Below are 54,856 nucleotides of genomic sequence, written 5' to 3' on the forward strand. Positions count from 1 at the left end.
TCCGGCATAGTAGTACATGGTCGTCCCTCGATGATGCTTGGAGCGGGCTTGCCCGACTCCGGTTTTTGACACCATCAGTTTGAGGGACGACCGCCTCCCGGCAAAGCCGCACGCGAGCGCGCTTTCAAATCGCGCCGTAGCGAGCGTGCGGCTCGATCGGCCGGCCCGTTACCCCATCTACGCTTGCTAACGTGCCGGCTCCTTGGTCCGTTCTTCGGTTGCGATCGATTGTGCAGGCTTGGTCGAGCGAACCATCAGAAAAGTTCCAGACCACCCAGTGCCTGGCAGCCTCCAGCGCCCATCGATTTCCGTCGCGTCAGCATTGACCACGCCTTCATAAGTGACCTTGTCATAGCCGTAGCCGGGCGGCTCGTAACGCTTGACGAACGAAACCGCGCTGCCGGATCGATGACCCGCAATCGAAGCGTTGTGGATGCTCAACGGGCAACCGGGCGTGATGCAGGGTTCGGTCACGTTTCCTCCGAGCGCGCCACCAGTCTCGATAAGCGTCGCCAGAAACGTGACCATTCCAACGCGCGGCTGAACATAGGTGCCGTCCCAGACACCGGTCAGATTGTCGGTCATTGCGGTCTAGGTGAGTGCGCAGCCTCACAACACCCGATTGCTCTCCTTCACTTTCTCCGCATCCAGGTAGAGATCGCTTCCCATCTCCTTGAACTTGGCGCTCATCGCCGCCATACCATCCTCGATGGTGCCGCTCACCGACATCCCAACCCCCGCCGGATCGTTCAGCGTCGCCGCATAATCCCGCACGTCCTGCGTGATCTTCATCGAGCAGAATTTTGGGCCGCACATCGAGCAGAAATGCGCGACCTTGTGGGCTTCCTTCGGCAAGGTTTCGTCGTGGAAGCTCTTTGCGGTGTCCGGATCGAGGCCGAGGTTGAACTGGTCGGTCCAGCGGAAGTCGAAGCGGGCGCGGGAGAGCGCGTCGTCGCGGAGCTGGGCGGCCGGGTGGCCCTTGGCCAAGTCAGAGGCGTGGGCGGCGATCTTGTAGGTGATGACGCCGGTCTTCACGTCGTTGCGGTCGGGCAGGCCGAGATGCTCCTTCGGCGTGACGTAGCAGAGCATGGCGCAGCCGAACCAGCCGATCATGGCCGCGCCAATGCCTGAGGTGATGTGGTCGTAGCCCGGCGCAATGTCCGTGGTCAGCGGCCCAAGGGTGTAGAACGGGGCCTCGCCGCACTCCTTGAGCTGCTTGTCCATGTTGATCTTGATCTTGTGCATCGGCACATGGCCGGGGCCTTCGATCATCACCTGGCAGCCTTTTTCCCACGCGATCTTTGTCAGCTCGCCGAGTGTCTCCAGCTCCGCAAACTGTGCGCGGTCGTTGGCATCGGCGATCGAGCCGGGGCGCAGGCCGTCGCCGAGCGAGAACGAGACGTCATATTTGCGCATGAGATCGCAGATCTCGTCGAAATGCGTGTAGAGGAAGCTCTCCTTGTGATGCGCCAGGCACCACTTCGCCATGATCGAGCCGCCGCGCGACACGATGCCGGTGACGCGATTGGCGGTGAGGTGGATGTAGGGCAAGCGCACGCCCGCGTGGATCGTGAAATAGTCCACGCCCTGTTCGCACTGCTCGATCAGCGTGTCCTTGTAGAGCTCCCAGGTCAGCTTGACGGGATCGCCTTCGCACTTCTCCAGCGCCTGGTAGATCGGCACGGTGCCGATCGGCACCGGCGCGTTGCGCAAGATCCATTCCCGCGTGGTGTGGATGTTGCGGCCCGTCGAGAGGTCCATCACGGTGTCGGCGCCCCAGCGGATCGCCCACACCATCTTGTCGACTTCCTCTTCGACCGATGAGGTGACGGCGGAGTTGCCGATATTGGCGTTGATCTTGGTCAGGAAATTTCGGCCGATGATCATCGGCTCGAGTTCGGCGTGGTTGATGTTGCAGGGGATGATGGCGCGTCCGCGCGCGATCTCGGAGCGGACGAATTCCGGGGTGATGAAGGCAGGGACCTCAGCGCCAAAGCTTTCGCCATCGGCCAATGCCGCTTCCGCGCGCTCGAGCTGTGCTTTCCGGCCGAGGTTTTCGCGCTCGGCGACGTAGATCATCTCTTTCGTGATGATGCCGGCGCGGGCGAATTCGAGCTGCGTGATCTTGTGGCCGTCGAGGCCGCGGATCGGCTTGTGATGCGCCGTGAAGGCCTTTGCGGCATGCGAGGCGCCGACATTGCCGTTGTCCTCCGGCTTGATCTCGCGGCCCTCATATTCCTCGACGCCGCCGCGCTCCTTGACCCAGGCAAGGCGGTTGCGGGGGAGACCGGCGTTGACGTCGATCACGACGGAGGGATCGGTGTAGGGGCCGGAGGTGTCGTAGACGGGGAGGTTCGGCTCGCCCGCGGCTTCGGAGAGGATGATTTCGCGCAAGGGCACGCGCAGGTCGGGCGCGGCGTCCGGCGTGCCGAAGATTTTTCGCGACGAGGGAAGGGGGCCGGTGGTGACGGCGGGCAGGGTGGTGTCGGGGTTGGAGCGAATGTTCATACCGTATCCTCCTTTATAATGTTGTCATTCCGCTCGGCGCGCGGCGCGGGCCAATCCGGACGTAGAACTTTTGGCGAGAGCCCCCACCCGTCGCGCGCTGACGCACGCGCCACCCTCCCCCGCAAGCGGGAGAGGGTAACAAGAGCTCGCGGCGCTCTCGCGTAGGGCGGGAGAGTGGCCAAGCGCTCGCTGCGCCCCCTCTCCCGCTTGCGGGGGAGGGGTGGGGTGGGGGTGTCTCCGCGAGTGCGCATGTATCCTTCGTGAACGAGAGTCTCTTCCGTCATTGCGAGCGAAGCGAAGCAATCCATGGCGCCACGAGTGTAGAGATGGATTGCTTCGTCGCTGCGCTGCTCGCAATGACGGCTGTGGTTGCTTCGCAAATCCATCACGCCGTCTCCGCGCCCTGGCCCAGCCATTGCCGCACCCGCGCGTCGGGATCGGCGTTCTGGGTGACGTCGCTGACGACGGCGATGGAGTCGGCGCCGGCGGCGTAGATTTCGGCAGCCTGTTCGAACTTGATGCCGCCGATCGCGACCAGCGGGATGTTGCCGATGCGCTTTTTCCACTCGGTGATTTTTGGAATGCCCTGCGGGGCGAAGCGCATCGATTTCAGCGTGGTCGGGAAGATTGGACCGAGCGCGATGTAATCCGGCTTGGCGGCGAGCGCAGTCGCCAGTTCCTCGTCGTCATGGGTGGAGATGCCGAGCGTCAATCCGGCTTTGCGGATTTCGTTGAGGTCGGCGCCGACGAGGTCTTCCTGGCCGAGATGCAGGTGTTTTGCACCGGCGACGATCGCCGCGCGCCAGTAATCGTTGACGACGAGCTTGGCATCGGTGCCCTTGATGACTTCAAGGGCGTCGGTCACGATCTGCAGCGCCTCGGCGTCGTCGAGATCCTTGGCGCGCAGCTGGATGGTGCCGGCGCCGAGCAGCGCCAGCCGCGCCACCCAGGCGACGCTGTCGACCACGGGGTAGAAGCGATCAGGATACGCGTGGCGATCAGGATACGGCATGCCAGAACGGGGTCCCAATCACAGGGGTGGAGGGGGAGGCGAAGTCGCGGGCTTCCATCAAGCCGGCTTCATAGGCGGTGCGGCCGGCTTCGACGCCGAGGCGGAAGGCGTTGGCCATCGCGACGGGATCGGCGGCTTTTGCCACCGCGGTGTTGAGCAGCACGGCGTCGTAGCCGAGCTCGAGGGCGTGGGCAGCATGCGAGGGGGCGCCGAGGCCGGCGTCGACCACCAGCGTGATATCGGGCAGGCGCTCGCGCATCAGCTTTAGCGCATCGCGGTTGGTGATGCCTTTTGCACTTCCGATCGGCGCGGCCCAGGGCATCACCACCTTGCACCCCGTTTCGACCAGCCGCATCGCAACCGAAAGATCTTCGGTGCAATAGGGGAACACTTCAAAGCCGTCCTTGATCAGGATGGCGGCGGCTTCAACCAGGCCGACCACGTCGGGCTGCAGCGTGTCGTTGTCGGCGATCACTTCGAGCTTGATCCAGGGCGTTCCGAACAATTCGCGCGCCAGCTTTGCGGTGGTCACCGCCTCGCGCACGCTGCGGCAGCCGGCGGTGTTCGGCAGCACGGTGACATCGAGCTCGCGGATCAGCGACCAGAACGCATCGCCGGTCTTGCCGCCGGCGGCCTCGCGCCGCAGCGACACGGTCACGATGTTGGCGCCAGAGGCGCGGATCGCGTCCTGCATGATCGCCGGCGAGGGATAGAGCGCCGTGCCGATCAGGAGGCGGGAGGAGAAGGTTTTGCCGTAGAAGTTCAGCATGGTGTTAGTGTCCGTTCCACAACTCGTCATCGCGCCCACCACTCGTCATCCCCGCGAAGGCGGGGATCCAGTACGCCGGGAAGCCTGCAATCAAACCGAGAAGCCGCGGCGTACTGGATCGCCCGGTCAAGCCGGGCGATGACAGCCCAATGTGGGGCAGACGCAGACCCATACTCATCCTCACCCTCCCTGCCGCGGGGTGATGATCTCGATTTCGTCGCCGGGCTTCAGTGCGGTCTCGGCCCAGCGGCTTTTCGGCAGCACGTCGTAATTCACCGCGATCGCAAAATGCGTGCCTTCGTATTCGAGCTCGGAGAGCAGCGCGTCGACGCGCTTCGAGGCGATCTCACGCTGTTCGCCGTTGATGGTCACACGCATCGCATCACCTCATTGTCGATCGCGCCGCGCTGCACGTAGGCGAGCGTAAGCTCGGCCAGCGCCGGCGCCAGAAGAAAACCGTGCCGGTAAAGGCCGTTGACCGCGATCTTGCTCTTGCTGATCGTGATCCGCGGCAGGTTGTCGGGGAAGGCGGGACGCAAGCCAGAGCCGAACTCGACGATGCGCGCTTCGGCAAAGGCCGGATGCACGGCATAGGCAGCACCTAACAGCTCCAGCGCCGAGCGCACGCTGACGCCGGTGTCCTCGGCCTCGATCGAGGTCGCGCCCAGCATGAATTTGCTGTCGCCGCGCGGGATGACATAGAGCGGCCAGCGCGGATGGATCAGCCGCACCGGGCGCGACAGCTCGACCTCTGACGTCTCGACGATGATCATCTCGCCCTTGACGCCGCGCAACTCCGGCTGCTCGTCGCGCGCGGAGAGCCCGCGGCAGTCGATCACGATGCCGTCGAGATCTTCCGCACTGACGTCGCTATCGAACTTGATCGTGCCGCCGGCGGCTTCGATGCGCGCATGCAGCTCGGGCAGCACGCGCCGCGGCTCGACATGGCCTTCGCCTGCATAGAACAGGCCGTCGCGAAAGCGGCCGTCCAGCGAGGGTTCGAGCCGGCCGACGCCGCTTGCGTCGAGCCTGACATGGCCGGTGGTGAGTTTGGCAAACCGCTCGAAATCGGCGCGGTCGCGCGAATGCGCCACCACCAGCGATCCGTTGAACGGGGTGTTGGGAAAGAGCTCACGCCACAAATTGAGCGAGCGGGTGCCGAGCCGGCCGATCACGGGCTCGGAGGTCTCAGCCTCGCACCAGGGCGCCAGCATGCCGCCGGCCCAGTGGCTGGTGGAGAGCGTCATATCGGCGTCACTGCGCTCGTACAAGGTGACGGCGTGGCCGGCCTGTGCGAACAATAGCGCCTGCCATGCGCCGGCAATGCCCGCGCCGATGATGGAAACGGGAGAATCCCCCCGCAGATCTGACTTCTGGTACATCCCTGTCCCTTCGCCGGCATGACCCGGATCAGGTTCAAAGGGTCACCGCGGTCCCAGGCCTCTACTTTGAAGTAGCTCTGCCCAAGCTTGCGGTATCTCAGCTCCTCGTCGGAGCACCCCTCGGAACAGGACTAATGTAGGCGGTTGGGCGGAGGTGTCAACGCGGCTTTGCGGGAACTTGCAATGCTGCCTGCCCCGGACGCAGCGCAGCGCGTTAGCGGTGCGCTGCTGAGCCGGGGCCCAGACGGCCAGCATGGGTCCCGGTTCTGCGGAGCAGCGCTGAGATCGGACGATGCTTCGCATCGCCTAGGCTGCACCGCGCCCGGGACACGAGGTTTCGCTGTTTGGACTTAGCTATTTGGCAGCCTGCAGCGCGTTCGCGTCGGCCGGCGTTCTTGCCGGCGCGGCGAGGATTTTCGGGGTCGCACCGCTTGCCAGCACGGGCGCGATCTGCAGCGGCCTCTCCGGCCGCTGGCGCTTTGCGGCGTAATAATAGCCGCTTGCATAATAACGCATGGCGCGGCCGTGATCGCCATTGGCAGCGCGATAGGCGCCGGCGAGATATTTGATGCCCCAGGCGAGATTGGTGTCGGGATCGCGCAGGCCCGCGGCGTTGCCGGTATAACCGAGGCCGCGTGCGGTCGGGAGCTTGATCTGCATCAATCCGATGGTGCCGCCGCGTCCGACCAGGTTCGGATGATACTTGCTCTCGCGCACGATGACCCGGTGCACCAGCGCTTCCGGCACGTTGTTGGCGGCGGCATGGGAGGCGACCATGCTTTCATAGTGCGCGCGGCTCTGCGCCATTGCTGAGGGCGAGCCCATGAGCGTGGCTACGGCGGCAAGCCAGATGAACTTTGATAGATTTTTCATAAAACAATCTCGGCGGGCACATTAACGATTTTCGCGTTCTCGATTATTGTGGCCGCCCGGCCAAGATGTGGCGGAAAACGGACGACATCGCGGCGAGATGTTTGCGGCTCATGCACGTGTTGGCTCATGCACGTGTTAACGAATGCTTCCAGCGTGACGCTAACGTTGTGCGTGCAATGCATCGCGTCGAGCGACGCGAATCTGCGTCACGCGGACGCGCACGAATGTCGTGCAAATGATGCAGTCAAGGTGTAAAGAGAATTCCGCGACAAAAACCACTTCATTTCATTCCGACAGCAAACCTGTCTCATTCAACGACATAAGCAATTTGACATAAGCAAGCAGCGAGACGTCGCACGACGTCCGAAGTCTAAGGGAGATGCGCCATGGCTCGACTCGATTCCGGCTACTTGCCCCGCGGAAATCCCTGCGCCCAATGCGGCAAGCCGATTCCGAGACCCGACTGGGTCGAAAGCAGCCCGGGTCGCACCTCCTTCCTCTGGTTCTGCCGCGCCTGCGACTATCGCTTCGAGGCGATCGCGATTTACGAGGAGACGGATCCCGACGCGCTCGCGGCCTGACAGCACACGCTCCATTCGGCGGTACGATATCGGCATCGTCAGACAGGCGCTGCCCAAGCCTCGTGCGTTTCGCCATTTCCGAATAGGGCAGGCCGGTTGCCGTAGAGCGGAACCAGCCGGACGCAGCCACGTTGATTCCTCACCCATACGTGGAGGGTCCGATGGCAAGTGAGGTGATGGCCAAGCCACATCCGCTGATCGCGAGCGACCGCGTCGAGGGGACCGCGGTGCGCCGGCCGAACGGGGACATGATCGGCCATATCGAACGGCTGATGATCGACAAGATCACTGGTAAAGTATCGTATGCAATCCTGAGTTTCGGCGGGTTTCTGGGCATCGGAGCCAACCTGATTCCGCTGCCCTGGGGACGGCTTAGCTACAACACGAAATTCGAAGCCTACGAACTCGACATCGACGATGAAGAGTTGAGGCGCGCGCCGTCATTCCGTGCGGACAAGGATTTCGACTGGGGCGATCGCGCAAAAGAAGCCGAGCTGCACCGCTATTACGGCATGCCGCCTTACTGGGGCGGCTTCTGATGCAGCGTCGAATCGGCGTGTTTCATACGAAAACGGGTGGAACTCTTGTTGAAGTGCCGGGTTTTCTCAGAGCGTTTCTGAACTGAGGAGAACCGATATGTTAACGAAAACTGCCGTTGCCGGCCTCGCGGCGTCCGCGTTGCTGGCGAGTGTCGCGTTTGCGCAAAATCCTCCGGCAACGACTGACACCGCAAAGACCGCCGCGCCAGCGGCTGCATCCGATACCTCGTCGTTCAAGGGTACCTGGCGGGCTTCGAAGCTGGTCGGCCTGAACGTGTACAACGATAGCAACGAAAGCCTCGGATCGATCAACGATCTCCTGACCGACAAGAGCGGCGATGTCAAAGGCGTGGTGATTGGCGTCGGTGGCTTCCTCGGCGTCGGCGAGCATCTGGTTGCGGTGCCCATCGACAAGGTGAAGTTCGTCGATGAACCGATTGCCTATACGGGCACCGCTGGTGCGCCCGCGACAGGCGGCGCACGGCCTACGACAGGCACAGGCGGCACGGGAACGACGACGGGTGCTGCGACAGCGCCTGCCGCGCCGAAGAAGAATCCGTGGTACCCGGATCACGCCGTGTTCAGCGCGACGAAGGATCAGCTCAAGGCGATGCCGGAGTTCAAGTACTCGACCGAATAAGGCCGCGGTCCCAACACCAGGCTTCCTCAAAATGGCCGGACGGCGTGATGCCGCCCGGCCATTTGTGTTTATGGAGCGCGCAGATGGGTAAACGCCGATCATGGTGCAGCGCATCCTATCAGCGCGCGCTTCCCGATGTTAGCTTGTGTGTCCCGGCAGGAGCACCTGCCTCCTGCCTTGCACAGACTCTTGCATCAACGGGAGGACGACATGGCTGATAGCGTCTACAAGGTCATCGAGCTGATCGGCACCAGCACGGAATCATGGGAGAAGGCCGCTGCAAGCGCGGTCAGCCGCGCTGGAGAGTCGCTGCGCGATCTGCGCGTCGCTGAGGTCGTGAAGCTGGATCTGCAACTTGACGCCAGTGGCAAGGTCGAAGCCTACCGCGCCAAGCTGAATCTCTCGTTCAAGTTCGAAGGGTCGTAGCAGCCGGCATGATGCGTAGGGGCAAACGGAAGCGTGCCCGCCATCCATCAACGGATCGAAGCTTGAATGGGGGCACGCTGTCGCTGCGCCAACCCTACGGACCTGCACTTCTGTCAGACCTCATCCTGAGGAGCCGCGCAAGCGGCGTCTCGAAGGATGAATGGCACTAGCCGGGCCTCGTGGTTCGAGACGGCGCTGCGCGCCTCCTCACCATGAGGGTTAACAGTTGCTGCAATCTGCTCGTTGCGTCACAACGCCGGCAGCGCGCTCACATGGACACTGATTGCGCCTTCCGCTTCTGCGATCACGCGCAGCGTTTTGGAATCGAAGGCGATGCCGGCGAGCCGCAGCTTGCTGATCTCGGCCGAGACCCGCACGCCGTTCTCGTTCTTCTGAAGATCGGCGATCGCTGCTGCAATCTTCTTCTGCGCGTTGCCGGCGAACGGCTTGAGGTCGACGACAGCCTTGTCCGCCAGCGTCTTCTGCAGATGCGGGATGGCCGCGCGCGCAGCAGTGCCCAACAGCCCGAAGGCAGCCTCCGACTCGACGGCGAGCTCGATGTCGGTCAGCCGCAGCGTCTGCTCGGCCTGATCGAGCACCGGCTTGCCCCAGATATGCACATTGGCCTCGCCGCCGAGGCCCAGGAAGCTCTTCTTTTCCCTGGCGCTGACCAGAAGCGAAATCAGCAGGCGGTTGCCGGAAGCGGCCACGCTGGCGCGCTTGACGGTGACGTCGACCGCGCCCGAACCATCTTCAGGAAACGTCTTCCCGGCGAACTGCGCCTCCACGATCTTGTTGATCTCGGTAAACGGCATGTCGATCGGCACACCGATCGCGATCCGTCCCGGCATCGGCGGCACCATGGCGATCGTGGCGGGGAACGGGCAGGACGGCTTGGTTTCGCTCGGTGTGATTCTGGTTTCCGCCTCGATGCCGAGCGTCAGCGTCAGGTTCGAAGCATCGACACGCGGCTGCGCGGCAATCGCCCGGGTGGGACGCAATTCCAGCCACAGCGCCGGCATCGTCGAACCGGCTGTCGTGCCCTGCAGCGGAATCGAACGGCAGGCCTTGGCCCACTGCATCCGCGCATTCCGTTCGAAGGTCGGATCGTTGCGCATGCGCGCCTGCACCAGCGCGATCTGCTCGGCGACGTTCTGGTCAATCAATGGCTTCACCTGCGCGGGTACGTTGACGCGCGCGCCGGCCACGCTGAGGCTGGTGTCGCCGAGATTGACCTGCGCTGCGAGATTAGGCTCGATGCGCCAGTTCGCGGCGATCTGTGGTCGCGCCGATATGACAACGTTGCCCTTGATCTCGGCGCTGGCGTTGAGGTTCTTGATGTTCACGCTGCCGATCTGCTTGGCGACGTTGCCGCCGAGCAGGCCTCCGAGCGCTTCGCCGACCGCACCCGTCGCCTTGGCCGACAGCGAGCCGGTTACGTTCAATGTGCCCGTCAACGGCGTCGCCAGCGACAGCACATCCTGCGCGCCGGTAGCTACGATCGGCCCGCGCGAGGCAGTCCAGCCGATGTCGGCATTCTGCAGGATCTGCGAAATCGGATTATCGGCTTTGCCAGCAAAATTGCGCGGCGCGCCGCGATCGGCGGCATCGCGGATCGCCGAGAGCGCAACCGCAATCGGCGCCATCACCGTGGATGCGCGCGCCGCCGGCGGCAGCGGTGGCAATTCGGCGAGCGCGGGCGCGCTGTTCGTGGCGCGAGGCGCGACGAAGTCCATCACCTTCATGCTGACGGCAAACGAGATGACGAGAACCGCAAGCGCGATTGCAATCGTCTTGACCCGCATCGGCAGACGCATCGTCCCCCGGACCCCAATGAATCGCCCCACAACGTTTTACAGGGGTGGCGAGGGGGACGCCACTGCACATTGCCGCGACCTTAGGTCAACGCAAAACGGCCCTGGCAAGCGCCGGGGCCGCTTCTCGCATTAAGAAATGCTTAATATCTCAACGGATGGTCCGGCCGAGATCGGCGCGGCGATCCGTCATCGGCAGCACGATCACCTTGGTCCCGACGCTGACCCGCGAATACAGGTCAATGACGTCTTCGTTGGTGAGGCGGAGGCAGCCTGAGGAAACACGGGTGCCGATCGTCTCCGGCGCGTTGGTACCGTGGATGCGATAGATGGTGCCGCCGAGATACATCGCGCGGGCGCCGAGCGGATTTCCCGGGCCGCCGGTCATGTGGCGCGGCAAATAGGGCTGGCGGGCGATCATTTGCGGGGGCGGGGTCCACGCCGGCCATTCGGCCTTGCGGGTGATCGTCTGGGTGCCCGACCAGGTGAAGCCGTCGCGGCCGATGCCGATGCCGTAGCGCATCGCCTGGCCGTTACCGAGCACGAGGTAGAGATAGGTATTGGGGGTATCGATAATGATCGTGCCCGGCGCCTCCCGGGTGTAGTAGTTCACGACCTGGCGGCGCAGGCGGGCCGGCAACTCGAAGCGCTCTTCTTCCTGGGGCGCAGCCGCAGCCGGCGGCGGGGCCGCCTCGATCTGTGGCAGGAAAAACGGAAACAGCGGCAGCGGGGCCGCTGCGGCGGGTGCGGAAAATGCGGTGGCGCCGATCGCCAGCGCGCCGAAAGCGGCGGCCGCGAAGCGGCTCAGTATCGATAAACTGGACATGGTCGTCCCCCTGTTTGTCGCACCAGTTCGGCGCGTCGTTGGGGAAACCTCTACAGATGAACCGTTTCAGGACATTTGCACGAAATCGCCAAAATGGTTTCGTCGCGTTAGGGAATTGTTTCGTTAAGGTTTCGTTGACGGACGGTGGGCGTGCCGGGCGCAATCCGGTCCCGTAGGCCGAGCTTCAATGGGTTCAGATAGGAACCCTTTGGGTCTGGCGCCGTTGGAGTTACGGTCTAGAGATAAGCGAGACCGCCATGACGAGACCAACGCTTTTAGTTGGCGCCGTTGCTTTGTTACTCCTGACCGTTCCTGCCAATCCGGCGTCGGCGCAGCACGTAATTACTAATCCGGGCTGGTGCGCCCAGTTTTATCCGAACGCAAACTGCCAGAACTATGGGCCGGGTAATCCCTACACGAGCTATGGCTGGCGACGAGCGGGACATCGTCACTATTGGGGCCATCGTCATCATCGCCGCCATTGGCGCTGACGCCAACCAGCGGGAAGAAGGCCCGGCGCGGGTAAATCCAATCGAAGGAAGGAAAGGCTGGAATCAGCTCTAACCGGCGCGCATCCGCGGTACGTCGGCCGCGGCGGCGCCAGCGAGCACCGCGCGGCGGTCGGCGACCGCATGGTGGAATTGTTCGAGCGCGAGAGCAATCACCGACAGGTCGCCTTCTTCGACGGTGCCGTCGTCATAGCAATCGAGCGCCTCGCGCAACATGCCGTCGGCCGCAGCTTGCATCTCGGCTAGCTCTTCCGGCGTTTCGGCCTTCCTCGCCCTGGAAATCAACTCAAGCAGATGATCGCGATGGGCGATGTATTGCTCGTGCTCGTCCCTGTTCCAGTAATGCTTGAACCAGGCACCAGCCGAGCCCAGGCCCGACAGAATCAGCACCGCGAACCAGATGTAGTCGGTGTATTTTTCGAGGAACGTTCGCTCGTTGCCGTCGATATAGGCCGCCGCTCCGGCATGCGCCGGCAATGCGGCGTCCTTTTCTGTATCGGGCTTTTCGATCTGCGAGGCGGTCGGCAATTCACGCGCCAGTTGCTGGCGGTTGGTGAAGAGCTGGCGGGCGAAGGTGGCGACCGCCGTGTCAGACAACGACTTCGGGGCGATGATCAAGTGGTTGACGGCCACCGTGTCGACCTTGTCTTCTGGCCGCTGCGGTGAAGAGCCGAAGATGCTGGCGGGAATTTCCTCGGATTCATAGATCGGGTTTTTCTTCGCAATGGCGTCGGCGACATCGATCGGCAGGAACTTCGGCTCGCCGCGCGCGGCCGCCGTTGCAGCGATCGCGTCCACGGTGATCTTGCTCTTGAGCGGGCCGACCGCCATGAAGGCGTCGACCGACTGATCCTTCGCCATTTCGCCGATCTGATTCGTGGCGAACTGGCTGATCGTGACCTTGTCGGGATTGATGCCGGACTCCTTCAGGATCCCGCGCAGGAGCGTGACATTGGCCTGCGTCCGCCCGATCACGCCGACGCGGTGGCCGGCCAGATCATCAAGGCTCTTGATCTTCGTAGGCTGCTTCTTCGAGCCCCTGGCGGGAGGGCCGGAAGGCGCCCACAGTACCACGACATTCTTGCGCAGGATGGCAACCGACTCGGCATTCGCCGGCAGGTTCAGGTCGCCGCGCGCCACCGCGAGATCGGCCTTACCGTCCGTGAACAACGCAATGCTCTCTGCCGTTCCTTCCGTGGTGATCGGCGCCAGCCGTACCGAGCTGCCTTCGCGCGTAAAGGTCTGCGCCATCAACTGGACCAGTTTCTGGTCGTCGCTGCCGGCAGGGCCGACCGCAATCCGCAGCGTCGTCGGCCGCAGCACGTAATACAGCGTGCCCGCGGCGACGCCGAACGCGAGCAGGCCGGCGGCAAGGATCAGAAGCGCATAGCTCTTCCGCTTCCGCCGGCGGCGGGATCGCGCAGGATTGTCGTTATGGTCTGTCATCTCGCTGTCACGTTACACGAAAATGCGTGGAGGGGACTTAAAAACATCCTTACATATCGATGACGTCATACGCTTGAAATATCCATGGCTGAACGTCGGATTTGAGAATCATTAACCTCGGGTCCGGACATGAAGATATTGATTGCGACCGATGCGTGGCATCCGCAGGTGAACGGTGTCGTCCGCACGCTAACGTCGCTGGCGCGCAGCGCCTCGGCGCTTGATGCCGATATCAGCTTCCTGACCCCAGACGGATTTCCTTCCCTCGGCGTGCCGACCTATCCTGGCTTGCGCGTCGCGCTGCCAAACCGGCGCGAGATCGCGCGACGGATCGAGGAGGCGGCGCCCGACGCCATCCACATTGCAACCGAGGGGCCGATCGGCTGGATGGTGCGCGCCTATTGCCGCCGCCGCAAGTTTTCGTTCACCACGTCCTATACGACGCGCTTTCCCGAATATATCGCCGTCCGCACCGGACTGCCGGCCGCCGTCGGCTATGCGGTGCTGCGGCACTTTCATGCCGCGTCTTCCACGGTCATGGTCGCAACCGATTCTCTTCGTCAGGAACTTTCCGCGCGGGGTTTCCGCAAACTCGGCTTCTGGACGCGCGGCGTCGACACCGAATTATTTAACCCGCATACGCCTGCGACGCTTGATCTGCCGCGGCCGATCTTCATGACGATGGGCCGCGTCGCGGTGGAAAAGAACCTCGATGCGTTTTTGTCGCTCGACCTGCCAGGATCGAAAGTGGTGGTCGGCGACGGGCCGCAGAAGGCGCAGCTCGCGCAAAGATATCCTGACGCAATTTTCCTCGGCGAGAAGAAAGGCGCGGAGTTGACCGCGCATCTCGCCGCCGCCGATGTCTTCGTGTTTCCGAGCCGTACCGATACGTTCGGCGTGGTGCAGCTCGAGGCCTTGGCCTGCGGCACGCCGGTCGCGGCATTCCCGGTCACCGGCCCGAAGGATGTCATTGCCGATCATCCGATCGGCGCGCTCGACACCGATCTGCGCAGCGCGTGCTTGCGTGCGCTGACGATGTCGCGCGAGGCCTGCCGGAATTTTGCGCTGGCGCGCTCCTGGGACAACAGCGCGCGGCAGTTCATCGGAAATCTGACCGCGCTGCAGCCGAGTCGCGTGTTGCGGCCGGTACGCCGGGCACCCACCGCGAGCGCCGTGCAGGGCTGAACCGAAAAGTTCGACCATCAACACGAATCATATGCGTGAGACGAAAAGGCAAACCAACATGGCAGACATTATCAAGCTTGACGGCACGAGGCCGCTCGATTTCGACCGCGAAATGGTCGAGCAAGCCTACGATCGCTGGGCGCCGGTCTATGACCTCGTGTTCGGCGGCGTGTTCAGCAAGGGCCGCAGGGCGGCGATTGCCGCCACCAACAAGATCGGCGGCCGCGTGCTCGAGGTCGGCGTCGGCACCGGCATTTCGCTGCCGCTATACGCGCCGCATCTGCGCATCTTCGGTACCGATATTTCGGAAGCGATGCTGCAGAAGGCGAAGAAGCGCGTCGACGAGCTCGGCCTGAAGAATGTCGAGGGCCTTGCCGTCATGGACGCCGAGAATCTCGAATTCCCGGACAATTCCTTTGACGTGGTGATGGCGCAGTATGTCGTCACCGCCGTGCCGAATCCCGAAAAGGCGCTCGACGAATTCGCCCGCGTGCTGCGGCCGGGCGGCGAACTAATCATCCTCACCCGCGTCAGCGCCGATGCCGGGATGCGCCGCTTCATCGAGCAGCGGCTGCAGCCGGTGGTTCGTCCGCTCGGCTTCCGCACCGCCGAGTTCGCCTGGTCGCGCTATGCGCAATGGCTGGCGGGTGCGCGCGGCATGGAGCTGGCGGAGCGCCGCCTGGTGCCGCCGCTCGGCCATTTCTCGCTGGTGCGCTTTCGGAAAACCGACGTCGCCGCGGCTGCCTGACGCGTCCTGATCGCGGTTGCGTCATCGCGCCACTGCGAACAGTCACATGTCATTATCATGATGTCACATGCCGGACATCGAATCTCAGTAGACCCGATCCCATCGCAATTTGGGGGAGAACATGATCAAGAACTTTCTGCAGGAACTACGAACCCAGCGCTGGGACGACCATCGCTACTATCACCACAGCCGCATCAACCAGTCGCTGCACTTCGTCAGCGCCGCGAGCTTTCTGTTCGCTTACGCGATGCTGTTCTTCGATCCGGTGGTGTCGGCGCTGGTCGGCTGGCTGGTGTCGATGACGACGCGGCAGGCCGGTCACTTCTTCTTCGAGCCGAAGGGCTATGACCACGTCAACCAGGCGACCCACGAGCACAAGGAAGAGATCAAGGTCGGCTACAATCTGCAGCGCAAGGTCGTGCTGATGACGATCTGGGCGCTGTCGCCGCTGGTCTTGTATCTCGACCCGACCTTGTTCGGCCTGTTCACGCCCTGGACGTCGTCTGCGGACTTCATGCGGCAGGTCGCCAAGATCTGGCTGGCGGTTGGCATCGGCGGGCTGTTGTTCCGCACCGTGCACCTGTTCTTCATCCGCGACATCGAGACCGGCTTGGTCTGGATGACCAAGATCCTCACCGACCCCTTCAGCGACCTGAAGCTGTACTACAAGGCGCCGCTGGCTCTCATGAAGGGCGAGCTGATCGATCCGGGTCTGGAGAAGCACGTCAAGCACGCGTGAGTTTGGGTTTGATCTAACAACGCAGTCATGGCCGGGCCTGTCCCGGCCATCCACGTTCTTAAGCACCAGTTGTGAGACCGTCATTGCGAGCGAAGCGAAGCAATCCACCTCTCCGCTTGGGGATAAATGGATTGCTTCGTCGCGGAGCCTGTCATCGGGCGCGCATTCGCGCGACCCGGTGGCTCCTCGCAATGACGAAGGAGGCCAACCAGGTGATGACGGCAGACGGAAATGCGTCCTTAGCGACCGAGCCTCTTGGCGAGCATCTCCCGCAAAATCCGCCGCTTGATATTCTTGTTGGTCAGCGAAACGTCATGCCACCACCAGCCATCGCGCTTCATCTTCTCGGCCGCCGCGACAAGGCGGTCGGCGACTTCGTTGAAGTCGGCATCCGTGTAGTTGAGGCTGAAGATCAGCCGGCCGGTGCCGACCCAACTCAGCGCCAGCCCTTCGGCGCGCAGGTAATATTGCAGCATCCAGTTGTAGCGGGAGGGGTCGGTGTATTGCACCATCCAGATGGAGGAGAGATTGCTGACGCGGACCGACAGATCCTGCGCGGCCAGCCGCTCGTTCAACGCTTTGGCGCGTCCGTTCCAGGTCTCGTCGAGCCCCTGGTAGACGGCGTTGAAATTTGGGCTGGCGAGGCGGCTGAGGAACTCATCCATCGCCGTCATCACGTAGGGATGCGAATTGAAGGTGCCGCGGGCGAAGCAGACATCGGCGGGGCGATCATCGCGGAAGCGCCGCATCAGATCCTTGCGGCCGCAGACCACGCCGACCGGCAAGCCGCCGGCGAGGCTCTTGCCGTAGGTCACCATGTCGGCGCGGACCCCGAAATATTCCTGCGCGCCGCCGGCGGCGAGGCGGAAGCCGACGAAGACTTCATCGAAGATCAGGACGATTCCGCGCGCAGTGCATACCCCGCGCAATCTCTTCAGCCAGTCGGTATAGGCCGCACGATCGAACGCCCCTTTTCGCGAACTGTCGACGAGGGCGGAATCGCCGGGCGCGTTGGCGTTCGGATGCAGCGCCTGCAGCGGATTGATCAGCACGCAGGCGATATCTTTGCGCGTTCGCAGCACATGCAGGGTGCGCTCCGACATGTCGGCCAGCGTATAGGTCTCGTGCGGCGATACCGGATTGCCCACGCCGGGCTGTACGTCGCCCCACCAGCCGTGATAGGCGCCGGCGAAACGAACGAGGTGCGTGCGCCTGGTGTGATAGCGCGCCAGCCGCACTGCCTGCATGACGGCTTCGGTGCCGGACATGTGGAACGAAACTTCGTCGAGGCCGGAAATCTCGCACAGCCGGCGTACATTGCCGGTGATGACGGGATGATAGGGGCCGAGCACAGGGCCCAGCGCGCGGGCGCGCTTTTCGGCTTCCGTGATGCACTCCTTGTAAAAATCGTTGCCGAAAATGTTGACGCCGTAGGAGCCGGTCAGGTCGTAGAAGATGTTGCCGTCGACATCGGTGACGGTGACGCCGGCGGAAGACTGCATGAAAGCGCCGGTGCCGAGATTTTCCCGCACCAGCCGGCTGTACTGGAACGGCACGCGGTAGGTTTCGGTGAACTGCAGGTCGGAGATGTGCGTCGCGGCCTCGGCCGTCATCTGCCGACCCTTGGCGTAGCGCTCCTCATAGAGGCAGGCGAGTCGGAAGAAGGCGTCCTGCCGCTGCATGGCGACATCGCTGGGCGCGCCGTCGGAAGCGAAGAAATCGTCGATGTCGAATTCGTAATGCGGCACCAGCCGCGCGACCATTTTGGACATTTTGGAATGTCCAGTCAGCGAACGATGCTTGGCGCGCGACAGCGCCAGCCGCGCCTGCAATTTGGGGAACACTGCCGCAGCGCCAGCGACCGCAGCGGCGGACAGGGAAAGAATCGGAAGGGACGAATCCATGCCTGAAGCGCTAGCCAATCCTGCTGACAGATTGATGACAATCCGGCGCCTGATCGCCCGGTTCACCCAGCAGGAAGACCTCAATTTCCTTTTAACCAACCGCATCCCGCGGGCGGCGCTCACGCGCTTCATGGGCTGGTTCAGCAAGATCGAGAACCCGCTGGTGCGCGATTTTTCGATTGGCTGCTGGCGGCTGTTTTCCGATCTCGATTTGTCGGAAGCGAAGAAAGCCGACTTCAAGAGCCTGCACGATTGTTTTACGCGCGAGCTGCGTCCGGGGCTGCGGCCGGCGGATCCCGATCCTTCTGTGGTGGCCAGTCCTTCCGATGGCATCATCGGCGCGTTCGGCAAGATCGCCGATACCGAGCTATTCCAGATCAAAGGCGCGCCTTACTCGCTGCTGGATTTGCTCGGCGATCCCGCGCTGGTGGAGAGCCACCGTAACGGCCGCTTCCTGACGCTCAGGCTGACGTCCAGCATGTATCACCGCTTTCACGCGCCGGATGATTGCCGGATTGAGAAGGTGACCTTCATCCATGGCGACGTCTGGAATGTCAATCCGATTGCGCTGAAGCGGGTCGAGCGTTTGTTCTGCAAGAACGAGCGGGCGGTCCTGCAGGCACGGCTGCCGTCCGGCGAGGCACTGACGCTGGTGCCGGTAGCGGCCATTCTGGTCGCCAGCATCCGGCTGCATTTCCTCGATCGCACGTTCAATGCGCAGAGCAGGGGATCGACGGTGTTTCCTTGTGATGCGAAGGTGCGCAAGGGCGACGAACTCGGCTGGTTCGAGCACGGCTCGACCATCATCGTGCTGGCGCCGGAGAATTTCGCATTCTGCGACAACGTCGCGGAGGGAGGGCGCGTCCGCGCCGGCGAACGGCTGTTGCGAAAGCCGCAGGTTTAATCTCGATTCTCCGGGCTATTGCCTCTATATGCTCGCGGTCGCAGTCGCAAAAACGCGGGAAGAGATAAATGGCGAGAGCGCCTGTCATGGCGGCAGGAGGAATTGTGTTGCGGCAGGCGAAGCCGCCGCTGGTCGCCGTGGTGCGCCTGCGCAAGCGCAATGAATGGGTCTTGCCGAAGGGCAAGCTCGACGACGGCGAGACGCCGCGCGCCGCCGCCGAACGCGAGGTGATGGAAGAAACCGGGCACGACGTTGCCGTGCATGAATTTCTGGGCACGTTAGCCTATGAATCCCGCGGCGGCGCCAAGGTGGTGCACTACTGGCGCATGGAGGCGGGTGATCTGCCCACGCGCGATCCGATGCGCGACGTGAAGGCGGTGGACTGGCTGCCGCTCGCCGAAGCCGTCGAACGGCTGTCGCGCGGTTATGAGCGCGCGTTTCTGGAAAATGTCGGGCCGGTCGCGCTGGCGGCGGCGAATGGTGTGGAAGGCGTGGCGTTGCCGATAGCGGTGCAGCCTGTCGAAGTGCCCAAGGCTCAACGTGCAGGCTTTCTTCAAAACCTGCTTCGACTATTCCGCTAGCTCATGTCCCGGGCGCGATGCTGCGCGCTAGCGCTGCTTCGCAGAACCGGACCCACATACCCCCGGTTTCGTCACGGGCGAGAATTGTTTCGTCGCTTGCACCTTGCACAGTCATCCCGGGACGCACGAAGTGCGAACTATGGTGCGCAATTGCGCACCTGAGAATCTCGAGATTCCCCGATGCGCAATTGCGCATCTGAGGTCTGGTCCTTCGGACCATCCCGGAATGACAAGGCTGGTTAACAACAGTTGTATCAGCTCACGCGCTTCCAGGTCTGGCCGCCGCAGAACATGCCGCCGAAGGCGCAGCCCTGGACACGCAGTGAACTGGTGCCCTTCAGCGCGATCGTCGAGTCGTAGTTGCGGCCGCTGTCGGGATCATGAATCCGGCCGGTCCACTTGCTGCCCTGCGGCTTCATGTTGATCAGGATCCTTTCCCCGGTGTTGACGGAAAAGCCGCACAGATTGGCGCCGCATTGCTCGATGCGCACATTGCCCTTGTTCTCTTCCGTCGCCCAGACGCCGATCGGCGAGTTCGGATCGGCAGCGGGCGCTGCGGCCGTAGCCGGCTGCGGTGCAGGCGCGGCGGCGACCGGGGCGGGCGGCGGAGGCGGAGCGGGCGGTGCGACTTCGGTTTGTGCAGGTGGCGTGGCCGCGAGGGTGGTTTGAGCGGGCGCAGGCGTTGCCGTTGCCGCGGGAGCCGCAGGCTGCGGCGCGGCGGCCTGGACCGGGGCGGAAGCGGGAGCAGAAGGTTTCGCCGGTGCGGTGTCGGCGACGTCGTCGTCCTTGCTCTTGGAGCCCAGCCCTTTGAGGTCGATATTGCCGAGCGTGCCGTTATAGCCGGGCGCGGTGATCTTGATGCAGGAAATGGCGTTGCAGTTGCGCGGCGATTCGACACGAATGCGCTCGCCGTTGACCTGGAGGGTAATGCCGCCCGCATGCGCCGAGGTGGTGGCCATCAACAATGCGGCGAGGATGTACAGCTTCTTCATGAGAGCCTCCTGAGCGGCTTGTGGGCGGTGGCGGTGAATGTGGGCAGACCCTACGTGGGCGCGGGGATGCGCTCTGTGATGCAGGTCACGAAGCGCCAGGCAGCGCCGAAGTGGCTCGGTGATTCAAATCACATCCAGCCGAAGTTCCCCGCGACTAGTTTTCCGCGGTCACCCGCGGGAGGTTTCGATGAAACAGCTTTGTTTTCTCGCCGTGCTGATGCTGCTTGGTTCTTCGGCCCATGCCGGCTCGATTTCATTCAAGATCGGCGGCCATCGAGTGCACATCGAATCCTCCAGGCATTGCCGTTCGACGTCCTGTGCCTCGACGTCGGTCTCCAGAAGTCTCAACTGGCGCCACAAACGCGACCGTCATGACGATGATCGCGATGGGGCCGTGCCGGCGAAGCCTGCACCACAGTCGGTTTCGCCCCCTGCGCCAGCGGCGCCGCCCAAGACCATCGTCGCCGCGCCTCCGCCAGCCGTCTACACTCCGGCGGCATCGACGACCCAAATCGTCGAGGCGCCACCGCCACCTTCGCCGCCTGCGCCCCCGGCTCAGCAGGTTTCGATTCCATTGCCGCCGCCGCCACCGCCCGCGAAGCCGGTCGAAACTGTGCAACCTGCGCGACAGGTTGAACACGCCTCGCATCAGGCTAAGGAAGAACCATCGGATTCGCCGATCGGCGACTGGCAAACCGAAGGCAAGGGAAGGGTGCGGATCGCAAAATGCGGCAACGCGCTGTGCGGCTATATGCTCAATTCATCGTCGAACGAGAAGGGTGAGGCGATCCTGATCAACATGAAGCCGAAGACGGAAAGGCAATGGACCGGCGGCGTCTACAGTCAGGACAGCGGCGCGACGTATTACGGCACGATATCGATGAAAGGGGTCGATACGCTTCGCGTCGAAGCCTGCGCGCTTCTCCGCTTTTACTGCTCCGGCAACAATTGGAGCCGTATCACGCGCCGCGCCGACAGCCTGGTGATGCTGTCCGCCGAGCCGCGCTCATGAATAGCTCGCGAAAACGCCCGGTGACGTGGCCACCGGGCGTTTAGATCCATTGTCTGGACGCGGAAATCTAGAACATGCCAAGCACAATCGCGCCGACGAAGGCTAATGCAACATACGCGGTTACAACGCCGAGTCTGCTCACGAGAGGACTTACGAAATCCATTGGGAAGGCTCCCTGGGTTCACGTCGTGCCCGCACCTAACACTTAAGGCTAGCAAAGCGTTCCCGGCCCCAAAAGTCAGCGTTACTGTCCATACACGCGCCCTCCACAGGCTGCAGCCCCGGCAACATGGTAAAAAATTCGTAAAATCAACACGTTGAAGAGTCTTTAAATAAATTAGTTGAACGTGCGGGCGATGACGCGCGGAGTTCGTTTGTATCTCGTCGGCTCCTTCGTCCTCGTCTCGCTAACGGGTTGTGGCCGCGGATTTTTTCAGTCCGCCGAGCGCGAACCGTGGCGTACCGAGGCCGAAGTCGCTTGCCTGAAGTCCGGTGCGGTCAAGGAGAGCCCGGAATTGGTCCGGATCGATCCGATCTCCGGTCCCGGCGTGTGCGGCGCGGAATATCCGCTGAAAGTGGCGGCGCTCGGCGAAAACATCGCCTCTTTCGGCTTTGCCGACGAAAGCCTGCGGCCGCCCGGCAATATCGGCAATCAGCCGCGCTGGCCGATCGCGCGCGCCCCGGCGGCGGCTCCGCCCCAAGGGAATTATTCTGGGAACTATTCTGGGAACTCTTCTGGAAACTATCCTGGGAGCCATTCAGGAAACTATCCGAATCCGGCGCCGCGCCAGCCGAACTATGCCGCGCCGTCGAACGGCCCGATCTCGCTCTCCGCGCCGGGTGTCGCCTCGCAGCACGATGACATCGATCTGCCGTCCGAAGGCGCGCCGACATCGCACGGCGGCGGTTATGCGGCGCCACCATCCTATCCGCCGCGCGATCGTTATACCGCGCCGTCTTCTGCGCCCTATTCGCCGCCATCCTATTCGCCATCGCCGGCCGCGTCGCGGCTCGGTCCCGCACAAGGCAATTCCGTCAGCGCCTTCGGGCAGGTCTCGATGAAACCTGCCGCGACGCTGGCGTGTCCGATCGTCTCCGCGCTCGACCGCTGGCTCGCCGATTCCGTGCAGCCGGCGGCGATACGCTGGTTCGGCGTGCGCGTCGTCGAGATCAAGCAGATCTCCGCCTATTCATGCCGCGGCATGAATGGCAATCCGCACGCGCATATTTCCGAGCACGCCTTCGGCAACGCGCTCGACATCGCAGCCTTCACGCTCGCCGACGGCAGGCGCATCACGGTCAGGGGCGGTTGGCGCGGCGTGCCGGAAGAGCAGGGCTTTCTGCGCGACGTGCACGCAGCCGCCTGCCAGCAGTTCAACACCGTGCTGGCGCCGGGCTCCAACTCCCATCATGAGGATCACATCCACGTCGACCTGATGCGCCGCCCGTCCCGCCGCACCATCTGTCAGCCCGCCGCGGTACCGGGCGAGCAGGTCGCCGCGCATGCCGGGCAGCGCAACAACCCGTATGCCTCACGCGATCCTTATTCGACGGGATCGCTCGGAGCCAAGAAATCGATCTCGCGCTGGTTCAGGGGCAGCAGCAAGGTCAACGAGGAAGACGAGTTCGAGGATCATTAAACTCCGCGCGTGCAGACGGAAGCGGCTAGACGATACGAATATCAGTCAGTCGAAAATCGTTTCCCTTGCAAAGCAAGGGAACGTTCATTTCCTTTGCCTGACGATACGAATATCAGTCAGTCGAAAATCGTTTCCCTTGCAAAGCAAGGGAACGTTCATTTCCTTTGCCAAGGCGTATGAGAAGCAGTCTCCGTAGTTCAATGCTGCAGCATGGCCGGTGCCTTTTCCGAATCGTACGTGGGCTGATCGGGCCACACGCGCTAGTTCCTGCGTTACCGACTCGATCCGGATTCCCGCCGCTTCAATGAAGTCATCCAGCCATCGCTCCGCTTTGTCCGGAGCGACCTTCTTCAACCCGCGCAGGACGATCGAAGTCTCGACGACGTTGGCGGTCGACATGATTGGATCATCGTCGGTGGCGATGAGCTGGGCATAGTGCGCAGCATCATCTTCCTGGCGGAAAATCGCAACGATTGCCGAACTATCGATTACGATCACGTTGGCAGGCCGTTTTCGTCGTATCCAAGAATCTCTTCAGGACTTCGTCCGCTGTCGGGTAAGGCTGCATATCGGCTGCCTATCTTCATCAGCCTTGCAGCGACATTGTCGGTGTTGCGTCGTCGGCGCTCGCGAGCCAGACGTTCGCGCAGCGCCACGGTTACCGCCGATGTCAGGTTCTCGCCAGTGAGCTGGACCAATTCGGTTGCCAACTTATGTGCTTCATCATTCTTGATATTCAGGTGCATAGCCGTCTCACATTTATGGTAGAAATATACGGAATATCTACCATCAACGCAAGAGCGTGAAATCTACCGCGCCAGCCGCTCCAGCAAGTCCTGCACGACGCCCGTTAAGAGATCGAGCTTGTAGCCCGTCATTGGCAGCGGCTTTGCACCGGAACTCGCCTGCTGCGCAGCCTCGGCAATGGCGGATGCGAATGCTGCCTTGCCCTGCAACGCCGCTTCCGCAGCCGCCAGCCGCAGCGGCACCGGGGCGATGCCGCCAGCGGCGAGGCGGATGAACTGGAATGCGCCGTCCTTTACCACGACGCGGGCGCAGACTTCGACCAGCGGCCATTCGGCATGGGTGCGGCTGATCGCGCGCTTGTAGAGCGCACGCTCGTCTTGCAGCGGTGAAGGAAGTGTGACGCTCTTGATCATCTCGCCCGGCTGCAGCGCGTTGTCGGCTGCACCGTTGGAGCCGTCGCCGAGGAGATCGCCTATCGTCAGCGAACTCCTGCGGTCGGTCGTCACTTTCGCGTCGTAGGCCAGCAGCGCTGCCGCCATCGTCGAGGGATGCGGTGCCACGCAGGGGCCGAGGTCGAACGCGACGTGGTAGAGATGATTGCCGGGCCGCGCGGGGCAATCTGGTCCGCCCTTCTTCAGACAGGCGATGTGCGGATTTCGATAATACCAGCAGCGCGAACGTTGCGCGAGATTGCCGCCGAGGGTCGCGAGATGACGAACCTGCGGCGTCGCCAACGCTTGCGCCGATGCGGCGATGCCCGGATACGCCGCGGCGAGGCGCGCATCGGCGGCGATGGCGGCAATGGTGGTGAAGGCACCGAGGCGCAAACTCCCGTCGGGGGGCCAATGCATCCCGATCATGTCGGGTGCGGCGACAATATCGATCAGCGGCCCGGTCGAGACGCCGCTGCGGCGCCGCTCGGAGAGGTCGGTGCCGGCGGCGCGGAATTCGCCGGCTGTGGCGGTCATGGCTGTCGGTGTCATGCGGCGGCCCTCCTTTTGAGCGCGGCGACGAGACGGTCGGGGCGGATCGGCAGCTCGGTCGGCCGAACGCCGGTCGCATGGTGAATGGCGTTGGCGACCGCGGGCGAGGTCGGCACGGTTGCGACTTCGCCGATGCCGACGCTGCCGCCGAGCACGTGATCGAATCCGCGCTGGTCAAAATGCACGTCGATCAAAGGCGTGTCCGCGATACCAGGAATGCGATAGTCCTCCATGCCGCCGCTGAGCACGTCGCCGGTGCGGAAATCAACCTCGCGCGCTTCATAGAGCGCGTAGCCGATGCCCTGAATGACCGCGCCGGTGGCCTGGCTTCGCGCCAGCGCCGGCGCCACGATCTTGCCGACCGCAATGCCGGTGTGAACGTTGACGACGCTGACATGGCCGAGCCAGGTATCGATCTCGACTTCGACAACTTGCACCGAGCTCGGCACGCCGGCACCGATCGCAAGATTGGAAAAGCGCCGCATCATCCAGCCGAGGATCCAGCCCATGAAGCCGGCCTGCTTCAGCGGCGACTGGATGCCCGGCGCCGTCTGCCTGGAGTCTCCGGCCGCACGCCTGATACGGAGAGGTCGGGCGATGACGCGAGCATTTCGCGCCATGGCGCGTTGGAGCCGGGGACCGGCTGCCGTTTTGCGTTCTGCTGGATCGCGGCTTTCAACTGCCTGATGGCGAGCAGCATCGGCGGGATTACCGACGCCGTGACCCGGCTGCCGCCCGAGCCCGGTCCTTCCGGCAGTTTTGAATCGCCGATCCGGACCTCGACCTCGTGCGGCTCAAGTCCGAATTCGCGCGCGAGCGTATTGGCGATCACGGTGCGGGTGCCGGTGCCGATATCCTGCGTCGCCGTGCTCGCGATCAGCCGTCCGCCCTTCACGGCCACCTCGACCTTGGAGCCGGGCTGCCAAATATAGAGCCAGTATCCGGTGGCGACGCCGACGCCGCGGCGATAGCGGCCGCTTTGCGCGGCGACCGGTTTCCGGTTGCGCCAGACGTCGAGGCTCAAAGCCCAATCGTAGAGCCGCTGGCGGTTGGGATCGGGATCCCAGCGTTTGCGCAGTGCAATCGGATCGACGTTCATGCGCACCGCCGCTTCGTCGATCGCCTGCTCCAGCGCAAACGCCATCGGCGGCCCACCGGGGCCGCGGAAGGGCGCGCCCGCCGGCAGATTGCTGATGACGTCGAAATCGGCGAGTTCCTTGCCCTCTGCGGGATAGACCAGGCGGGCAAGTGCCGCGATGGTCGAGTTGGTCGCAGCTCCTGTATCGGCATAGGCGGTCAGCGAAAGCGCTTTCAATTCGCCCTGGTCGGACGGCAGCAGTGCGATCTTCATCTCCGCCGCCGGTCGATAGCCGGTCACCGAAAGCTCCTCGTGCCGATCGTAGGTGACGCGCACCGGCGCCTTGGCTTCGCGCGCCAGTTCGATTGCGGTGATCGTTTCCACGCCAAGGGCTGCCTTCGAACCAAAACCGCCGCCGACATGGTCGACAATCACGCGCACCTTGTCGTGGTCGAGCTTATAGCGCTTGGCGATCAGCTCCATCAGATGGAACACGGCTTGCGTCGACACATGCACGGTGAGCCGATCGCCGTCGAAACGGGCGACCGCCGCATGCGGCTCGAGACAGGCATGCTGTTGCGTGCCGGTGCGGAAGGTGCCCTCCACCAGCAGCGGATTGTTCGCAGCGCGCGCGCCGTCGATCCAGCTTCGCACCTTCTTCGGCTTCTTGGAGAACGCCGCCGAGGGTCCGCGGATATTGCCTTTCCAGGAAGCCGGCGAACCGCCGCCTTCAGAGACGTCACCTGCCTTCTTGCGCGCGGGTTTTTCGAACACCACGGGCGCATCGGTCCTGCGCGCTTCATCGAGCCCGATCACCGACGGCAGGCGTTCGCTCACGAGCTTGATGGTGGCGATGGCGGCGAGCGCCGTCTTGCGATCCCTGGCCGCAACCGCCGCGATCGGTTCGCCGACATAGCGGACGATGCGGTCGTCGCCGAGTAGCGAGATGGCTGCGCTCACACCTGGTATCGCGCGCGCCGGCGCCAGATCGAGCTCACCGATGCGCGCATGCGCGAACGGCGAGCGCAGGATCACGCCTTCGAGCTGGCCTTCATGATTGATATCGACGGTATACTTCGCCGACCCCGTCACCTTGTCGCGCGCTTCCATGCGCGGCGGAGCGAACTCCTCGCCGTCGAAGCGGCCGGCGCAGGCATCCGCCACGGCACGGAAGATTCCGTCATAGGCGCCGCAGCGGCAGAGATGCCCCGACAGCGCCGCCCCGATTTCTTCGCGTGACGGCACCGCCGTTCCCTTGGCTGCGCGCCAGGAATCGTGAAACGCCGCGGTCTCGACGATGAAACCCGGCGTGCAGAAGCCGCATTGCAGCGCGTCGTGCGCCATAAATGCTTTCTGCACCGGGTGAAGTTGCGCGGCGCCGATGCCTTCGACTGTGGTCACGTTTCTGTCCGCGGCAGCACGCGCCGGCATCAGGCAGCTCACGGCAGGCTCGCCGTCGACCAGCACGGTGCAGGCGCCGCAGACGCCGGCCCCGCAGACAAGCTTGGTGCCGGTGAGGTCGAGCGCGTCGCGCACGACGTCGACCAGCAGCGCATCGGGATCGTCGGGGAGGGGAGCGAGCTTGCCGTTGATCGTCATGGTGCTCATCTGCGATCTCCAGGTTTGCGGGCGGATTTCTTGTCGGGATTCTTGGTCGGCTTCGGCTTGGCCGCGCGCGGCTGCTTCGCCGGGTCGATGGCGCCGGCGATCAGCGTGCGCAGCATGATTTCCAGATCCTTCAGGAAGGCATCGGCCGGCTGCATCGCGGGATAGGCGGATTTGGTGCCGTTGACCGCCATTTCGACGCATCGCGCAAGCTCGCGCGGCGTCATGCCGGAGTTGAGAACGAGTCCCTGCTTGCGGCAAACGCGCGTGATCGTCGCGGCAACCTGATCCGCATAGGCGGCGGCATATTTCTGGTAAAGGTCGCGCGCCTGCAGGAGATGTTCGGAGAACAGTTCCTCGACATGCGGCGAGCCGTCGAGCGAAGCGGCCAACTGTCCGAGCTTGGCGGAGACGGACGCAACGAGAATATCGGCGAGGCTGCCGCCTTGCTTCTCGGCAGCGCCGGCCGCGGCGATTTCGGCGGCGAGCGCCTCCTCATGCAGCCGTTCGATGACGGCGCGAAACAGCGCTTCCTTGGATTTGAAATGATGATAGAGCGCCTGCCGCGTCAGCCCGGCGGCCTCCGCCGCCTGCTCGATCGACGAGCGTCGAAAACCGTGCCGGCGAAACACCAGCATCGCGGCATCGAGAATGCGCGTGCGCGGGCTCATTTGACGATTTTGACAAAACGGCAATAAATGTCAAGTCGAGGCCGGCCGCAGAGCCGGGGCCTACTGCCTGCCGCGCGACGATGGGTCCCGGTTCTGCGACGCATCGCTGGCGCGCTGCATCGCGCCCGGGACAGGCGCGACAGGTTCCGAAAGCAGTCGACCCGATCGAATCCGTCCGAGAAGCAATTGGTATTGCTTCATGGACGTGTCATCGAGCGCCTCCTGCCTGTTGCTTGGCTGGTCATCATACCCGATTGGACTGTCGAACTGGCTCATCGTGAAATCGACACGCCGCCCATCGATCTCGTTGTAGAAATGCCAGGCGCCGTTGACGTCCGTCTTCAGTATCGCGCCTCCGAGTTCGTCCTGGACCACCAGCGCTGTCACCGAGCATTGACCCGCCGCGGGATTGTCGGGCCGCCACTGGCCGCTCGTCTCCGCCGACCAGGCGCCACGCAGTTTGTGATAGAGACCGATCAGGGATGGGCAACCCGTCATCATCAATACCCCCTACCTGCGGTGATGGTGCTCCTGCCGTTCTAGCAGGTCGCGCGCTGCCGCTCTATGTTGCGAGAGATGACCGGTCGCAGCTTACACGAACTTGATCCCGATCACGTCGCCCTTCTTCCAGGCGACTTTGCAGGCCCTGCCGGGCGATGTCCGGTCGAATTTCAATTGAAACTGCGGCTTGACGAAGTGCGGGTCCTCGACCCTCAGCCGCGCGCCCCCTTCCGAGATGTCGATGACGGTGCACTGACGCGCCGCGAAGCGCCGTCGATCGTCATCCATGCGGGTTGGTTGGTTCGCCGGCGCGAGGGACGGGGTTTTCTACCGAATGTCGACATGGCGAGTACCTCCGCGAGGCCAACGCATCGACAGGACAGTCGTTGCAGATAGGAAGAATTTGAAACGAACTGACGAGGCTAGTGCGATCTCGGCCACGCATAGGTGCGCGAACGAAGCCGTTGCGTCATTGGGGTTTGCGCATTCGGCCCTGGCGCATATGCTTGCGTCCAAGCGGGCTGCATCGGAAGTCCCGCGCGGGAGAGCCGCATCATGAAAATCAGGAGCGTTCGGGCCCACGTCCTTGAGGCGAAACTCTCGCAGCCTTTTGCCTACTCCCGCGCCTGGTACGACACGCGCACCGCCATGGTGGTCGAGGTCGAGACCGAGGACGGCCTGACCGGCTGGGGCGAGTGCTATGGTCCGGCGCGGATTACCGCCGCCGCAGTCGAAGGCGTGGCGCCGCTGCTGGTCGGCGAGGATCCGCTGCGGACGGATTTCCTGTGGCAGAAAGTCTATTCCGCGATGCGCGATCACGGCCAGAAAGGCGTCATCATCGAGGCGCTGAGCGGCATCGACATCGCGCTCTGGGACATCAAAGGAAAACATTTCGGCGTTCCCGTCCATCACTTGCTCGGCGGTGCCAGCCGCAGCCAGGTGGAGGCCTATGCGACCGGACTCTATCGGCGCAAATCCGGCGATCCGTTACGCTATCTGCCGGATGAGGCAGCGGCCTACGTCGCCGACGGGTTTAAGGCAATCAAGCTGAAAGTCGGCTTCGGCGTGGAGGAAGACGCCGCCGTGACGCGCGCGGTGCGCGAGGCGATCGGCCCCGGCATAGCGCTGATGGTCGATGCCAATCACGCCTACGATGCGACGGCGGCGATCCGTCTCGGCAGGATGATCGAGCGTTACGACATCGGATGGTTCGAGGAGCCGGTGCCGCCGGAGGACATCGCAGGATACCGCGAAGTGAAATCGGCGATTTCGATTCCGGTGGCGGGCGGCGAATGCGAATTCACGCGGTTCGGCTTTCGCGATGTGCTGGTTTCACGCGCAATGGACATCATCCAGCCCGATACCTGCGCGGCGGGCGGCCTTTCCGAGTGCAAGAAAATCGCCGACATGGCCGAGGCGTTCGGCGTCAGGTACAACCCGCATGTCTGGGGTACCGGGATTGCGATCGCCGCATCGCTGCAACTCCTTGCCGTGTTGCCGTCGCACACCCCGCGCTCGTTGGCGCCGCTCGAGCCGATCCTGGAGTTCGACCGGACCGAGCATCCAATTCGCCAGGCGATCCTCACCCAGCCGATCGAACACACCGGCGGTCTCGTGGCCGTGCCCGACGGGCCTGGGCTCGGCATCGAGATCGACCGGGATGCATTGACGCGGTTTGCAGTGAGATGAGTGCAGTTCGCTCCTTCAATGGGCACACGGCACACCGCGCGGGAAGCTCCGGCGCCTGACGCGTTCGCGAACGAATGCGTCAGCCGGGGTGCAGGAAAAGTGCGAGCAGGAGAATAATCGGCAGCGGAATTCCGACCAGCCAAAGAAGCGCGCTCTTTACAGACATCATCCCTGCCTCCCAAGCGGAGATAACCGTCCAGCGGAACTTTGGTTCCTACGCCACGGCCTTCTTGTTGACGCCCTTGCGAAGCGCGACTGTGTTGAGCTTGGTGTTGGCGGCCTTCTCTTCGTTGAGATTGGTCGTGAGGAAGCGAACGACGTCGTCATGGCCGAGTTCCTCGGCCCATGCGATCAGCGTGCCGTACCGTGCGATCTCGTAATGCTCGACCGCCTGCGCGCCTGCCACGATGGCGGCGTCAAGCACAGCGTTGTCGTCGATTTCCGCCGTGATCGTGTCGGCCTCCTTAATCAGGCCATCGATCGCCGGACAATCTGCCGCCTTGGGTTCCTTACCGAGCTTCTGAAACACCTTCTCAAGGCGCTCGATCTGAGTGTTGGTTTCTTCGAGGTGCGATTTGAGGCCGGCCGAAAGGTCACGGTTGGTGACCTTCTCGATCATCTTCGGCAACGCCTTGGTGATCTGGCGTTCGGCATAATAGATGTCCTGCAGGCCATGCACGAACATATCTTCCATGGTTTTGATGTCTTTCGTGAAAAGTCCCATTTGAACCTCCTTGGGTTGATGGGATTCCTGACGCGGGACGACATCATTTTGTTCCTGATCCCTTGGCCGGTTCCCTGCCAACTGCTGCTGCGCCACAGCATGATGGGGCGGCTCACTCGTTGTTTCATGCGATGGCGGCAACAACGACGCATCTGCGTACTCGCGCAAAAGTCGCGTATCGCCAATTCACTACAACTGTCGCGTTGTTCGCCTGGACCAATACTAATTCTAAATTTGATTCGATCGTGCGATCCCGGCTGCTTGGAGAAATACTAATTCTAAACGCGTGATTGACGCGCCGTTGTATCCTTCGCGCACTTCATCACTGTGGTCACGCTTGTTACTGGTCCCGCGCGAAGCGACGAGGACTAGAAATGACTGCAAGTTTGAAGACCGCGGGATGGCTCGGCGCCGCGCTGCCGATGCTCGCGGCGATGATCGACGTAACGCCGGCGGAAGCTCAATCGTCCGCGCGAGAATTGCCGGCTGTCGTCGTCGACCAGCCTTCACGCGCGCCGGCCGCGCGATCGCGTCCCGCACCGAGACGGCAAGCGAACTCGGCAGCGAGCCGTCGCACCGCCACGCGCGCTGCTATGACGCCCGATGCCGCGGCTGCAGCCGGCGCACGCGCGGAAACGGGCACCGGACCGGTGCGCGGCTATCTCGCGGGCCAGAGCGGCACCGGCACCAAAACCGACACGCCGCTGCGGGAAACGCCGCAATCGATCACGGTGGTCACCGCCGATCGCATCGCCGACCAGGGCGCGCTCACCGTGCAGGAAACGCTGCGCTACGTGCCCGGCGTGTTCGCCGACGCCTTTGGCCCGGATTCGCGCGGCGACTATCCGCGCTTTCGCGGCCAGGATCCAAATATCTATCTCGACGGCACCCGCGTGGTGAACACCTTCCAGTTCAACGAATGGCGGCCCGATCCCTACACACTGGAGCGCATCGAGGTGCTGCGCGGGCCGTCATCGGTGCTGTATGGCGACACCTCGACGGCAGGCCTCTTGAACCTGATCTCGAAGCGCCCGCAGGCGGAAAGCTTCAACGAAATCGGCGTGCAATACGGCAGCTTCAACCGCAAGCAGGTGCAGCTCGACTCGACCGGCAAGCTGACCAAGGATGGCGAGTGGCTGTATCGCTTCATCGGCGTGTTCCGCGACAGCAATACGCAAACTGATTTCGTGAAAGACGACCGCATCGTGCTGGCGCCGTCGCTGACCTGGCGGCCGACCAACAACACCAGTTGGACCGTGCTCGGCACCTATCAAAAGGATATGAGCGGTTCCTCTACCGCCTTCCTGCCGCACGAGGGCACGCTGTATCCCGGTCCCAACGGGCTTATTCCAGTACGACGATTTGCAAGCGAGCCGGGCTTCGACAAATACCAGACCGAGACTGGCGCGGTCTCCAGCCTGTTCGAGCACAGTTTTGGCGACGGCCTGAAGGTCCGGCAGAACATGCGTTACGCTCATGTTGAGGGCATCTACCGGACGATGTACCCGGACTGGAGCACTAACCCGGCCGATCCGTTTCTCGATCCCGCCACGCGCCGCACCGTGGCGCGCTGGGTCTCGAGCCGGCAAACGACCAAGGACAGCTTCACCTCTGATACCAACGCCGAGTTGAAGTTTGCCACCGGCGCGATCACGCACAAGGCGCTGTTCGGCGTCGACTATCGCGCTCTCGGCGAACGCGCGTCGTCCTCCGGCGCGATCCACGATCCCAGGCCATTTGATCTCTATGCCCCCGTCTACAATGGCGTCGTCCCGCCGCCGTTGTCGCCGGAGCCGGATCTGCGGCAAAGCCAGCTCGGGCTGTACGCGCAGGACCAGATGCGGCTCGGGCCGTGGTTGGCGGTCGTCGGCCTGCGCCAGGATTTTATCACCAACGATGTGCAGGGCGCCCCGGCGGAAGATACCAGGGCGACCACCGGCCGCGCCGGACTGATGTACGAATTGCCGTTCGGGCTAACGCCATATGTCACCTACGCGCAGTCGTTCAACCCGATCTTCGGCTCCGGCGTCTGCGCCACGATCTGCAAAGCGCAGCAGGGCGAGATGGTGGAGCTGGGATTCAAGTACAATCCGATGCCGGGCACCGCGATCAACGGCGCGATCTACGACACCATCGAGAAGAACCGGCTGGCAGCCGACCCCACCAATCCGCTGATCTCGACCCAGACCGGCAAGGTGCGGATTCGCGGTGCCGAGCTAGAGGTGATCACCCGTGTCACACCAGACCTCGATCTGATCGGCGCCTATGCCTACGTCAATGCCACGGTGGAAAGCGGCGACAATGCGGGCAAGCGGGTCGAAACCGTGCCCGAACATCAGGCCTCGCTGTGGGCGAAGTACCGTCTCACAGCGCTCGGCCTGCAAGGTGTCACCGTCGGCGGCGGCGTGCGCTACATCGGCGAATCCTGGGACGGCACCGATACCATCCGCACGCCTGATTACACGCTGTTCGACGCCATGATCCGCTACGAGACCGGCCCCTGGCGGTTTCAGGTCAATGCCAGCAACATCGCCGACAAGCGTCATGTCACCACCTGCTGGTCGCGTGGCGACTGTTTCTTCGGCATCGGTCGCACCGTGCTCGGAAGCGCGACGTACAGATTCTAGCGAGGGCATTATCCATTCTCGAAAAAGCGCCGGCCGCTCTACGCCGGCTTCGTCCGATAGGTCGCCAGAAACATCCGCGTTGCGCTGTCAACCACCCGCGCGATGCGCTCTGCCGATGGCGCGGGCTCTGCCTGAAACACGAACGGCAGAAACAGCGTCGCCTGGCACATCTGCAGGAATTGCGCGGCGGCGAGGCCGCAATCGTCGATCGCAAGATCATTCGACCGGACATGCGCCTGCAGATACTCGGCCAGGCGGTTGATCGTCTTTGCCAGCACGTTCTCGTAGAACTGGCGTCCGACCTCCGGCATCCGTTCGGCGATTGCCATTACCGTGCGGATCGACGAACCGCCACCCGGCCGGCAGATCGAACCGATATAGGTTCGGCCGAATTCGCGTAGCGTGGCTTCGACATCCCGCTTGGGATCGAGATTGTATGCGATCTTGCTTTTTTCGAACGCTTCGTCCTCGACAATGGCCTCGAACAGCCGGCTCTTGTCGGCGAAGTAAACGTAAAGCGTGCCTTTGGAGACGCCGGCCGACCGCGCGATCTCGCTCATGCTGGCGCCATCAAAGCCCAGATCCATGAACACCTTTCGCGCACCGTCCAAAATCTGGCGGCGCTTCGAACTGTCCTCCTCGCCTAAGGGATGAATCGTGTTTGCTCTGGGTGCAACCATTGGTTTATCTTCTCGCGCAAGAATTCAACCCGCGATACAGAGGGAAGTCATTTCTCGCTTTATGGCCGGTATAATAGCAATCTACATTGACCGAACCGTTCGGTCAATGTATTTTGAGTTAAAGGCACCAGTGCGGCCGGTTTCCGTGGCCTCATGCATCGCGACATTGGGAATGGGGAGGCCGGGTAATGGCCGGAGCGAGAGACCAGGCCGCACGCGTCGTTCGCGCCGGGCCGGAAACGGCCGGCGACGAAGCTGCGCAGGAGGCGGCGGATCAACTGCGCACCCAGGTCGCGGAGGAGACCCGGCGTCGCCCCTCCGAAACCCCCGGCGCTGTGGAGATCGAAAGGCCCGATGGGCCTGTCGCCAACGCTGCCGATACCGCCGCGGCGAAACCGAGCAAGCGCAAATTCGTGATGATGGGCGTGCTCGGCTTGCTGGCGCTCGCCGCCATCGGCTACGGCATCTATTTCGTTTTCGTCGGACGGTTCTATGTCTCGACCGACAACGCCTATGTGCGCGCCAACAATACTACGCTTGGCGCCCGGGTCTCGGGTCATGTCGCGGCAATCCTGCCCGCCGACAATTCGATCGTTCGCACCGGCGACGTGATCTTCAGGATCGATGACGGTGATTACCGGATTGCTGTCGAAGCCGCGCGCAGCAAGATCGCGACCCAGCAGGCGACGATCGATCGCATCGGCCGTCAGGTCACGGCGCTGGAAAGCGCTGTCGAGCAGACCAGGGCGCAGCTCGCTTCCTCGGAGGCGGCGATGAAGCGCGCCGGCCTCGACTTCGATCGCCAGCAGTCGCTGAGCACCAAGGGTTTTGCCTCGCGCGCCGCCTTCGAGGTCTCCGAAGCCGCGCGCGACCAGAGCCTTGCCGCGGTGAAGTCGGCGCAAGCGGCCTATGAGGCCGCGCGCGACAATGTCGAGGTGACCAAAGCGCAGCAGGCCGAGGCCCGCGCGCAGCTTGCGGAATTGCAAACCCAGCTAGCCAAGGCGGAACGCGACCTTGGATTCACTTCGGTGCGTGCGCCGGTCGATGGCACGTTTTCCAACCGTCTCGTCAATACCGGCGACTTCATCCAGGCCGGGCAGCGGCTCGCCAATCTGGTGCCGCTTAATGAGGTCTTCATCGACGCCAATTTCAAGGAAACCCAGCTCAAGCGCATCCGTCCCGGCCAGCCCGTGAAGATCTCGGTCGACGCCTACGGCCATCGTAAATTCGCCGGCGTTGTCGACAGCATTTCGCCCGCGGCGGGCTCGGTGTTCACCTTGCTGCCGCCGGACAACGCCACCGGCAATTTCACCAAGATCGTGCAGCGGCTGCCGGTTCGCATTCGCGTGCCGAAGGACGTGGCGAAGCAGCACTTGCTGCGCGCCGGCATGTCGGTCTACGCGACCGTTGACACCCGCGAGGGCGCGGCCGACGCCGACAGCGAGGCCGACCTCGATGCGCCTGCCATGGTTCAACCGCAGTGACTTCTTTAGTGCCCGGGGCGAAAGCCCCGCGCCGGTTCCGATCTGATCATGGCTGACGCCACCACCGCATCGCCCTCGATGATGAAGGCCGCGACCGACGCGTCCGAGCGCATTCCGCCGCGACGGATGTTTGCGTTTCTGATCATGGTGTTCGGGATGTTCATGTCGATCCTGGATATCCAGGTCGTCTCGGCGTCGCTGGCGGAGATCCAGGCCGGACTTTCGGCAAGCTCAAGCGAAGTGTCGTGGGTGCAGACCTCGTACCTGATCGCCGAGGTGATCGCGATTCCGCTGTCCGGATTCCTGTCGCGCGCGCTCGGCACCCGCCTGCTGTTTGCGATCTCCGCCGCCGGCTTCACCATCGCGAGCTTCTTCTGCGGCTTTGCCTCGACCATCGAGCAGATGATCATCTGGCGCGCGATCCAGGGGTTTCTCGGCGCCGGCATGATCCCCACCGTGTTCGCATCCGCCTACACGGTCTTTCCGCGTTCGAAATTCCACATCGTCGGCCCGATCATCGGGCTGGTCGCGACGCTGGCGCCGACCATCGGGCCGACAGTCGGCGGCTACATTACCGGCATGATGTCCTGGCACTGGCTGTTCTTCATCAACATCGTTCCCGGCATCGGTATCACCGTCGGAGTGCTCGCGCTGGTCGATTTCGACAAGCCGGACCTCGCGCTGCTGGAACATTTCGACTGGTGGGGACTGTTGTTCATGGCGAGCTTTCTCGGCACGCTCGAATACGTGCTCGAAGAGGGCCCGCAATCGCAATGGCTGGAAGACACCTCGGTGGCGATCTGTGCAGCGATCTGTACAGTTTCGGCGATTGCCTTCTTCTGGCGCGTGCTCAGCGTCAAGGAGCCGATCGTCGACATCAGGACCTTCAGCGACCGCAATTTCGCGATAGGCTGCCTGATCTCGTTCTGCGTCGGCATCGGTCTTTACGGCTTGACCTATCTGTATCCGCGCTATCTGGCCGAAGTGCGCGGCTACAGCGCGCTGATGATCGGCGAGACCATGTTCATCTCGGGCCTTGCCATGTTCCTCACCGCGCCGATCGTCGGGCGGCTGATGGTTAAGTACGACGTGCGCTACCTGATCGCGATCGGCCTCGTCCTGTTCGCGCTCGGCTCCTACCAGATGACCTGGATCACCAAGGATTATGATTTCTACGAACTGCTGATTCCGCAGATCCTGCGCGGGGTCGGCATGATGCTGGTGATAGTGCCGACCAACACCACCGCGCTCGGAACGCTGGCGCCCGAGCGCGTGAAGAACGCCTCCGGTCTGTTCAATCTGACGCGCAACCTCGGCGGCGCGGTGGGGCTCGCCGTCATCAACCAGGTGCTGAACGAGCGTACCGACCTGCACATCTCACGCCTGCATGACAGCGTTACCTGGGGCAACGCCACCGCGGTCGAGACACTCAACATGCTCACCCAGCGCACGCAGGGCATGGGCGATGCCGCGCTGATGGCGATGAAACAATTGTCGCAGATCGTGCACCGCCAGGCGGTGGTGATGGGTTATGGCGACGTCTTCTTCATGCTGGCCGTGTTCTATCTCGCCCTGAGCCTGCTGGTGATGGTTCTGAAAAAGCCGTCCGCGGCGGTGCTTGGCGGCGACGCGCACTGAAAGCGATGTGACAACGCTGTTCACGTCCTTGTCATGTTGCAAATCACCCGCGATGCATTTATAAGGTGCGCATTGCCGCTCGAACCGGGGAGATTTGCATGATTTCGATGTATTCGCAGATCGCGCCCTCGTGTCCGATGCTCGTGCTGGTTTTTCGGTCGCGTCGCTGAGCGCGATCTCCGCCGGCCCTGATCGGGCCTGACGCCCGATCTTTCCAAACTTCCCAACGACTTAACGACAGTTTTCAACGACGCATGCGTTCGGCCCGAGGCGGCCCACGCGTCAAACCCAGATGGAGCCGGCATGCGCCTTTCGCGCAGCCGGATGATGCCATGACCGTTCCAAGAGACAAACGTCCCGCGGCGATACGCGTGGTGATCCCGTTCGTGTTCCGCCACTGGCTGCAGCAGCCCGGCCGCGCCGCTGTCGTAACCGGCGGCCTGCTGGGAGCAACCGCGGCCGACCTGTTCATGCCGATCTTCTCCGGCCGGCTGGTCGATGCGCTGACGCTGGGCACCTCAGACCCGGGCGCGCGACAGGCCGCGTTTACAGCCTTCGGCGGGATCGTCGCGCTCGGACTCATATCGATGGTCCTGCGCCTGGCCGGGCTGCAGGCCATCGTGCCGTTCACGCTGAAGACCATGTCCGACGTGTCGCGCGACGCTTTCGCGCGCGTACAGCGCTTTTCGACCGACTGGCACGCCAACTCGTTTGCCGGCTCCACCGTACGCAAGATCACGCGCGGCATGTGGGCGCTCGATCTGCTCAACGATACCATCTTGATGGCGCTGCTGCCGTCGCTACTGGTGCTGGTCGGCTCGATGATCCTGCTCGGGCTGCACTGGCCGGTGTTAGGTGCGGTCATTGCGGTCGGCACCGTGATCTATGTCTCGATGACGATGGCGTTCTCGGTGAACTACATCGCACCCGCCGCGCGCGTCTCCAACGCCTGGGACACCAAAGTCGGCGGCACGCTGGCGGACGCCTTGACCTGCAACGCCGTGGTAAAGTCCTTCGGCGCGGAAGCGCGCGAGGATGCGCGGCTGGCCGGCGTCGTCGGACGCTGGCGCACGCGCGTGCGGCGGACGTGGTATCGTTACAATTACACATCGACGGCGCAACTTGCGGTGCTGCTGTGCTTTCGCGGCTCCGTGATCGGCGGGGCGATCCTGTTGTGGATCGCCGGCCGCGCCACGCCGGGCGACGTCACCTACGTGTTGACCAGCTACTACATCATTCATGCTTATCTGCGTGACGTCGGCATGCACATCAACAACCTGCAGCGTTCGGTCAACGACATGGAGGAGCTGGTCGCGATTCACGACGAGCCGATCGGTATCGCCGATGCGCCCGATGCAAAGCCGATCGACATCCAGGGCGGCCACATTGTGTTCGACGACGTGACCTTCCATTACGGCGGCCACCGCGCGCCGCTGTATGACGGATCGTCCGTCGAAATCCGCGCCGGCGAACGGGTCGGCCTGGTCGGCCGCTCCGGCTCGGGAAAGACGACTTTCGTCAAGCTGGTGCAGCGGCTCTACGATATCAGCGGCGGAAAGATCCTGATCGACGGTCAGGATATCGCGAAAGCCACGCAGCAATCGCTGCGCAGCCAAATCGCGATCGTGCAGCAGGAGCCGATCCTGTTTCACCGCACGCTGGCCGAGAACATCGCCTATGGCCGGCCCGGCGCCAGCATGGCGGCGATCGAGCAGGCGGCGCGGCTCGCCAACGCGCACGACTTCATCCTGCGGCTGCCGAAAGGCTACGGCACGCTGGTCGGCGAGCGCGGCGTCAAGCTGTCGGGCGGCGAGCGGCAGCGCGTCGCGCTGGCGCGCGCGTTCCTGGCGGACGCACCGGTGCTGATCCTGGACGAGGCAACCTCGAGCCTTGATTCAGAGTCAGAGGGCCTGATCCAGCAGGCCATGGAGCGGCTGATGAAAGGGCGCACCTCGATCGTAATCGCGCACCGGCTGTCGACCGTGCGCAGCCTCGACCGCATCCTGGTTTTCGACCGCGGCGAGATCGTCGAGCAGGGCACGCACGCGGCGCTGACCGCCAGGCCCGGCGGCATCTATCGCGGGCTGTTCGAGCTGCAGGCCACCGAGTTCAGCCGCATTTCGGCGGCGGAGTGAGAGCCGTATTGTTGCGAACCCGATCGATGTCGGAATATTTTTTCCGGCATCGAGAGGGCTTGCACGATGCGCTGGTTTCGAAAGGATCGGCCGCCGGAGGTCTGGGAAATCGACGTTCAGCCCGCAGGCGATATCGAGGCGGCGCAAAGGATTCGCGAGGTTTGCGTCTCATCGGCCGAGGCCATCGCGGAAAGATGGCAGCCGGCGGCCGCCATGCCGAGAAAGACCAGGCCATTGACGCCGCGCGATATCAGGCAGCGATCAAATGCGCGCTCGAACTCGCCATGAAGATCTCCGACGACGCCATGCGTGACGTCTCGGTGAGCCAGGTCATCAGGCTATGCGTGAAGGTCGATCATCTGAAAACCGCGCGCGTGCTACTTAGGGCCATCAATTCGGAAAAGACCAGGGCGGAACTGATGGCGGATCATCCGGTGCTGAACGATCAGGACGCCGCCAATTGAGACGGCTCGCGATTTTGCTGCGGCGGCGAGGGAGCCGTTCTGGCCCGGGTGCGCGTCGATATGGCGACCGTCACTACGACGGCGGCAGCGAACAGCAGGATCTGCAGCGTGATGGTCTCGTCGTTGAAGAAGGCGGCCAGCGCAAAGGTGACGAAGGGTTGCAGCAACTGGATCTGCGAGACCCGCGCGATGCCGCCCATCGCCAGCCCTGCATTCCACGCGAAGAACCCGATCCATTGCGAGAACAGCGCGACGTAAAGCAGCCCGAGCCAGGGTTTAAGGGCGATGTGGGTGATATCGGCGGGCATGGTCAGCACGGCTGCCGGAATCGACAGCGGCAGCGCAATAACCAGGATCCAGCTTATGACCTCCCAGCCCGGCATTTGCGAGGTAAGCCGGCCGGAGAATGCGTACCCGATCGCGGCGACGGCGACCGATGCGAACAGGAATAAATCACCGGCGACCAGCGCGCCGCCGCCTTGCCGCAATGCGAATGCGATCACCAACGCGGCGCCGGCCACGGAAGCAATCCAGAACAGCGGCCGCGGCCGCTCATGGGTGATGGCGACGGCGACGAGCGCGGTGGCGATCGGCAGTACGCCCAGCACCACGCCGCCATGCGAGGCGTCGACCCTCTGCATGCCCAGCGACATCAACAGTGGAAACAGGATCGCGACGCAAAGCATGGCGATCACGAGCTGCAGCCATAGCGCGCGGGGCGGCAGCGACCGGCGCAATACGAGAAGGAGCGCCAGCGAGCAAAGCCCGGCGATAGCGGTACGCAGCGCGGTCAATGCAATCGGATCAATTTCCGCGACCGCGATCCGCGTCGCCGGCAGCGTGCCGCCGAAGATCACCATGCCGATGAAGCCCAGCAACAGGCCGAGGCGCTCGCGCGAAGCAGGGGAGCTCATGACGCGATTGGTTAGCCGCTTTGCAGGTCAGCGTACAGCAATCTACTCGGAGCACATGGCGGCTATGCGCTGCTATCTCGGAGCAATGCTGCTCCACACCAATCCAACTCCCGACAGAAATAGCAGAGCCAGCACGACATCGTAGAAGTTTCGGTCATTCAGGGCTTGATAGGTGCGCATGCCAAGACGGGCGCCGATCAGCGTGCCGGGCAGCGCCAGCATCGCCAGCCAGAACACATCCCATTTAACGAAGCCGCTGGCGATCTGCAGGATGAGCGCGGCGCCGAGCACGCTGCCGTTGAAGATCTGGAAGAGGCCGCGGCGCTGGTCCTTGGTCCAGCCGCGGATGCTGGCCCACAGGGTCGGCAGCGGGCCCGACAGGCCGGCGAGGCCGCCGAGGATGCCGCCGGCAAATCCGATGGCTGCGTCTGCCGGCCGGCCGCCGAAGCGGAAGGCCATCGGCTTGCGGATGAAATAGAGTGCGGTGGGAAATACCAGCAGCATCACGCCGACGCTGAGCTTGAAATTTTGCGGGTCGGCGCGCGCGACCAGCAGCGCCCCGATCGGCATGCCGGCAAGACCGCCGGCCACGAACGGCCACGCCAGCTTGAAGTCGAGAACTTTCCACATCGATGGCAGCGTCGAGATCTGCGAACTCACCGAGCAGATCAGGACCAGCGGCACCGCAATGGCCGGCGGCAAGATGTAAAGCCAGATCCCCAGCGCCATCAGCGCCGTGCCGAAACCGGAAAGTCCGGAGACAAAGCCGCCGGCGAGCGCGCCGGCAAGCAGGATGGCGTAGGTGGCTAATTCCACTCTTCTCTTTCCCTCCCGTCATTCCGGGGCGCGAAGCGAACTACGGTGCGCAATTGCGCACCTGAGAATCTCGAGATTCCGGGTCTGGTCCTTCGGACCATCCCCGGAATGACGATGCTGCAATTTTGCGCCACGTTTACACGACGCGATGGACAGGTACTATCGCAATCGACGCCTTCACAATAACCTGGTGGGAAACGGCCCGATGAGCGCACCTTCGAAAACCTTCCTCGTCTGTCACGGCGCGTGGTCCGCGGGTTGGGCCTGGAAGAAAATGCATCCGCTGATGCAGGCCGCCGGGCATCGCCTGATCACGCCGACCTACACCGGTCTCGGCGAGCGCGCGCATCTGGCGCATCCGGGGATCGATCTCAATTCGCATATCGAAGACGTTTTGCACGTCATCGAGTATGAAGACCTGCGCGAATTCGTGCTGATCGGCCACAGCTATGGCGGCATGGTCGCGACCGGCGTCGCCGACCGGGCGCGCGACAAGGTCGAGCAGCTCATTTATATCGACGCCTTTGTGCCGCAGGACGGGCAGTCGCTGCTCGATCTGAACGAGGCGGGGCAGACGCGGATGCAGGAGCTTTCGAAGAGCGGTGATGGCTGGCGCGTGCCGCCAAACCCGACGCCGCCGGATACATCGCCTGCGGATGTCGAATGGCTCAGCGCGCGCCGCGTCGACATGCCGATCAAGTGTTTCGAGACCAGGCTCAAGCTGCAGGGCGGCGCGCTGACCCTGCCGCGCAGCTATATCTACGCCACCCGCATCACGCCGGCCGACACTTTTGGGCCGTTCGCCAGGATGACAAAGGGCGACCCCGCCTGGAGCTATTACGAGATCGACGCCAGCCATTCGCCGAATGTCACCGCGCCGGAAGCGCTGATGGCGCTGCTGCAGAAGATCGCGGTATAGTCCGAAGGGCGCAATCTTGTAGCCCGGATGGAGTCCGTAGCCCGGGTGGAGCGCAGCGCAACCCGGGAGCTGCGCGCCATGGGCTCGATAGTCCCGGATTGCGCTCCGCTCCATCCGGGCTACGGGATGTAGTCTCCAACGGATTGACTCTCCGCCCACGCGCCCAACAAGCTGGCAACCGGTTGGTCGAAACCGATCGCGAGGGCAGGGCCATGGCGGCCAGAACGACTTCAGTCATCGAGACATGGTCGACCAACCTGGTCGAGCCGGAACGGCGCCTGGATTATTGGATCGGCGCCGTCTGCGAATGTTTTCTCGAGATGGACATCACGACGCCGGTGCGGTCGGGCTTCGACTGCTCCGTTCAGCGCGGGCAACTCGACACCATCGGCATCAACCGCGTCGAGGGCTCAGCGCAGCACGTCTACCGCAGGACAGCCAGCCTCGCGCGCAGTGCATCGAACTACTATTATCTGCTGTGCAAGACCGACAATGACTGGACCGCCATGCAGAACGGCCACGCGTCGCGCCTGCAGCCCGGCGATCTCGTGCTGCTGGACTCCCGGCGCTGCTACGAGTTCAACTTTCCGGTAACTGCAAACACGCTGTCGCTGGAACTGCCGATCGCGTGGGTCGAATCCTGGATCACCGATCCGGAGCGGCGCATCGGGTATCGTATTGACGGGCGAGCCGGTTGGGGCGCGGCGCTCAGCACATTTGCGCGCCAGTTGACGCCGCAACTGGCGATCGAGCGGCCGCTGCCCGCGCAGGTTTTGACCGATCAGCTCGGAGCGCTGCTGGCGCTTGGGTTCGGCAGCGAGATTCCGGCGACGCATTCCGAGCGGCACGACTCGGCAAACCTTCTCGACCAGATCGGCCGTGTCATCCGGCTGCGCTACGCCGAACCCGGGCTGACGGCTGCGACCGTCTCCGATCATCTCCATGTCTCCGAGCGAACCCTGCATCGCTGCCTCAACAGAGCGAGCCTGACGTTCAGCGGGCTGCTCAATGATTGCCGTATGGCGGCGGCGCGCAGGATGCTGAGCGAGCCGCGGTTCGATCGGATCGGCGTCGGCGGAATCGGGCTGCGGGTCGGCTTTTCCGATCCGTCCCACTTCATCCGCCAATGCCGGAGATATCTCGGCATGACGCCGGGCGCGTTCCGGCGGCAGCGCTAAAGACCTGGCGCAATCAGGCGACGGCGGTGGCCGAATCCGGCCATCCGAGAAAGGCCGTCCCCATCAATGTCTGACTTTCGGAAAATCAGGGGAGACGGAATGTCAGACATCTATGTTCTTGTTCACGGCGCTTGGCACACCGGCGCCGAGATGGAAGCGGTGGCCGGACATCTTCGCAAAAGCGGCCACGTCGTGCATTGCCCGACAGTCGCCGGCAACAACAAGGATGACGATCGCGAGAAAACAGGGCTCGAGCAGGCGATCTCGTCCGTCGTCGCTTACATCGAGGCGAACGATCTCCGCGATATCAGGCTAGTCGGCCACTCCTACGGCGGCATGGTGATCTCGGGCGTCGCCGACCGTCTGACTGACAGGATCAAGCGCCTCGTCTACGTCAACGCCTTTGTCCCGCTGGATGGGCAGTGCCTCAACGACATGGTGCCGCCGCACTATGTTGGACTGTTCGATGCCGTGGCCGCTGCCAACAACAACGCCGTGATACTGCCGTTCGAAATCTGGCGCGATGCCTTCATCAACGACGCCGATCTCGAACTGGCGAAATCCGCCTACGCCAAACTCAATCTGCATCCGTATAAGACGTTCACCGACAAGATCACTCTGGCGCGTCCCCTGGCCGAGCTGCCGGTCGGCAAGTCCTATGTCAATTGCAGGCAGGACATTGCCCTGCCGCACGGCCTGCCATGGCATCCGCGCTTGTCGGAGCGGCTCGGCCTGTTCCGGCTGGTCGAATGCGACGGCAGTCATGAGATGTTCTTCAGCAACCCGGCGCGGCTGGCACAGGCGATCGGGGAGGCGGGGCGCGATTGAGATGCGTAGCCCGGATGGAGCCAACGGGTCGCGCGAATGCGCGCCCGATGACAGGCTCCGCGCAATCCGGGGCCGCTGTTGCCGATCGACACGCTGATGCCGGATTGCGCTTCGCTCCATCCGGGCTACAGTTCTGAATGAAACCGAAAATGGCGAGGGGTCCGGCGCGTTACGCCGAACCCCTCATTCTCAAGACATCAGCCAGCCTGTAAGCCGGGTTCTGTAGGGCACCATTCTTTCGAATGGTACGTGACGGCCATTCCTCTGGGACCATGTTTGCACATGGCCTCGAGCAACCTACCCGGACGGCGAGCCTGACATCGCCCTGCAGCGTTATCGCTTTCGCGAACAGCCTGCGTTGCCGTCCCTATTCGGTTTTGCTCCCGGTGGGGTTTGCCATGCCGTTTCCGTTGCCGGAAACGCGGTGCGCTCTTACCGCACCTTTTCACCCTTGCCCTCCGAAGCCCGCAGGCGGAGGAGGGCGGTTCGTTCTCTGTGGCACTTTCCCTGGGGTTGCCCCCGCCGGACGTTATCCGGCACCGTATGTCGATGGAGCCCGGACTTTCCTCCCCCGCAGCCTTTCGGCCGTAGCGGGAGCGGCCGTCCGGCCGACTGATGCCTTACGAAATGGGGGCTTAATGCCGTTGCGTCAAGGCAATAGTAGGCAAGCACGCATGGGCATTCGCTAAGTAGCCGTATTCTAGCGGATGACAGCGAATTCGCCGGATGGTGTGAACTCGAAAAAAGAGACTGCCAGGTCGGTTCGATCAAACCCGCCCCATGGACCGCCAATGCAGCCGGCAAGATCGCCCGGAGACGGTGAAGGCATCAGGCGATAAAGCAACGCCCGACAGCCGAGGCGATTGGTCCAGTTCGTCCATTGCAGAGGGCCGCTCTGGAAATGCACGAGGAACAGGGAACGCCCGGACTTTTCCGACTCGATCTGACACGGCCTTGCAGTAACCGGCGGCAAAATGCCCAGAACAATTGGGTCGCGCAGGCTTTGCCGCGTTGCGGGCTTGCACGAGTGCCAGTCAGAATCGGTTGCGGCATCTGCCGGTACCGGCGGGTCAAGAACGTTCAACCATTCCGCATCGAGTGTAATCTTGAACCAGGCCGCGCCATCCACGCTTTTGCCGATGCCGATTTCACCTTCGGCTTCGTACAATGCGCCGTTGGTAACTTTTCTGTTCTCCAAAGGTTTGTCCGATACGCCGATCCGCAAAGCGTCTCCCGGCTCCACGGAAAAATAAAGCTGATCACCCGACAGGCTTATGCGGTCTTGTTCGGGACAATATCTTGAGCGCCTGCCCGCGTCAGTTTCGTGATAGAGGCATGCAACGGGTCTCTCGATCTTGCCGCGTTGCCAGACGTATTTGTTTGAAGAATCTTGCTCCTTCCGGCGAAATTCGAACGTTGGCGTCTGATCTATGGCAATCGCGTGCACATGGTCGGCCGTCAGTGCCACGCGGGCACCGATGATATAGGCCGCGCCCAAATTGGACACGGGCATTGCACGATATGACAGACCCAGCCATCCGATGGCGCCCGCGACGACAACCGCGACACCCAAAATAGCAAAAGCGAGACGTTGCATCACGCGAACTTGCTCGCTGAGCGTTAATACTTTGCGGCGATTTTCCACACTTTTGCGTCAATCGGGCTCCACATGCGCAATTTTGACATCCGCGACATCGAGGCATTTGATGATGGCTTCATCGATTTGAGGATGGCGAGCAGATACCAGCGATGAACATTCCTGCCGGCCTTGGCGAAGCTCTGCTGCACAGCGCTGCTGACGCCATCATTGCGACCGATCGCGATGGGCGCATCACGTTCTGGAATCCCGGCGCGGAGCGGATATTCGGCTTCACGGCTGCGGAAGCCACTGGCCAGTCGCTCGACCTGATCATCCCTGAAAATTTACGCGCGCGGCACTGGGCGGGCTTTAGGCACACCGTGGAGACGGGAACTAGCCGCTACGGGCACGGCGATCTGTTGTCGGTGCCCGGCCTGACCAAGGACGGCCGGCGGATCTCGGTCGAGTTCACCATCGTGTTGCTGCGAGACGGATCGCAGGAGGTCGCGGGCACCGTGGCCGTCATGCGTGACGTGACGAAGCGGTTCGAGGAAGTCAGGGAGCTGAAGCGTAGGCTTGCGGAGGCCGGCGGGAAGTCTTGAATATGAAGTTCCGCTTTCCGGGAGGGCCGCCCTGTCGCCAAAAAATTAATTTCCGTGACGATGTCGTTTTGTGGGAAGCCCATTCGACTGGGTGTCGGCGATCCAGCCGGTCAGAAGGAGTTTAAAAAATGCAGTATCTGTTGTTGATCTATCGAAACGAAGCCGAGCAGGCAAAGATGGACGCTTCCGAGCTCCAGAAGATGACGGCGGAATACCGCGCATTCACCCAATCCATCATCCAGAGCGGCAACTTCAAGGCCGGCGACGCCCTGCAAATGACGGCGACTGCCACGACGGTGCGCGTTCGCGACGGCAAGATGTTGACCACGGACGGTCCGTTTGCGGAGACCCGCGAGCAGCTCGGCGGCTATTATCTGGTCGAGGCCAAGGATCTCGATGAGGCGCTGGGCATTGCCGCCAGAATTCCCACCGCCAAGGTTGGTTCGATCGAGGTCAGGCCGATCATGGTCTATGATTGACGGCGAAGCCGTCATTCCGGGGCGATGCGCACCATAGTTCGCTTCGCACCCCGGAATGACGGAGCAAACATCGCAATCGCATGACACCACGCGAGATCGAAAAAACATTCCGCGACGAGACGGGGCGGGCGCTTGCCACGCTGATCCGTCTCGTCGGCGATTTCGATCTGGCCGAGGATGCCTTGCAGGATGCGTTCGCGGTGGCACTGGAACGCTGGCCGGCCGCGGGCCTGCCGTCAAATCCGCGCGCCTGGCTGGTCAATGTCGGCCGCAACAAGGCGATCGATCGTATCAGACGCAACATTGCATTTCGCGGCAAGCAGCAGGAGCTGGCGCACCAACTGCTGCTGAACGCGTCCGAACCATGCGAGGACGCCGACAGCGCGCTTGACGATGACATGCTGCGGCTGATTTTCACGTGCTGTCACCCCTCCTTTGCCGCCGAGGTGCAGGTCGCGCTGACGCTGCGCACCGTATGCGGGCTCACGACCGCGCAGGTCGCGCGTGCCTTTCTCGCCAGCGAAGACGCGATGGCGCAACGCCTGCTGCGGGCCAAGCAAAAAATCCGTCTTGCCGGCATTCCCTATGAGGTGCCGGAGCGCGAAGAACTGGAGCCGCGGCTGCGCGGCGTCCTCGCGGTGGTCTATCTCGTCTTCACCGAGGGATACGCGGCCACTTCAGGGCAAGGCCTGATGCGGCCGGATCTCGCGCGTGAAGCGATTCGGCTGGCGCGGCTGCTCGATGCGTTGATGCCCGGACGCGGCGAGATCAAGGGTTTGCTCGCCCTGATGCTGCTGCATGATGCGCGGCGCGCCGGCCGCGAGACCGCAGGCGGCGACATCGTGCTGCTGGAAGAACAGGACCGCAAATTATGGGATCGTGCACAGATCTCGGAAGGATTGCATCTCGTGGAAGAGGCGCTGCGGATGCCGGGGCGGCCGCAATCCTATGCCGTGCAGGCGGCGATCGCGGCGCTGCATGCCCGTGCGCCCAGTTACGAAGACACCGATTGGCGGCAGATCGCCGGGCTCTACGAGGTGCTGCTTCGGATCAGCCCGTCGCCGGTGATCGAACTCAACCACGCCGCTGCGGTGTCGATGGTCGATGGGCCGGCACGGGCGCTCGATCTGGTCGATGCGCTGGCGGCGCGCGGTGAACTGAAGAGTTATGAGCTGCTGCCGGCCGTCCGCGCTGATCTGCTGCGCAGGCTCGGCCGTCGCGATGCCGCGCGCGAGGCGTATCTGAAGGCAACAGCCGCGACGCAGCTGGGGCCACTACGGCGGCTGTATGCGCGAAGGATTGCGGAGATGGATCGCAATTAGTTCTCTGGCATTGCGAGGAGCGAAGCGACGAAGCAATCCATCTATCCACGCATGCGGAAAGATGGATTGCTTCGCTACGCTCGCAATGACGGTTGAGAGTACCGCGAATTACTCACTTCGCCGCGACCACCGTGGTCGCCTCCGCCGGCAGGCTCGCCAATAGCGCGTGCAGCGTGCTCATGGTCGAGTGATCGGCGATGCCGTCGACGCGCGCGGGGCGGAAGTGGCGCTGGAACGCGGTGACCACTTCCATAGTCGGACCGTCGAACTTGCCATGGGTCGGGATTTTGTAGCCGTATTTGGCCAGCGCCGCCTGCATGTTGGCGACGTCGTCTGAGATGCTGCCGAGCTTGAGCGTTTCGCCGCGCACGATCGGCGCCGGCTGCACCCAATGGCCGACACCGGAATTCGCCAGCAAGTGCCACGGGAATTTTTCGCCCGGGTCCTTCTTGCGCGCCGGCGCAACATCGGAATGCGCGAGCACGCGATGCGCGGATATCTTGCGGCGGAGGATGATGCCGCGGCACAGCGCGATCACGGCGGCGATCTGGCGCGACGGGAAATCCGGATAGCCCCAGTCGTGGCCGCGATTGATGATCTCGACGCCGATCGAGCAGGAATTGATGTCTTCCTCGCCGGCCCAAAAGGATACGCCAGCGTGCCAGGCGCGCTTGGCTTCCGGCACGCACTGCACGATGCGGCCGTCTTCCAGCACGATGTAGTGGGCTGATACGTCGGTGCCGGGGGTGCAGAGCTGGGCGATCGCGCCCTCCACATCCGGCATGCCGGTGTAGTGCAGCAAGATCATATCGGCGACGCGGCCGTTGTTGCGGTCGCCATGGTTCGGCGACGGGATGACATCGGATGCGATCGAGGAATCCGGGGTAAAGGTCTGCATGTCGGCGTTGGCCCTGGGAACGGGAAGGGCGCGTTGACGCCTCGAATCAATACCAGCAGAGGTGAACGAACCAGAAGCCATTTTTTAAACCCAAACGGGGCAGCAGAGCGGCAACATCGTGTTCAGGTGGCAATATCGTTTACTATTCATTTACTGCGTTCCCGCGCAATGCGGCGGCCGAGTTCCACGCTGCAATTTTGATCGGGTGTGTGCGGGGCGCATCACCGGCTTCAGTGTCTAGAAAGCGCGCAAAAACCCTTAACCGACCATCAACGCTTTCTTAACGCTAAGTGCCGTTACTAAGTGGTGAAGAGCCGAACCGGGTTGGGGACGGCCGAGGCCCTCTTTCACGCTCGAAATGCCATGGCAACCCAGCAAATTCCGTCTGGAAATGAGGGGTCGCGGGGCCGGGCGAGAGGCGGCAATCCCGCCTGTTCGCGGCCACTTGGCCGGAAAAGCCCGGCGAAGCGCAGAGATTTGAGGCGCAATGGGCCCGTTCGTATCCAGTTTTCGTACCACAGGCTGGAAAACGCCAGGGGACGGCGCATGAGCCCTGCTGCGCCGCGCCACATCTCGGTGCTCGGCCGCGAGGCGGTCGAGATGCTCAATCCCAGGAACGGCGGCATCTATGTCGACGCGACCTTCGGCGCTGGCGGCTACAGCCGCGCCATTCTCGATGTTCCGGGAACGCAGGTCATCGGCATCGACCGCGACCGGTCGGCGGTTGCCGGCGGGTTCGATCTGGTCGAGCAATCGGGAGGCCGGCTGACTCTGGTCGAGGACCGATTCTCCAACCTGGCGGAAATCTGCACGGCGCAAGGCGCGGCCGCGGTGGACGGCGTCGTGATGGACGTCGGTGTTTCCTCGATGCAACTCGATCAGGCCGAACGCGGTTTCTCGTTCCGGCTCGGCGGCCCGCTGGACATGCGGATGGGGCATGACGGGCCAACGGCGGCCGATGTGGTGGCGAAGGCCTCCGAGAGCGACCTCGCCAACATCATCTACATCTTCGGCGAAGAGCGCCATTCCCGCGCCGTCGCGCGCGCCATCGTGGCGGCGCGGAAAGAGGCGCCGATTACGACCAGCCAACAACTGGCCGATATCATCGGCAAGGTGGTTCGCTCAAAGCCCAACGAGATTCACCCGGCGACGCGGACGTTCCAGGCCTTGCGGATCTTCGTCAACGCCGAACTCGACGAACTGCATCTCGCGCTGGCGGCGGCCGAACGCGTGCTGAAGCCCGGCGGGCGGCTGGTGGTCGTCTCGTTCCATTCGCTGGAAGATCGCATCGTCAAGGATTTCCTCAATGCGCGCGGCAAGGCTGGCGGCGGTTCGCGGCATTTGCCCGAAGTGGCGCAGGCGGCGCCGAGTTTTCAGATTCTGACGAAGCGTCCGGTTACCGCCGGTGAAACCGAGCTTGCCGCCAATCCGCGCGCGCGGTCGGCAAAATTGCGCGCTGCCGAGCGCACCGCGGCGCCGGCGCATGCAGCAGGCCGCCTGCCGGCGTGGCCTACGCTTGCCGACGTGATGAGGGGAGGCTGATCATGCGGATCATCCACTTCCTCGTCATCGGTGTGCTGGTGTTCGCGGCGGCCTATGTCTACCGGATCAAGATGGAATCGACCGCGCGCGTCGAGCGCGTGCTACGGCTGAACGCCGAGATACGCGAGCAGCGCGATGCGATTGCGGCGCTGCGCGCCGAATGGGCCAAGCTCGATGCGCCGATGCGACTGCAGGGACTTGCCGAGCGCCATCTCAGCCTGAAGCCGCTGGTCGCCACGCAATATGACCAGTTGAAGAATTTGCCGGAACGGCCGCCGGCTTTTGCGCGGCCGGGCGCTCCCGATCCGATCGGCGCGATGATCAACACCATCGAGGCTGCCGCCGAGGCGCCGCCCACAACCGGCTCCGTGCCCGCACCGGGAGATCAGCAATGACCGGCCGGGCGCTGACCAATACGACGAGAAAGCCGGTGGAGCCGTGGCGGCGGCGGCTGATCCGCAGCCTGCTCTACGGGCGTAACGTCGACCGCGCCGCCAAGGCGCGGGCGCGCGTGGGTCTTGCGATCCTGCTGTTCGCGGCAATCTATGCGGTGCTGGCCGGACGTCTGGTGATGTTCGCGGTCGGCGCCGACAGCCATGGCGCCCGCCGCACCGCCTCGCAGGACGCAATTGCGACCGCGCGGCCCGACATTGTCGACCGCAATGGCGAGGTGCTGGCGACCGACGTCAAGGCGCCGAGCCTGTTCGGCGAGCCCAGGCGCATCATCGACAAGGACGAGGCGATCGAACTCTTGACCGCGGCGCTGCCGGACCTCGACACGGCGGAGGCGCGCACGCGCTTGTCATCGCGCAAGGGCTTTGTCTGGCTGAAGCGCGAGATCACGCCAAAACAGCAGCACGACATTCACAAGCTCGGCATTCCCGGCATCGGCTTCCTGCGCGAGAACAAGCGAGTCTACCCGACCGGCGCCGCCGTGGCGCATCTGATCGGCCTCGTCAACATCGACAACGCGGGCATCGCCGGGATGGAGAAGTGGCTGGACAACAATGGCCTGGCCGATCTGCACCGCGCCGGCTTCGCCACCGATCGGCTGCAGAAGCCGGTGGAGCTGTCGATCGACCTGCGCGTCGAGCATGCGCTGCGGGACGAGCTGCTGAAGGCGAAAGAGAAGTACAAGGCCAAGGCAGCTTCCGGCCTCGTCTCCAATGTCAGGACCGGCGAGATCGTAGCCCTGGTGTCGCTGCCGGATTTCGATCCGAACAATCCGAAAGAGGCGCACGACCCCGAGCGCATCAACCGCCTGACCACCGGCGTGTTCGAAATGGGCTCGACCTTCAAGGCGCTGACACTGGCGATGGCGCTGGATTCCGGCAAGGCCAACCTCAACACGCTCTATGACGGGCGCGGGACGCTGAAGTTCGGCAAGTTCACCATTCACGACACCCATCCGGTCGGCCGCCCGATCACGCTGTCTGAAGTATTCACCTTCTCGTCCAATGTCGGCGCGGCCAAGATTGCGCTGGCGCAGGGCGTGGAAGCGCACAAGGCATTCCTGAAAAAGCTCGGCCAGATGGACCGGCTGCGCACCGAATTGCCGGAAAGCGCTTCGCCAATCGTGCCGAAGCGCTGGACCGAGCTCAACACCATCACGGCTTCCTTCGGCCATGGCATCGCGGTGGCGCCGCTGCAGGCGGTGATGGGCATCAACGCCTGCATCAATGGCGGTCTCCTGATTCCCCCGACCTTCCTCAAGCGGTCGGAAGAGGAGGCGCGGGCCATCGCCAAGAAGGTTCTGCGAACCGAAACTTCCGACAAGATGCGCTATCTGATGCGGCTGAATGCCGAGATCGGAACCGCCAAGAAGGCCGACGTGAAGGGCTATTATATCGGCGGCAAGACTGGCACCTCGGAAAAGGTGGTCAACGGCCGCTATTCCAAGAAACAGGTGCTCAACTCCTTCACCGCCATCATCCCGGCCGACAATCCGCAATACCAGTTACTGGTCATGCTGGATGAGCCGAAGGCGCTGCCGGAAACCCATGGCTTCATCACCTCGGGCTGGAACGCGGTGCCGACCGGCGGCAAGGTGATTGCCCGCATCGGTCCGCTGCTGGGCATTGAGCCGCGCTTCGACCTGCCGCCGTCCGACCGCCTTATTCTTGCGGCATCGAAGACAACCCAGTAAGGCGTACTGTCAGGCGCGCCAGACTGCGCCGGGCCGGACTGGAACAAGATGAAACTTCGCGATCTCTTCAGCGACGACGCTGCGATCGAGCCGCAGGCGGAAGCTGTCGATGTGAAAGGCCTTAGCGCCGACAGCCGCGCGGTGAAACCCGGTGATCTGTTCTTCGCGCTCGCGGGGACCCAAACCGACGGCGCGCGCTTCATCGATTCCGCGGTCAAGGCGGGCGCAGTTGCGGTCGCCGGCGAGCGTGCTTCTTCGGACGCCGGCGTTCCGTTCGTGGTAACGGCAAATCCCCGCCGTGCGCTGGCGCTGGCAGCGGCAAAGTTCTATCCGCGTCAGCCCGCCACCATCGCGGCAGTGACCGGGACCAGCGGCAAGACTTCGGTTGCCGCGTTCACGCGCCAGATCTGGGAGCGGCTCGGCCATGCTTCCGCGAGCATCGGCACCATCGGCCTGGTGTCGCAAAAGCGCATGATCTATGGATCGCTGACAACGCCGGATCCGATTGCGCTGCACCGGCAACTCGACGAGATCGCGGGCGACGGCGTGACGCATCTGGCTTTCGAGGCCTCCTCGCACGGGCTCGACCAGTTCCGGCTCGACGGTGTCCGCATCGCCGCCGGCGGCTTCACCAATCTTTCGCGCGACCATCTGGATTACCATCCTGACGAGGCGCATTACCTCGCGGCCAAGCTGCGACTGTTCCGCGATCTCATCGTGCCTGATGGCGCGGCCGTGATTTCGGCCGATCATGATTGTTCGCAGCAAGTGATCGAGGTGGCAGAGGCGCGGGCCTTGCGGGTCATTACCGTCGGCAGCAATGCGGATGGCGCCGGCGAAGGCATCCGCCTTGTTGGCGTCACCGTCGAAGGGTTTGCGCAAGACCTCGCACTCGAACATCGCGGGCGCAATTACACGATCAAGCTGCCGCTGGTCGGCGAATTCCAGATCGAGAACGCACTGGTTGCCGCGGGGCTCGCGATCGGCACCGGCAGCGAGCCGGCGGAGGTGTTCGACGCGCTCGAACATCTCGAAGGCGCCAAGGGCCGGCTGGAGCGGGTCGGTGAACATAACGGTGCGCCGATCTTCGTCGATTACGCTCACAAGCCGGATGCACTGGCCAAGGCGCTGCAGGCGCTGCGGCCTTACGCGAAACGCAAGCTCGTCGTCATCTTCGGCGCCGGCGGCGACCGGGACGCCGGCAAGCGCCCGATCATGGGCGCGATTGCGGCCGAGAATGCCGATCAGGTCATCGTCACCGACGACAATCCGCGCAATGAAAATCCGGCTGTGATCCGCGCCGCCATTCTGGCCGCGGCAAAGGGCGCAACTGAAATCGGCGATCGCACGGAGGCGATCCGGGCAGGGATCGCGGCGCTGCAGCAAGGCGACGTGCTCCTGATCGCCGGCAAAGGGCACGAGACCGGCCAGATTGTCGGCGACAAGGTCTTGCCGTTCAGCGATCACGAGGCGGTGGCGGCCGCGCTCGCAACGAGGATGGCATGAGCGCGACACCATTGTGGACGGTTGCCGGGGTTGCGCGCGCGCTGGAACTGTCAGGCGATTATCCGGATACG

At 63.2% G+C, this 54,856-nt stretch carries 55 protein-coding genes, 1 other RNA gene and 1 riboswitch (1 of these 57 cut by a window edge); of the genes, 29 read left to right on the top strand and 27 right to left on the bottom strand.

Features of this window, described 5'->3' with window-relative positions:
- Positions 1-186: 186 nt before the first annotated feature.
- From IVA95_RS12425 to IVA95_RS12455, 7 genes are all read right to left on the bottom strand, one after another.
- Positions 187-585, bottom strand: a complete 399-nt coding sequence (locus tag IVA95_RS12425; protein WP_247510738.1) for a hypothetical protein — start codon at positions 583-585, stop codon at positions 187-189.
- Positions 586-609: 24 nt separating this feature from the next.
- Entirely contained in the window at positions 610-2,508 is a 1,899-nt protein-coding gene (thiC, locus tag IVA95_RS12430; RefSeq protein ID WP_247510739.1) for a phosphomethylpyrimidine synthase ThiC, read from the bottom strand.
- Between the two features lie 385 nt (positions 2,509-2,893).
- Positions 2,894-3,520, bottom strand: coding sequence for a thiamine phosphate synthase (locus tag IVA95_RS12435; RefSeq protein ID WP_247510740.1), 627 nt, complete (start codon positions 3,518-3,520; stop codon positions 2,894-2,896).
- Positions 3,507-4,289, bottom strand: coding sequence for a thiazole synthase (locus IVA95_RS12440; protein ID WP_213249277.1), 783 nt, complete (start codon positions 4,287-4,289; stop codon positions 3,507-3,509). The genes IVA95_RS12435 and IVA95_RS12440 overlap by 14 nt, the downstream gene beginning before the upstream one ends.
- Before the next feature lie 180 nt (positions 4,290-4,469).
- Positions 4,470-4,667, bottom strand: coding sequence for a sulfur carrier protein ThiS (gene thiS / locus IVA95_RS12445; RefSeq protein WP_247510741.1), 198 nt, complete (start codon positions 4,665-4,667; stop codon positions 4,470-4,472).
- A complete protein-coding gene (locus IVA95_RS12450; RefSeq protein ID WP_247510742.1) occupies positions 4,658-5,671 on the bottom strand; it encodes an FAD-dependent oxidoreductase in 1,014 nt (337 codons plus the stop codon). Before IVA95_RS12450 ends, thiS begins: the two co-directional genes overlap by 10 nt.
- Positions 5,659-5,802, bottom strand: a riboswitch (TPP riboswitch). (Overlaps the previous gene by 13 nt.)
- A gap of 223 nt (positions 5,803-6,025) precedes the next feature.
- The gene (locus IVA95_RS12455) at positions 6,026-6,496 is read right to left on the bottom strand and encodes a transglycosylase SLT domain-containing protein (protein ID WP_247510912.1); all 471 of its coding nucleotides are present in this window, start codon (positions 6,494-6,496) and stop codon (positions 6,026-6,028) included.
- Positions 6,497-6,930: 434 nt separating this feature from the next.
- Between IVA95_RS12455 and IVA95_RS12460 the strand changes: the two genes are divergently transcribed.
- The 4 genes from IVA95_RS12460 to IVA95_RS12475 all read left to right on the top strand — a co-directional run bounded on the left by IVA95_RS12460 (position 6,931) and on the right by IVA95_RS12475 (position 8,730).
- Complete coding sequence (locus tag IVA95_RS12460; RefSeq protein ID WP_213249043.1) at positions 6,931-7,125, top strand: hypothetical protein; 195 nt, start codon at positions 6,931-6,933, stop codon at positions 7,123-7,125.
- A 161-nt stretch (positions 7,126-7,286) separates the two neighbouring features.
- Positions 7,287-7,664 (top strand): PRC-barrel domain-containing protein, encoded by a 378-nt coding sequence (locus IVA95_RS12465; protein ID WP_247510743.1) that lies wholly within the window; start codon positions 7,287-7,289, stop codon positions 7,662-7,664.
- Positions 7,665-7,761: 97 nt separating this feature from the next.
- On the top strand, positions 7,762-8,304 hold the full coding sequence (locus tag IVA95_RS12470; RefSeq protein ID WP_247510744.1) for a PRC-barrel domain-containing protein: 543 nt from the start codon (positions 7,762-7,764) through the stop codon (positions 8,302-8,304).
- A 210-nt stretch (positions 8,305-8,514) separates the two neighbouring features.
- Positions 8,515-8,730, top strand: coding sequence for a dodecin family protein (locus tag IVA95_RS12475; RefSeq protein ID WP_213249037.1), 216 nt, complete (start codon positions 8,515-8,517; stop codon positions 8,728-8,730).
- Between the two features lie 248 nt (positions 8,731-8,978).
- Here IVA95_RS12475 and IVA95_RS12480 read toward each other — a convergent pair whose 3' ends face one another.
- Both IVA95_RS12480 and IVA95_RS12485 read right to left on the bottom strand, forming a co-directional pair.
- Positions 8,979-10,547, bottom strand: a complete 1,569-nt coding sequence (locus IVA95_RS12480) for a DUF4403 family protein (RefSeq protein WP_247510745.1) — start codon at positions 10,545-10,547, stop codon at positions 8,979-8,981.
- Positions 10,548-10,695: 148 nt separating this feature from the next.
- Positions 10,696-11,370, bottom strand: a complete 675-nt coding sequence (locus IVA95_RS12485) for a L,D-transpeptidase (protein ID WP_247510746.1) — start codon at positions 11,368-11,370, stop codon at positions 10,696-10,698.
- 423 nt (positions 11,371-11,793) lie between these two features.
- On the opposite strand from IVA95_RS12485, the gene IVA95_RS12490 reads away from it, so the two are divergent.
- Positions 11,794-11,934, top strand: a complete 141-nt coding sequence (locus IVA95_RS12490; protein ID WP_247510747.1) for a hypothetical protein — start codon at positions 11,794-11,796, stop codon at positions 11,932-11,934.
- Here the strand turns inward: IVA95_RS12490 and IVA95_RS12495 are convergent.
- Positions 11,931-13,325, bottom strand: a complete 1,395-nt coding sequence (locus IVA95_RS12495; RefSeq protein ID WP_247510748.1) for a TAXI family TRAP transporter solute-binding subunit — start codon at positions 13,323-13,325, stop codon at positions 11,931-11,933. The two genes, IVA95_RS12490 and IVA95_RS12495, sit on opposite strands and share 4 nt — an antisense overlap.
- A 129-nt stretch (positions 13,326-13,454) precedes the next feature.
- On the opposite strand from IVA95_RS12495, the gene IVA95_RS12500 reads away from it, so the two are divergent.
- The 3 genes from IVA95_RS12500 to IVA95_RS12510 all read left to right on the top strand — a co-directional run bounded on the left by IVA95_RS12500 (position 13,455) and on the right by IVA95_RS12510 (position 15,997).
- The gene (locus IVA95_RS12500; protein ID WP_247510749.1) at positions 13,455-14,510 is read left to right on the top strand and encodes a glycosyltransferase family 1 protein; all 1,056 of its coding nucleotides are present in this window, start codon (positions 13,455-13,457) and stop codon (positions 14,508-14,510) included.
- A 58-nt stretch (positions 14,511-14,568) separates the two neighbouring features.
- A complete protein-coding gene (locus IVA95_RS12505) occupies positions 14,569-15,258 on the top strand; it encodes a methyltransferase domain-containing protein (RefSeq protein WP_247510750.1) in 690 nt (229 codons plus the stop codon).
- 121 nt (positions 15,259-15,379) lie between these two features.
- Positions 15,380-15,997 carry a hypothetical protein gene (locus IVA95_RS12510; RefSeq protein WP_247510751.1) on the top strand — a complete coding sequence of 206 codons (618 nt, stop codon included), beginning with the start codon at positions 15,380-15,382 and terminating at the stop codon, positions 15,995-15,997.
- A 239-nt stretch (positions 15,998-16,236) separates the two neighbouring features.
- Here the strand turns inward: IVA95_RS12510 and IVA95_RS12515 are convergent, their stop codons facing one another.
- On the bottom strand, positions 16,237-17,901 hold the full coding sequence (locus IVA95_RS12515) for an aminotransferase class III-fold pyridoxal phosphate-dependent enzyme (protein ID WP_247510752.1): 1,665 nt from the start codon (positions 17,899-17,901) through the stop codon (positions 16,237-16,239).
- 34 nt (positions 17,902-17,935) lie between these two features.
- Between IVA95_RS12515 and asd the strand changes: the two genes are divergently transcribed.
- On the top strand, positions 17,936-18,805 hold the full coding sequence (gene asd / locus IVA95_RS12520; RefSeq protein WP_247510913.1) for an archaetidylserine decarboxylase: 870 nt from the start codon (positions 17,936-17,938) through the stop codon (positions 18,803-18,805).
- Between the two features lie 68 nt (positions 18,806-18,873).
- Complete coding sequence (locus IVA95_RS12525) at positions 18,874-19,386, top strand: NUDIX hydrolase (protein WP_247510753.1); 513 nt, start codon at positions 18,874-18,876, stop codon at positions 19,384-19,386.
- Positions 19,387-19,640: 254 nt separating this feature from the next.
- Here IVA95_RS12525 and IVA95_RS12530 read toward each other — a convergent pair whose 3' ends face one another.
- The gene (locus IVA95_RS12530) at positions 19,641-20,378 is read right to left on the bottom strand and encodes a DUF2147 domain-containing protein (RefSeq protein WP_247510754.1); all 738 of its coding nucleotides are present in this window, start codon (positions 20,376-20,378) and stop codon (positions 19,641-19,643) included.
- 187 nt (positions 20,379-20,565) lie between these two features.
- Between IVA95_RS12530 and IVA95_RS12535 the strand changes: the two genes are divergently transcribed.
- Together IVA95_RS12535 and IVA95_RS12540 are read left to right on the top strand one after the other, a co-directional pair.
- Complete coding sequence (locus tag IVA95_RS12535) at positions 20,566-21,390, top strand: DUF2147 domain-containing protein (RefSeq protein ID WP_247510755.1); 825 nt, start codon at positions 20,566-20,568, stop codon at positions 21,388-21,390.
- Between the two features lie 356 nt (positions 21,391-21,746).
- Positions 21,747-23,030 carry an extensin family protein gene (locus IVA95_RS12540; RefSeq protein ID WP_247510756.1) on the top strand — a complete coding sequence of 428 codons (1,284 nt, stop codon included), beginning with the start codon at positions 21,747-21,749 and terminating at the stop codon, positions 23,028-23,030.
- An 84-nt stretch (positions 23,031-23,114) separates the two neighbouring features.
- On the opposite strand, the gene IVA95_RS12545 is transcribed toward IVA95_RS12540, so the two are convergent.
- The 8 genes from IVA95_RS12545 to IVA95_RS12580 all read right to left on the bottom strand — a co-directional run bounded on the left by IVA95_RS12545 (position 23,115) and on the right by IVA95_RS12580 (position 28,903).
- Positions 23,115-23,528 carry a type II toxin-antitoxin system VapC family toxin gene (locus IVA95_RS12545; RefSeq protein ID WP_247510757.1) on the bottom strand — a complete coding sequence of 138 codons (414 nt, stop codon included), beginning with the start codon at positions 23,526-23,528 and terminating at the stop codon, positions 23,115-23,117.
- The gene (locus IVA95_RS12550; RefSeq protein ID WP_247510758.1) at positions 23,525-23,776 is read right to left on the bottom strand and encodes a type II toxin-antitoxin system VapB family antitoxin; all 252 of its coding nucleotides are present in this window, start codon (positions 23,774-23,776) and stop codon (positions 23,525-23,527) included. The genes IVA95_RS12545 and IVA95_RS12550 overlap by 4 nt, the downstream gene beginning before the upstream one ends.
- Before the next feature lie 63 nt (positions 23,777-23,839).
- Positions 23,840-24,760 carry an FAD binding domain-containing protein gene (locus IVA95_RS12555; protein WP_247510759.1) on the bottom strand — a complete coding sequence of 307 codons (921 nt, stop codon included), beginning with the start codon at positions 24,758-24,760 and terminating at the stop codon, positions 23,840-23,842.
- Complete coding sequence (locus tag IVA95_RS12560; RefSeq protein ID WP_247510760.1) at positions 24,757-25,269, bottom strand: molybdopterin cofactor-binding domain-containing protein; 513 nt, start codon at positions 25,267-25,269, stop codon at positions 24,757-24,759. Before IVA95_RS12560 ends, IVA95_RS12555 begins: the two co-directional genes overlap by 4 nt.
- A 14-nt stretch (positions 25,270-25,283) precedes the next feature.
- On the bottom strand, positions 25,284-27,446 hold the full coding sequence (locus tag IVA95_RS12565; protein WP_247510761.1) for a molybdopterin cofactor-binding domain-containing protein: 2,163 nt from the start codon (positions 27,444-27,446) through the stop codon (positions 25,284-25,286).
- Positions 27,443-28,114: a helix-turn-helix domain-containing protein gene (locus IVA95_RS12570; RefSeq protein WP_247510762.1), complete on the bottom strand. Its 672-nt coding sequence runs from the start codon at positions 28,112-28,114 to the stop codon at positions 27,443-27,445. Before IVA95_RS12570 ends, IVA95_RS12565 begins: the two co-directional genes overlap by 4 nt.
- Before the next feature lie 60 nt (positions 28,115-28,174).
- Positions 28,175-28,615, bottom strand: a complete 441-nt coding sequence (locus IVA95_RS12575; protein ID WP_247510763.1) for a hypothetical protein — start codon at positions 28,613-28,615, stop codon at positions 28,175-28,177.
- 90 nt (positions 28,616-28,705) lie between these two features.
- A complete protein-coding gene (locus IVA95_RS12580; RefSeq protein ID WP_247510764.1) occupies positions 28,706-28,903 on the bottom strand; it encodes a PilZ domain-containing protein in 198 nt (65 codons plus the stop codon).
- Positions 28,904-29,170: 267 nt separating this feature from the next.
- Here IVA95_RS12580 and IVA95_RS12585 point away from each other — a divergent pair, with 267 nt between their 5' ends.
- Positions 29,171-30,304, top strand: coding sequence for a mandelate racemase/muconate lactonizing enzyme family protein (locus IVA95_RS12585; protein ID WP_247510765.1), 1,134 nt, complete (start codon positions 29,171-29,173; stop codon positions 30,302-30,304).
- Positions 30,305-30,518: 214 nt separating this feature from the next.
- Here the strand turns inward: IVA95_RS12585 and IVA95_RS12590 are convergent, their stop codons facing one another.
- Complete coding sequence (locus IVA95_RS12590; RefSeq protein WP_247510766.1) at positions 30,519-31,028, bottom strand: ferritin-like domain-containing protein; 510 nt, start codon at positions 31,026-31,028, stop codon at positions 30,519-30,521.
- Positions 31,029-31,402: 374 nt separating this feature from the next.
- Between IVA95_RS12590 and IVA95_RS12595 the strand changes: the two genes are divergently transcribed.
- Positions 31,403-33,655 (top strand): TonB-dependent siderophore receptor, encoded by a 2,253-nt coding sequence (locus IVA95_RS12595; protein ID WP_247510767.1) that lies wholly within the window; start codon positions 31,403-31,405, stop codon positions 33,653-33,655.
- Between the two features lie 38 nt (positions 33,656-33,693).
- On the opposite strand, the gene IVA95_RS12600 is transcribed toward IVA95_RS12595, so the two are convergent.
- Positions 33,694-34,335 (bottom strand): TetR/AcrR family transcriptional regulator, encoded by a 642-nt coding sequence (locus IVA95_RS12600; protein WP_247510768.1) that lies wholly within the window; start codon positions 34,333-34,335, stop codon positions 33,694-33,696.
- A gap of 188 nt (positions 34,336-34,523) precedes the next feature.
- Here IVA95_RS12600 and IVA95_RS12605 point away from each other — a divergent pair, with 188 nt between their 5' ends.
- From IVA95_RS12605 to IVA95_RS12620, 4 genes are all read left to right on the top strand, one after another.
- The gene (locus IVA95_RS12605) at positions 34,524-35,819 is read left to right on the top strand and encodes an HlyD family secretion protein (protein ID WP_247510769.1); all 1,296 of its coding nucleotides are present in this window, start codon (positions 34,524-34,526) and stop codon (positions 35,817-35,819) included.
- 48 nt (positions 35,820-35,867) lie between these two features.
- The gene (locus IVA95_RS12610) at positions 35,868-37,457 is read left to right on the top strand and encodes a DHA2 family efflux MFS transporter permease subunit (protein ID WP_247510770.1); all 1,590 of its coding nucleotides are present in this window, start codon (positions 35,868-35,870) and stop codon (positions 37,455-37,457) included.
- Between the two features lie 332 nt (positions 37,458-37,789).
- Complete coding sequence (locus IVA95_RS12615) at positions 37,790-39,592, top strand: ABC transporter ATP-binding protein (protein ID WP_247510771.1); 1,803 nt, start codon at positions 37,790-37,792, stop codon at positions 39,590-39,592.
- Positions 39,593-39,786: 194 nt separating this feature from the next.
- Complete coding sequence (locus IVA95_RS12620; protein WP_247510772.1) at positions 39,787-40,056, top strand: hypothetical protein; 270 nt, start codon at positions 39,787-39,789, stop codon at positions 40,054-40,056.
- Here the strand turns inward: IVA95_RS12620 and IVA95_RS12625 are convergent.
- Both IVA95_RS12625 and IVA95_RS12630 read right to left on the bottom strand, forming a co-directional pair.
- Complete coding sequence (locus tag IVA95_RS12625) at positions 40,038-40,970, bottom strand: DMT family transporter (protein ID WP_247510773.1); 933 nt, start codon at positions 40,968-40,970, stop codon at positions 40,038-40,040. The genes IVA95_RS12620 and IVA95_RS12625 overlap by 19 nt on opposite strands.
- A gap of 72 nt (positions 40,971-41,042) precedes the next feature.
- Positions 41,043-41,786, bottom strand: a complete 744-nt coding sequence (locus IVA95_RS12630) for a sulfite exporter TauE/SafE family protein (protein WP_247510774.1) — start codon at positions 41,784-41,786, stop codon at positions 41,043-41,045.
- Positions 41,787-41,991: 205 nt separating this feature from the next.
- On the opposite strand from IVA95_RS12630, the gene IVA95_RS12635 reads away from it, so the two are divergent.
- The 3 genes from IVA95_RS12635 to IVA95_RS12645 all read left to right on the top strand — a co-directional run bounded on the left by IVA95_RS12635 (position 41,992) and on the right by IVA95_RS12645 (position 44,711).
- Positions 41,992-42,705 (top strand): alpha/beta hydrolase, encoded by a 714-nt coding sequence (locus IVA95_RS12635; protein WP_247510775.1) that lies wholly within the window; start codon positions 41,992-41,994, stop codon positions 42,703-42,705.
- A 212-nt stretch (positions 42,706-42,917) separates the two neighbouring features.
- Complete coding sequence (locus IVA95_RS12640) at positions 42,918-43,883, top strand: AraC family transcriptional regulator (protein ID WP_247510776.1); 966 nt, start codon at positions 42,918-42,920, stop codon at positions 43,881-43,883.
- Positions 43,884-43,982: 99 nt separating this feature from the next.
- Entirely contained in the window at positions 43,983-44,711 is a 729-nt protein-coding gene (locus IVA95_RS12645) for an alpha/beta hydrolase (protein ID WP_247510777.1), read from the top strand.
- A 193-nt stretch (positions 44,712-44,904) separates the two neighbouring features.
- Here IVA95_RS12645 and rnpB read toward each other — a convergent pair.
- Both rnpB and IVA95_RS12655 read right to left on the bottom strand, forming a co-directional pair.
- Positions 44,905-45,327, bottom strand: an RNA gene (gene rnpB, locus IVA95_RS12650) — RNase P RNA component class A.
- An 84-nt stretch (positions 45,328-45,411) separates the two neighbouring features.
- Complete coding sequence (locus tag IVA95_RS12655; RefSeq protein WP_247510778.1) at positions 45,412-46,356, bottom strand: hypothetical protein; 945 nt, start codon at positions 46,354-46,356, stop codon at positions 45,412-45,414.
- Between the two features lie 104 nt (positions 46,357-46,460).
- Here IVA95_RS12655 and IVA95_RS12660 point away from each other — a divergent pair, with 104 nt between their 5' ends.
- The 3 genes from IVA95_RS12660 (at position 46,461) to IVA95_RS12670 (ending at position 48,693) form a co-directional block, all read left to right on the top strand.
- Positions 46,461-46,892, top strand: coding sequence for a PAS domain S-box protein (locus IVA95_RS12660; protein ID WP_247510779.1), 432 nt, complete (start codon positions 46,461-46,463; stop codon positions 46,890-46,892).
- A gap of 128 nt (positions 46,893-47,020) precedes the next feature.
- A complete protein-coding gene (locus IVA95_RS12665; RefSeq protein ID WP_247510780.1) occupies positions 47,021-47,371 on the top strand; it encodes a YciI family protein in 351 nt (116 codons plus the stop codon).
- An 80-nt stretch (positions 47,372-47,451) separates the two neighbouring features.
- Positions 47,452-48,693, top strand: coding sequence for an RNA polymerase sigma factor (locus tag IVA95_RS12670; protein ID WP_247510781.1), 1,242 nt, complete (start codon positions 47,452-47,454; stop codon positions 48,691-48,693).
- Between the two features lie 112 nt (positions 48,694-48,805).
- On the opposite strand, the gene IVA95_RS12675 is transcribed toward IVA95_RS12670, so the two are convergent.
- A complete protein-coding gene (locus IVA95_RS12675; RefSeq protein WP_247510782.1) occupies positions 48,806-49,591 on the bottom strand; it encodes an N-acetylmuramoyl-L-alanine amidase in 786 nt (261 codons plus the stop codon).
- 546 nt (positions 49,592-50,137) lie between these two features.
- On the opposite strand from IVA95_RS12675, the gene rsmH reads away from it, so the two are divergent.
- The 5 genes in view from rsmH to murF are tightly spaced (at most 48 nt apart) and all read left to right on the top strand, a layout consistent with a single transcriptional unit that may run on beyond the window.
- Positions 50,138-51,133: a 16S rRNA (cytosine(1402)-N(4))-methyltransferase RsmH gene (rsmH, locus tag IVA95_RS12680; RefSeq protein ID WP_247510783.1), complete on the top strand. Its 996-nt coding sequence runs from the start codon at positions 50,138-50,140 to the stop codon at positions 51,131-51,133.
- 2 nt (positions 51,134-51,135) lie between these two features.
- Positions 51,136-51,528 (top strand): hypothetical protein, encoded by a 393-nt coding sequence (locus tag IVA95_RS12685; RefSeq protein ID WP_247510784.1) that lies wholly within the window; start codon positions 51,136-51,138, stop codon positions 51,526-51,528.
- Positions 51,525-53,279: a penicillin-binding protein 2 gene (locus tag IVA95_RS12690; protein WP_247510785.1), complete on the top strand. Its 1,755-nt coding sequence runs from the start codon at positions 51,525-51,527 to the stop codon at positions 53,277-53,279. Before IVA95_RS12685 ends, IVA95_RS12690 begins: the two co-directional genes overlap by 4 nt.
- A gap of 48 nt (positions 53,280-53,327) precedes the next feature.
- Positions 53,328-54,785: a UDP-N-acetylmuramoyl-L-alanyl-D-glutamate--2,6-diaminopimelate ligase gene (locus IVA95_RS12695; RefSeq protein WP_247510786.1), complete on the top strand. Its 1,458-nt coding sequence runs from the start codon at positions 53,328-53,330 to the stop codon at positions 54,783-54,785.
- Positions 54,782-54,856, top strand: partial view of a UDP-N-acetylmuramoyl-tripeptide--D-alanyl-D-alanine ligase gene (gene murF, locus IVA95_RS12700; RefSeq protein ID WP_247510787.1) — the 5' portion only. The gene runs 1,308 nt beyond the window's last position; 75 of the gene's 1,383 nt are visible here — the first part of the coding sequence; the start codon lies at positions 54,782-54,784; the stop codon falls past the right edge of the window. Before IVA95_RS12695 ends, murF begins: the two co-directional genes overlap by 4 nt.

Origin of the sequence: Bradyrhizobium sp. 157 (assembly GCF_023073815.1) — a bacterium.
Lineage (GTDB): Bacteria > Pseudomonadota > Alphaproteobacteria > Rhizobiales > Xanthobacteraceae > Bradyrhizobium.

What these genes read in the sequence shown, in the direction of transcription:
- IVA95_RS12425 (WP_247510738.1), bottom strand. Translation starts at nt 585, where the DNA reads ATGACCGACAATCTGACCGGTGTCTGGGACGGCACCTATGTTCAGCCG.
- thiC (WP_247510739.1), bottom strand. Translation starts at nt 2,508, where the DNA reads ATGAACATTCGCTCCAACCCCGACACCACCCTGCCCGCCGTCACCACC.
- IVA95_RS12435 (WP_247510740.1), bottom strand. Translation starts at nt 3,520, where the DNA reads ATGCCGTATCCTGATCGCCACGCGTATCCTGATCGCTTCTACCCCGTG.
- IVA95_RS12440 (WP_213249277.1), bottom strand. Translation starts at nt 4,289, where the DNA reads ATGCTGAACTTCTACGGCAAAACCTTCTCCTCCCGCCTCCTGATCGGC.
- thiS (WP_247510741.1), bottom strand. Translation starts at nt 4,667, where the DNA reads ATGCGTGTGACCATCAACGGCGAACAGCGTGAGATCGCCTCGAAGCGC.
- IVA95_RS12450 (WP_247510742.1), bottom strand. Translation starts at nt 5,671, where the DNA reads ATGTACCAGAAGTCAGATCTGCGGGGGGATTCTCCCGTTTCCATCATC.
- IVA95_RS12455 (WP_247510912.1), bottom strand. Translation starts at nt 6,496, where the DNA reads ATGGGCTCGCCCTCAGCAATGGCGCAGAGCCGCGCGCACTATGAAAGC.
- IVA95_RS12460 (WP_213249043.1), top strand. Translation starts at nt 6,931, where the DNA reads ATGGCTCGACTCGATTCCGGCTACTTGCCCCGCGGAAATCCCTGCGCC.
- IVA95_RS12465 (WP_247510743.1), top strand. Translation starts at nt 7,287, where the DNA reads ATGGCAAGTGAGGTGATGGCCAAGCCACATCCGCTGATCGCGAGCGAC.
- IVA95_RS12470 (WP_247510744.1), top strand. Translation starts at nt 7,762, where the DNA reads ATGTTAACGAAAACTGCCGTTGCCGGCCTCGCGGCGTCCGCGTTGCTG.
- IVA95_RS12475 (WP_213249037.1), top strand. Translation starts at nt 8,515, where the DNA reads ATGGCTGATAGCGTCTACAAGGTCATCGAGCTGATCGGCACCAGCACG.
- IVA95_RS12480 (WP_247510745.1), bottom strand. Translation starts at nt 10,547, where the DNA reads ATGCGTCTGCCGATGCGGGTCAAGACGATTGCAATCGCGCTTGCGGTT.
- IVA95_RS12485 (WP_247510746.1), bottom strand. Translation starts at nt 11,370, where the DNA reads ATGTCCAGTTTATCGATACTGAGCCGCTTCGCGGCCGCCGCTTTCGGC.
- IVA95_RS12490 (WP_247510747.1), top strand. Translation starts at nt 11,794, where the DNA reads ATGGCTGGCGACGAGCGGGACATCGTCACTATTGGGGCCATCGTCATC.
- IVA95_RS12495 (WP_247510748.1), bottom strand. Translation starts at nt 13,325, where the DNA reads ATGACAGACCATAACGACAATCCTGCGCGATCCCGCCGCCGGCGGAAG.
- IVA95_RS12500 (WP_247510749.1), top strand. Translation starts at nt 13,455, where the DNA reads ATGAAGATATTGATTGCGACCGATGCGTGGCATCCGCAGGTGAACGGT.
- IVA95_RS12505 (WP_247510750.1), top strand. Translation starts at nt 14,569, where the DNA reads ATGGCAGACATTATCAAGCTTGACGGCACGAGGCCGCTCGATTTCGAC.
- IVA95_RS12510 (WP_247510751.1), top strand. Translation starts at nt 15,380, where the DNA reads ATGATCAAGAACTTTCTGCAGGAACTACGAACCCAGCGCTGGGACGAC.
- IVA95_RS12515 (WP_247510752.1), bottom strand. Translation starts at nt 17,901, where the DNA reads ATGGATTCGTCCCTTCCGATTCTTTCCCTGTCCGCCGCTGCGGTCGCT.
- asd (WP_247510913.1), top strand. Translation starts at nt 17,936, where the DNA reads ATGACAATCCGGCGCCTGATCGCCCGGTTCACCCAGCAGGAAGACCTC.
- IVA95_RS12525 (WP_247510753.1), top strand. Translation starts at nt 18,874, where the DNA reads ATGGCGAGAGCGCCTGTCATGGCGGCAGGAGGAATTGTGTTGCGGCAG.
- IVA95_RS12530 (WP_247510754.1), bottom strand. Translation starts at nt 20,378, where the DNA reads ATGAAGAAGCTGTACATCCTCGCCGCATTGTTGATGGCCACCACCTCG.
- IVA95_RS12535 (WP_247510755.1), top strand. Translation starts at nt 20,566, where the DNA reads ATGAAACAGCTTTGTTTTCTCGCCGTGCTGATGCTGCTTGGTTCTTCG.
- IVA95_RS12540 (WP_247510756.1), top strand. Translation starts at nt 21,747, where the DNA reads ATGACGCGCGGAGTTCGTTTGTATCTCGTCGGCTCCTTCGTCCTCGTC.
- IVA95_RS12550 (WP_247510758.1), bottom strand. Translation starts at nt 23,776, where the DNA reads ATGCACCTGAATATCAAGAATGATGAAGCACATAAGTTGGCAACCGAA.
- IVA95_RS12555 (WP_247510759.1), bottom strand. Translation starts at nt 24,760, where the DNA reads ATGACACCGACAGCCATGACCGCCACAGCCGGCGAATTCCGCGCCGCC.
- IVA95_RS12560 (WP_247510760.1), bottom strand. Translation starts at nt 25,269, where the DNA reads ATGGGCTGGATCCTCGGCTGGATGATGCGGCGCTTTTCCAATCTTGCG.
- IVA95_RS12565 (WP_247510761.1), bottom strand. Translation starts at nt 27,446, where the DNA reads ATGAGCACCATGACGATCAACGGCAAGCTCGCTCCCCTCCCCGACGAT.
- IVA95_RS12570 (WP_247510762.1), bottom strand. Translation starts at nt 28,114, where the DNA reads ATGAGCCCGCGCACGCGCATTCTCGATGCCGCGATGCTGGTGTTTCGC.
- IVA95_RS12575 (WP_247510763.1), bottom strand. Translation starts at nt 28,615, where the DNA reads ATGATGACGGGTTGCCCATCCCTGATCGGTCTCTATCACAAACTGCGT.
- IVA95_RS12580 (WP_247510764.1), bottom strand. Translation starts at nt 28,903, where the DNA reads ATGGATGACGATCGACGGCGCTTCGCGGCGCGTCAGTGCACCGTCATC.
- IVA95_RS12585 (WP_247510765.1), top strand. Translation starts at nt 29,171, where the DNA reads ATGAAAATCAGGAGCGTTCGGGCCCACGTCCTTGAGGCGAAACTCTCG.
- IVA95_RS12590 (WP_247510766.1), bottom strand. Translation starts at nt 31,028, where the DNA reads ATGGGACTTTTCACGAAAGACATCAAAACCATGGAAGATATGTTCGTG.
- IVA95_RS12595 (WP_247510767.1), top strand. Translation starts at nt 31,403, where the DNA reads ATGACTGCAAGTTTGAAGACCGCGGGATGGCTCGGCGCCGCGCTGCCG.
- IVA95_RS12600 (WP_247510768.1), bottom strand. Translation starts at nt 34,335, where the DNA reads ATGGTTGCACCCAGAGCAAACACGATTCATCCCTTAGGCGAGGAGGAC.
- IVA95_RS12605 (WP_247510769.1), top strand. Translation starts at nt 34,524, where the DNA reads ATGGCCGGAGCGAGAGACCAGGCCGCACGCGTCGTTCGCGCCGGGCCG.
- IVA95_RS12610 (WP_247510770.1), top strand. Translation starts at nt 35,868, where the DNA reads ATGGCTGACGCCACCACCGCATCGCCCTCGATGATGAAGGCCGCGACC.
- IVA95_RS12615 (WP_247510771.1), top strand. Translation starts at nt 37,790, where the DNA reads ATGACCGTTCCAAGAGACAAACGTCCCGCGGCGATACGCGTGGTGATC.
- IVA95_RS12620 (WP_247510772.1), top strand. Translation starts at nt 39,787, where the DNA reads ATGGCAGCCGGCGGCCGCCATGCCGAGAAAGACCAGGCCATTGACGCC.
- IVA95_RS12625 (WP_247510773.1), bottom strand. Translation starts at nt 40,970, where the DNA reads ATGAGCTCCCCTGCTTCGCGCGAGCGCCTCGGCCTGTTGCTGGGCTTC.
- IVA95_RS12635 (WP_247510775.1), top strand. Translation starts at nt 41,992, where the DNA reads ATGAGCGCACCTTCGAAAACCTTCCTCGTCTGTCACGGCGCGTGGTCC.
- IVA95_RS12640 (WP_247510776.1), top strand. Translation starts at nt 42,918, where the DNA reads ATGGCGGCCAGAACGACTTCAGTCATCGAGACATGGTCGACCAACCTG.
- IVA95_RS12645 (WP_247510777.1), top strand. Translation starts at nt 43,983, where the DNA reads ATGTCAGACATCTATGTTCTTGTTCACGGCGCTTGGCACACCGGCGCC.
- IVA95_RS12660 (WP_247510779.1), top strand. Translation starts at nt 46,461, where the DNA reads ATGAACATTCCTGCCGGCCTTGGCGAAGCTCTGCTGCACAGCGCTGCT.
- IVA95_RS12665 (WP_247510780.1), top strand. Translation starts at nt 47,021, where the DNA reads ATGCAGTATCTGTTGTTGATCTATCGAAACGAAGCCGAGCAGGCAAAG.
- IVA95_RS12670 (WP_247510781.1), top strand. Translation starts at nt 47,452, where the DNA reads ATGACACCACGCGAGATCGAAAAAACATTCCGCGACGAGACGGGGCGG.
- IVA95_RS12675 (WP_247510782.1), bottom strand. Translation starts at nt 49,591, where the DNA reads ATGCAGACCTTTACCCCGGATTCCTCGATCGCATCCGATGTCATCCCG.
- rsmH (WP_247510783.1), top strand. Translation starts at nt 50,138, where the DNA reads ATGAGCCCTGCTGCGCCGCGCCACATCTCGGTGCTCGGCCGCGAGGCG.
- IVA95_RS12685 (WP_247510784.1), top strand. Translation starts at nt 51,136, where the DNA reads ATGCGGATCATCCACTTCCTCGTCATCGGTGTGCTGGTGTTCGCGGCG.
- IVA95_RS12690 (WP_247510785.1), top strand. Translation starts at nt 51,525, where the DNA reads ATGACCGGCCGGGCGCTGACCAATACGACGAGAAAGCCGGTGGAGCCG.
- IVA95_RS12695 (WP_247510786.1), top strand. Translation starts at nt 53,328, where the DNA reads ATGAAACTTCGCGATCTCTTCAGCGACGACGCTGCGATCGAGCCGCAG.